Annotated in this window: 48 protein-coding genes (1 of these 48 running past the window's edge); 17 read left to right on the forward strand and 31 right to left on the reverse strand. The window is 66.5% G+C overall.

What is annotated here, in order from left to right:
• Nucleotides 1–202: 202 nt before the first annotated feature.
• Complete coding sequence (locus AB0I81_RS20130) at nucleotides 203–466, reverse strand: SpoIIE family protein phosphatase (protein ID WP_360659782.1); 264 nt, start codon at nucleotides 464–466, stop codon at nucleotides 203–205.
• A gap of 49 nt (nucleotides 467–515) precedes the next feature.
• Nucleotides 516–1,445 (reverse strand): helix-turn-helix transcriptional regulator, encoded by a 930-nt coding sequence (locus AB0I81_RS20135; RefSeq protein ID WP_360658643.1) that lies wholly within the window; start codon nucleotides 1,443–1,445, stop codon nucleotides 516–518.
• Nucleotides 1,446–1,702: 257 nt separating this feature from the next.
• Between AB0I81_RS20135 and AB0I81_RS20140 the strand changes: the two genes are divergently transcribed.
• From AB0I81_RS20140 to AB0I81_RS20185, 10 genes are all read left to right on the forward strand, one after another.
• Nucleotides 1,703–2,032, forward strand: coding sequence for a carboxymuconolactone decarboxylase family protein (locus AB0I81_RS20140; protein ID WP_360658645.1), 330 nt, complete (start codon nucleotides 1,703–1,705; stop codon nucleotides 2,030–2,032).
• Nucleotides 2,033–2,036: 4 nt separating this feature from the next.
• On the forward strand, nucleotides 2,037–2,438 hold the full coding sequence (locus AB0I81_RS20145; RefSeq protein WP_360658647.1) for a cupin domain-containing protein: 402 nt from the start codon (nucleotides 2,037–2,039) through the stop codon (nucleotides 2,436–2,438).
• Between the two features lie 26 nt (nucleotides 2,439–2,464).
• The gene (locus AB0I81_RS20150; RefSeq protein WP_360658649.1) at nucleotides 2,465–3,487 is read left to right on the forward strand and encodes a zinc-dependent alcohol dehydrogenase family protein; all 1,023 of its coding nucleotides are present in this window, start codon (nucleotides 2,465–2,467) and stop codon (nucleotides 3,485–3,487) included.
• 48 nt (nucleotides 3,488–3,535) lie between these two features.
• Nucleotides 3,536–4,183 carry a (2Fe-2S)-binding protein gene (locus AB0I81_RS20155; RefSeq protein WP_360658651.1) on the forward strand — a complete coding sequence of 216 codons (648 nt, stop codon included), beginning with the start codon at nucleotides 3,536–3,538 and terminating at the stop codon, nucleotides 4,181–4,183.
• 1 nt (nucleotide 4,184) lies between these two features.
• Nucleotides 4,185–5,162 (forward strand): xanthine dehydrogenase family protein subunit M, encoded by a 978-nt coding sequence (locus AB0I81_RS20160; RefSeq protein ID WP_360658653.1) that lies wholly within the window; start codon nucleotides 4,185–4,187, stop codon nucleotides 5,160–5,162.
• Complete coding sequence (locus tag AB0I81_RS20165; RefSeq protein ID WP_360658655.1) at nucleotides 5,159–7,366, forward strand: xanthine dehydrogenase family protein molybdopterin-binding subunit; 2,208 nt, start codon at nucleotides 5,159–5,161, stop codon at nucleotides 7,364–7,366. The genes AB0I81_RS20160 and AB0I81_RS20165 overlap by 4 nt, the downstream gene beginning before the upstream one ends.
• A gap of 90 nt (nucleotides 7,367–7,456) precedes the next feature.
• A complete protein-coding gene (locus tag AB0I81_RS20170) occupies nucleotides 7,457–8,227 on the forward strand; it encodes an SDR family oxidoreductase (RefSeq protein WP_360658657.1) in 771 nt (256 codons plus the stop codon).
• 50 nt (nucleotides 8,228–8,277) lie between these two features.
• A complete protein-coding gene (locus AB0I81_RS20175) occupies nucleotides 8,278–9,045 on the forward strand; it encodes a glucose 1-dehydrogenase (protein ID WP_360658659.1) in 768 nt (255 codons plus the stop codon).
• 34 nt (nucleotides 9,046–9,079) lie between these two features.
• Nucleotides 9,080–9,604 (forward strand): cyclophilin-like fold protein, encoded by a 525-nt coding sequence (locus AB0I81_RS20180; RefSeq protein WP_360658661.1) that lies wholly within the window; start codon nucleotides 9,080–9,082, stop codon nucleotides 9,602–9,604.
• A 14-nt stretch (nucleotides 9,605–9,618) separates the two neighbouring features.
• Complete coding sequence (locus tag AB0I81_RS20185; RefSeq protein ID WP_360658663.1) at nucleotides 9,619–11,163, forward strand: integrase core domain-containing protein; 1,545 nt, start codon at nucleotides 9,619–9,621, stop codon at nucleotides 11,161–11,163.
• Between the two features lie 982 nt (nucleotides 11,164–12,145).
• Here AB0I81_RS20185 and AB0I81_RS20190 read toward each other — a convergent pair.
• The 12 genes from AB0I81_RS20190 to AB0I81_RS20245 all read right to left on the reverse strand — a co-directional run bounded on the left by AB0I81_RS20190 (nucleotide 12,146) and on the right by AB0I81_RS20245 (nucleotide 31,901).
• Nucleotides 12,146–13,816, reverse strand: a complete 1,671-nt coding sequence (locus AB0I81_RS20190; protein ID WP_360658664.1) for a DUF262 domain-containing protein — start codon at nucleotides 13,814–13,816, stop codon at nucleotides 12,146–12,148.
• Nucleotides 13,817–13,928: 112 nt separating this feature from the next.
• Nucleotides 13,929–17,297 carry a helicase-related protein gene (locus AB0I81_RS20195; RefSeq protein WP_360658666.1) on the reverse strand — a complete coding sequence of 1,123 codons (3,369 nt, stop codon included), beginning with the start codon at nucleotides 17,295–17,297 and terminating at the stop codon, nucleotides 13,929–13,931.
• Entirely contained in the window at nucleotides 17,294–21,343 is a 4,050-nt protein-coding gene (locus AB0I81_RS20200; protein ID WP_360658668.1) for a hypothetical protein, read from the reverse strand. Before AB0I81_RS20200 ends, AB0I81_RS20195 begins: the two co-directional genes overlap by 4 nt.
• A gap of 1,025 nt (nucleotides 21,344–22,368) precedes the next feature.
• Entirely contained in the window at nucleotides 22,369–22,956 is a 588-nt protein-coding gene (locus tag AB0I81_RS20205) for a hypothetical protein (RefSeq protein ID WP_360658670.1), read from the reverse strand.
• A gap of 178 nt (nucleotides 22,957–23,134) precedes the next feature.
• Nucleotides 23,135–25,015: a hypothetical protein gene (locus AB0I81_RS20210; RefSeq protein WP_360658672.1), complete on the reverse strand. Its 1,881-nt coding sequence runs from the start codon at nucleotides 25,013–25,015 to the stop codon at nucleotides 23,135–23,137.
• Nucleotides 25,016–25,021: 6 nt separating this feature from the next.
• Entirely contained in the window at nucleotides 25,022–25,957 is a 936-nt protein-coding gene (locus AB0I81_RS20215) for a hypothetical protein (RefSeq protein WP_360658674.1), read from the reverse strand.
• A 142-nt stretch (nucleotides 25,958–26,099) separates the two neighbouring features.
• Entirely contained in the window at nucleotides 26,100–26,375 is a 276-nt protein-coding gene (locus AB0I81_RS20220) for a hypothetical protein (RefSeq protein ID WP_360658676.1), read from the reverse strand.
• A 104-nt stretch (nucleotides 26,376–26,479) separates the two neighbouring features.
• Entirely contained in the window at nucleotides 26,480–27,058 is a 579-nt protein-coding gene (locus AB0I81_RS20225) for a ParB/RepB/Spo0J family partition protein (RefSeq protein WP_360658678.1), read from the reverse strand.
• A gap of 386 nt (nucleotides 27,059–27,444) precedes the next feature.
• A complete protein-coding gene (locus tag AB0I81_RS20230; RefSeq protein ID WP_360658679.1) occupies nucleotides 27,445–27,678 on the reverse strand; it encodes a hypothetical protein in 234 nt (77 codons plus the stop codon).
• Between the two features lie 89 nt (nucleotides 27,679–27,767).
• Entirely contained in the window at nucleotides 27,768–29,309 is a 1,542-nt protein-coding gene (locus AB0I81_RS20235) for a hypothetical protein (protein ID WP_360658681.1), read from the reverse strand.
• Nucleotides 29,310–29,536: 227 nt separating this feature from the next.
• Nucleotides 29,537–30,466 (reverse strand): HNH endonuclease, encoded by a 930-nt coding sequence (locus AB0I81_RS20240; RefSeq protein ID WP_360658683.1) that lies wholly within the window; start codon nucleotides 30,464–30,466, stop codon nucleotides 29,537–29,539.
• Between the two features lie 307 nt (nucleotides 30,467–30,773).
• The gene (locus tag AB0I81_RS20245; protein WP_360658685.1) at nucleotides 30,774–31,901 is read right to left on the reverse strand and encodes a hypothetical protein; all 1,128 of its coding nucleotides are present in this window, start codon (nucleotides 31,899–31,901) and stop codon (nucleotides 30,774–30,776) included.
• 319 nt (nucleotides 31,902–32,220) lie between these two features.
• Here AB0I81_RS20245 and AB0I81_RS20250 point away from each other — a divergent pair, with 319 nt between their 5' ends.
• Complete coding sequence (locus AB0I81_RS20250) at nucleotides 32,221–32,748, forward strand: transglutaminase family protein (RefSeq protein ID WP_360658687.1); 528 nt, start codon at nucleotides 32,221–32,223, stop codon at nucleotides 32,746–32,748.
• Entirely contained in the window at nucleotides 32,741–33,412 is a 672-nt protein-coding gene (locus AB0I81_RS20255) for a 3'-5' exonuclease (protein WP_360658689.1), read from the forward strand. The genes AB0I81_RS20250 and AB0I81_RS20255 overlap by 8 nt, the downstream gene beginning before the upstream one ends.
• Nucleotides 33,413–33,434: 22 nt before the next feature.
• Here AB0I81_RS20255 and AB0I81_RS20260 read toward each other — a convergent pair whose 3' ends face one another.
• From AB0I81_RS20260 to AB0I81_RS20320, 13 genes are all read right to left on the reverse strand, one after another.
• Nucleotides 33,435–34,190, reverse strand: a complete 756-nt coding sequence (locus AB0I81_RS20260) for a 3-deoxy-manno-octulosonate cytidylyltransferase (RefSeq protein ID WP_360658691.1) — start codon at nucleotides 34,188–34,190, stop codon at nucleotides 33,435–33,437.
• Nucleotides 34,187–34,777 (reverse strand): NUDIX domain-containing protein, encoded by a 591-nt coding sequence (locus AB0I81_RS20265; protein WP_360658693.1) that lies wholly within the window; start codon nucleotides 34,775–34,777, stop codon nucleotides 34,187–34,189. The genes AB0I81_RS20260 and AB0I81_RS20265 overlap by 4 nt, the downstream gene beginning before the upstream one ends.
• Nucleotides 34,778–34,783: 6 nt before the next feature.
• The gene (locus tag AB0I81_RS20270) at nucleotides 34,784–35,905 is read right to left on the reverse strand and encodes an adenosylhomocysteinase (protein ID WP_360658695.1); all 1,122 of its coding nucleotides are present in this window, start codon (nucleotides 35,903–35,905) and stop codon (nucleotides 34,784–34,786) included.
• A 32-nt stretch (nucleotides 35,906–35,937) separates the two neighbouring features.
• Nucleotides 35,938–36,942, reverse strand: a complete 1,005-nt coding sequence (locus AB0I81_RS20275; RefSeq protein WP_360658697.1) for an NAD-dependent epimerase/dehydratase family protein — start codon at nucleotides 36,940–36,942, stop codon at nucleotides 35,938–35,940.
• 20 nt (nucleotides 36,943–36,962) lie between these two features.
• Complete coding sequence (locus tag AB0I81_RS20280) at nucleotides 36,963–37,808, reverse strand: aminoglycoside phosphotransferase family protein (protein WP_360658699.1); 846 nt, start codon at nucleotides 37,806–37,808, stop codon at nucleotides 36,963–36,965.
• A complete protein-coding gene (locus AB0I81_RS20285; protein ID WP_360658701.1) occupies nucleotides 37,789–38,460 on the reverse strand; it encodes a histidine phosphatase family protein in 672 nt (223 codons plus the stop codon). The genes AB0I81_RS20280 and AB0I81_RS20285 overlap by 20 nt, the downstream gene beginning before the upstream one ends.
• Nucleotides 38,457–39,215 (reverse strand): phosphotransferase, encoded by a 759-nt coding sequence (locus AB0I81_RS20290; RefSeq protein WP_360658702.1) that lies wholly within the window; start codon nucleotides 39,213–39,215, stop codon nucleotides 38,457–38,459. The genes AB0I81_RS20285 and AB0I81_RS20290 overlap by 4 nt, the downstream gene beginning before the upstream one ends.
• Nucleotides 39,216–39,264: 49 nt before the next feature.
• Nucleotides 39,265–39,777: a topology modulation protein gene (locus AB0I81_RS20295; RefSeq protein WP_360658704.1), complete on the reverse strand. Its 513-nt coding sequence runs from the start codon at nucleotides 39,775–39,777 to the stop codon at nucleotides 39,265–39,267.
• A gap of 72 nt (nucleotides 39,778–39,849) precedes the next feature.
• The gene (locus tag AB0I81_RS20300) at nucleotides 39,850–40,905 is read right to left on the reverse strand and encodes a hypothetical protein (RefSeq protein WP_360658706.1); all 1,056 of its coding nucleotides are present in this window, start codon (nucleotides 40,903–40,905) and stop codon (nucleotides 39,850–39,852) included.
• Nucleotides 40,902–42,620, reverse strand: coding sequence for a carbamoyltransferase C-terminal domain-containing protein (locus AB0I81_RS20305; protein WP_360658708.1), 1,719 nt, complete (start codon nucleotides 42,618–42,620; stop codon nucleotides 40,902–40,904). The genes AB0I81_RS20300 and AB0I81_RS20305 overlap by 4 nt, the downstream gene beginning before the upstream one ends.
• Before the next feature lie 6 nt (nucleotides 42,621–42,626).
• On the reverse strand, nucleotides 42,627–43,562 hold the full coding sequence (locus AB0I81_RS20310) for a thymidylate synthase (protein WP_360658710.1): 936 nt from the start codon (nucleotides 43,560–43,562) through the stop codon (nucleotides 42,627–42,629).
• Nucleotides 43,563–43,588: 26 nt separating this feature from the next.
• Entirely contained in the window at nucleotides 43,589–45,283 is a 1,695-nt protein-coding gene (locus tag AB0I81_RS20315) for a hypothetical protein (protein WP_360658712.1), read from the reverse strand.
• A complete protein-coding gene (locus AB0I81_RS20320; RefSeq protein WP_360658714.1) occupies nucleotides 45,280–45,987 on the reverse strand; it encodes an HAD family hydrolase in 708 nt (235 codons plus the stop codon). Before AB0I81_RS20320 ends, AB0I81_RS20315 begins: the two co-directional genes overlap by 4 nt.
• Nucleotides 45,988–46,153: 166 nt before the next feature.
• On the opposite strand from AB0I81_RS20320, the gene AB0I81_RS20325 reads away from it, so the two are divergent.
• Nucleotides 46,154–46,948 carry an SDR family oxidoreductase gene (locus tag AB0I81_RS20325; RefSeq protein WP_360658716.1) on the forward strand — a complete coding sequence of 265 codons (795 nt, stop codon included), beginning with the start codon at nucleotides 46,154–46,156 and terminating at the stop codon, nucleotides 46,946–46,948.
• 2 nt (nucleotides 46,949–46,950) lie between these two features.
• Here the strand turns inward: AB0I81_RS20325 and AB0I81_RS20330 are convergent, their stop codons facing one another.
• Nucleotides 46,951–48,333, reverse strand: a complete 1,383-nt coding sequence (locus AB0I81_RS20330; protein ID WP_360658717.1) for a hypothetical protein — start codon at nucleotides 48,331–48,333, stop codon at nucleotides 46,951–46,953.
• A gap of 1,657 nt (nucleotides 48,334–49,990) precedes the next feature.
• On the opposite strand from AB0I81_RS20330, the gene AB0I81_RS20335 reads away from it, so the two are divergent.
• A complete protein-coding gene (locus tag AB0I81_RS20335; protein ID WP_360658719.1) occupies nucleotides 49,991–50,371 on the forward strand; it encodes an SSI family serine proteinase inhibitor in 381 nt (126 codons plus the stop codon).
• A gap of 286 nt (nucleotides 50,372–50,657) precedes the next feature.
• Here the strand turns inward: AB0I81_RS20335 and AB0I81_RS20340 are convergent, their stop codons facing one another.
• Nucleotides 50,658–51,170 carry a hypothetical protein gene (locus AB0I81_RS20340; protein ID WP_360658721.1) on the reverse strand — a complete coding sequence of 171 codons (513 nt, stop codon included), beginning with the start codon at nucleotides 51,168–51,170 and terminating at the stop codon, nucleotides 50,658–50,660.
• Between the two features lie 86 nt (nucleotides 51,171–51,256).
• Between AB0I81_RS20340 and AB0I81_RS20345 the strand changes: the two genes are divergently transcribed.
• Entirely contained in the window at nucleotides 51,257–52,330 is a 1,074-nt protein-coding gene (locus AB0I81_RS20345) for a bacterial transcriptional activator domain-containing protein (protein WP_360658723.1), read from the forward strand.
• Between the two features lie 46 nt (nucleotides 52,331–52,376).
• On the opposite strand, the gene AB0I81_RS20350 is transcribed toward AB0I81_RS20345, so the two are convergent.
• On the reverse strand, nucleotides 52,377–52,769 hold the full coding sequence (locus AB0I81_RS20350) for a hypothetical protein (protein WP_360658725.1): 393 nt from the start codon (nucleotides 52,767–52,769) through the stop codon (nucleotides 52,377–52,379).
• A gap of 285 nt (nucleotides 52,770–53,054) precedes the next feature.
• Between AB0I81_RS20350 and AB0I81_RS20355 the strand changes: the two genes are divergently transcribed.
• Nucleotides 53,055–54,587: a hypothetical protein gene (locus AB0I81_RS20355; protein ID WP_360658727.1), complete on the forward strand. Its 1,533-nt coding sequence runs from the start codon at nucleotides 53,055–53,057 to the stop codon at nucleotides 54,585–54,587.
• A gap of 709 nt (nucleotides 54,588–55,296) precedes the next feature.
• Here the strand turns inward: AB0I81_RS20355 and AB0I81_RS20360 are convergent.
• Entirely contained in the window at nucleotides 55,297–56,304 is a 1,008-nt protein-coding gene (locus AB0I81_RS20360; protein ID WP_360658729.1) for a hypothetical protein, read from the reverse strand.
• Between the two features lie 411 nt (nucleotides 56,305–56,715).
• Here AB0I81_RS20360 and AB0I81_RS20365 point away from each other — a divergent pair, with 411 nt between their 5' ends.
• Nucleotides 56,716–57,671 carry the 5' portion of a hypothetical protein gene (locus AB0I81_RS20365; protein WP_360658731.1) on the forward strand. 298 nt of this gene lie beyond the right edge of the window, so the window shows 956 of its 1,254 coding nt (coding positions 1–956); the start codon lies at nucleotides 56,716–56,718; its stop codon lies beyond the right edge, outside the window.

Raw genomic sequence — 57,671 nt, forward strand, 5'->3', positions numbered from 1 at the left:
CGAAGTGCTCTGCTTCCTCGCCTCGCCACGCGCCAGTTTCATCACGGGCGCCGTGGTCGCGGCGGACGGCGGGTTCACCGCGGCCTGAACGGCACGCTTGCCGCGCGGGACGCGCCCTGCTGGTGGTGCCCCGCCGCCTGCCCTGGCCTGTTCACGGGCATCGTCTCAACGAGAGTAGGTAGTTGTTGCCGACGCGGTCTGTCTAGATAACGGTTCTTACAGTCCCGCCGGCCTGTCGGGTGCGCCATTTCCACGATGTCACGGTGGCGTCGTCCTGGAGCCAGCCGTGCTGGTGTTCCAGGATGGCCTGGATCAGTCGGCGCAGTGTCTCCGGGGCGGTCAGGCCATCGGCTTCGTGTTTGATGACGAAGTCGGTGAAGCGTTGCAGCCCGAACAACTGCCCGTCCGGGCTGTGGGCTTCGATGATTCCGCCGGTGTAGAACAGCACCCGCTCGCCCGGCTGCAGCGTTCAGGTGAGCCCGCTGCGTGAGATCCAGACCGAGGGCGGCAGAGGGTCACTTCGTTTGCTGAACGTCTGTGCCGGATGGCTGGTCGGGCTGATCAAGAGTGGCCGCCCAGCTGGCGAGCAGGCGCAGGGCGTCGTGGGAGGGGGTGTCGGGGGCGGCGGTGTAGACGGTCAGGTTCAGGCCGGGGTCGGCGTGCAGGTCCATGGACTCGTAGTCGAGTGACAGGTCGCCGATGGCGGGGTGGTGGTAGGCCTTGGTGCCGGCGTGGTGCAGGCGCACGTTGTGCCGGGCCCAGCGGGCGCGGAAGTCGTCGCTGCGGGTGGACAGCTCGCCGATCAGCTGGGTGAGGTCGGAGTTGTAGGGGTCGCGGCCGGCTTCGGTGCGCAGGAGGGCGACGGTGATGTCGGCGGAGCCGTCCCAGTCGGGGAAGAACTCGGGCCCGGCGGGGTCGAGGAATTGGAAGCGCGCGATGTTGGCCGGTGGGGTGCGTGCGGGGTCCGATCGTGAGCCGCGGGCGGGGGCGGGGGCGGGGATGCGTGACCGGTAGACCGGCCAGTACATGGCGTGCCCGAGGCGGTTGGCGGCCAGCAGGTCCATGCGGCCGTTGCGGATGATGGCCGGGGCGTCGGTCATGGCGTCCAGCATGCGCTGCAGTCCCGGGCGGACCTTGCGGACGGGGCGGCGGGGGCTGGGGCCGGTACCCGCGGCGCGGGCCAGGTCGAACAGGTGGGCGCGTTCGGCGTCGTCGAGCTGGAGGGCGCGGGCGACGGCGTTCAGCACGTCGGTGGAGACGCCGGTGATGTGGCCCTTCTCGAGACGGGTGTACCAGTCGGTGCTCACCCCGGCCAGCACGGCGACCTCCTCACGGCGCAGGCCGGGCACCCGGCGGCGGCCTCCGGGAGCCAGTCCGGCCTGGGCGGGACTGATTTTGGCGCGCCGGCTGACGAGGAAGTCGCGGATCTCGTCTCGGTGGTTCATCTCTTCACTGTAGGGAGCGGCCGGAGGCCAAGGGGGGTAGAGGTTGTCCCCCCGATAAACGCGACCTCCCGCGCGCGGGAGACAGCCGGTTTCCTGGACATTGCCGCCGGCACGAGGCCGTCCCGTCATGACGGCGCACGTCCCGGTCGGGGGCGGCGGGCTGACTAAAGCGACGTCCAGGAGGAGACCAACCTTTCTCCAGGTGCCGACCACTCGGCCCGATCCCGGATAGCTGGCGGCTGGAGGAGGAGGTGCTGATGCCGAGCGACGACAAGCCGTCCGGTGCGCAGGACATGTTCGGAGACTTTGCTCCGCAGCTGGTGCGGCTGACCGATGAGGTGCTGTTCGGGCAGGTGTGGCCGGATGAAGGGCTGTCGCGGCGGGACCGGAGTCTGGTGACGGTGGCGGCGCTGGTCGCCCTGTACCGGGGCAACGAGTTGCCTTTCCACCTCAGGACGGCGATGGACAACGGGCTGAGCGCCGAGGAGCTCAAGCACGTGATCACTCACCTGGCCTTCTACGCCGGCTGGCCGAACGCGATGACCGCCATGACCGCGCTGAAGAAGATCCTCGAAGAGGAGGGCTGAGCCCGTGCAGCTCATCGAACAGCCGCCGACCAGCAAGGCCCCGGCCGGGATGTTCACCGGCGACGTCTGGTGGGATGTGATCTACCGAGGTGAGGAGCCGTCGCGGGCGCGGGCCAACATGGTGCGCTTCGCGCCGGGAGCGCGTACCGCGTGGCACTCGCACGGCCTGGGCCAGACCCTGTTCATCGTGGCGGGCGCCGCGCTGATCCAAGCCCGCGGCGGGCAGCTCATCGAGGCCCACCCGGGCGACATCGTGCACACCCCGCCGGGCGAGGAGCACTGGCACGGCGCCGCCTCCGGCCACTTCATGGTCCACCTGGCGCTGTGGGAGGGCGACGAGACGACCTGGCTGGAACAGGTCAGCGACGCCGAGTACGCGGCCGCGCGCTCAGGCGCCCGCCGCTGAAGCACATAGCGAAGGAGTTACCACCCATGCGTGGAGCAGTTCTGTACGCCCCGGGCGATGTCCGCATCGAGGACCGTCCGGACCCGGCCATCATCGAGCCCACGGACGCGATCATCCGGCTGACGGCCACCTGCGTCTGCGGGTCGGACCTGTGGCCCTACCGTGGGGTGGACAAGCCCGACGGGCCGATGCCGCTGGGGCACGAGTACGTCGGCGTGGTGGAGGAGGTCGGCGGCGAGGTCACCACGATCCGGCCGGGCCAGTTCGTGGTGGGCTCGTTCTGGGCTTGCGACAACACCTGCGAGATCTGCCGGTCGGGCTACCAGTGCGCGTGCGTGCGGCGGGTGCTGATGGGCACGATCGGCACTCAGTCCCAGCTCGCGCGCATTCCGCTCGCCGACGGCACCCTGGTGGCGACCCCCGGCATGCCGGACGCGGACCTGGTGCCGAGCCTGCTGGCCGCCTCCGACGTGCTGGGCACCGGCTGGTTCGCCGCCGTCGCGGCCCAGGCGGGGCCGGGCAGGACCGTGGCCGTCGTCGGTGACGGCGCCGTCGGCCTGTGCGGGGTGCTGGCCGCCAAGCAGCTCGGCGCCGAACGCATCATCGCCATGAGCCGGCACGCGCCCCGCCAAGAGCTGGCCCGCCGGTTCGGCGCCACCGACATCGTCACCGAGCGCGGCGACGAAGGTGTGGAGAAGATCAAGGAGATGACGAACGGGCTCGGCGCGCACAGCGTCCTGGAGGCCGTCGGCACCCAGGAGTCGATGTTGCAGGCCATCCGCGCCACCCGCCCCGGCGGGCACGTCGGCTTCGTCGGCGTCTCCCACGACGTCGCGCTGCCCGGCGACCTGCTGTTCGACTCGCTGGTGCACCTGCACGGCGGCCCCGCACCCGTACGCCAGTACCTGCCCGAGCTCATCGACCTGATCTGGAGCCGCGCCATCGACCCGGGCCAGGTCTTCGACCTGACCCTGCCCCTGGACCAGGCGGCCGAGGGATACCGGGCGATGGACGAACGCCGCGCCATCAAGGTCCTCCTCCAGCCCTGACCGCTCGGCCAGGCCCTCCCGCTGATCCGAAGGAGAAGTGAGGCATCCATGTCCGACCAGCTCGCTGACGAAGACCGCCGCGACGGGCACGCGCCGTCGGGGGTGTCCCGGCGCGGCTTCCTGTCGACGACCGCGGCCGGTGGCGTGGCCGCCGGTGTCCTTCCGGCCATGCACGCCGAGCAGAACGCCGGCGCCTCGGCCGCCCAGAAGGCGGCGCCCGATGGTCACAGCAGTACGCTGTCGGTGACGGTGAACGGGCGGCGCCACCAGGTGACGATCGACAACCGCACCTCGCTGCTGGACCTGCTACGCGAGCACCTCGCCCTGCCCGGCACGAAGAAGGGCTGCGACGCCGGCGCGTGCGGCGCGTGCACGGTGCTGGTGAACGGCCGGCGCGTCAACGCCTGCCTGACGCTGGCGGTGCGCTGCCAGGACGCCGAGATCACCACGATCGAGGGCCTGGCCTCCGAGGGCGGCGAACTGCACGCGTTGCAGCAGGCGTTCATCGAGCAGGACGCCTTCCAGTGCGGCTACTGCACCCCGGGGCAGATCATGTCCGGCGTCGGCTGCATCCGCGAGGGCCACACCGGCTCCCGTGAGGAGATCAGGGAGTGGATGAGCGGCAACATCTGCCGCTGCGGCTGCTACGTCAAGATCGTCAGCGCGGTCGCGCAGGCCGCGCGCAAGGAGGGCTGACATGGATCCCTTCACCTACACCAAGCCCGCCGACACCCGCGCCGCGCTGGCGGCCGGGGCGCGCGGCGGACGCTACATCGCCGGCGGAACGACCCTGGTGGACCTGATGCGCGAGACGGTGGAACGCCCCGGCACTCTGGTCGACATCAGCGGCCTGCCGCTGCGAGAGGTACGGGCCACCTCGGACGCGTTGCGGATCGGCGCGCTGGCGCTCATGTCCGACGTCGCCTCCCACCCCCGGGTACGGGGCGCCTACCCCGTGATCGCCCAGGCGCTGGAGCTGAGCGCCTCGGCGCAGCTGCGCAACATGGCCACGATCGGCGGCAACATCCTGCAGCGCACCCGCTGCACCTACTTCCGCGACGTCAACGCCGCCTGCAACAAGCGCCAACGCGGCTCCGGCTGCTCGGCGTTGGAGGGCTACAACCGCGCGCACGCGATCCTCGGCACCTCGAACTCCTGCGTGGCGACCCATCCGTCCGACCTGGCCGTGGCCTTGGCGGCGCTGGACGCGGTCGTGCACCTGCGGGGCCCGGACGGCGAACGCGACCTCGCCCTGACCCGGTTCCTGCTGCAACCGGGCGACACCCCCGATCGCGAGCACGACCTGCGGCCGGGCGAGCTGATCACCGCCGTGGAGATCCCCTCGCACCCCACACCGCTGCGATCGGGCTACCTGAAGGTGCGCGACCGGCAGTCGTATGAGTTCGCGCTCACCTCCGCGGCGGTCGTGCTGCACATCACCGGCGGCGTCATCCGCGACGCCCGCGTCGCCGCCGGCGGGGTGGGCACGGTGCCGTGGCGGCTGAGCGCGGTGGAGCGGCGGCTCACCGGTCAGCGCCCGTCGGACCGGCTGTGGGCCCAGGCCGCCGAGGTCGCCGCGGACGGCGCCCGGCCCCTGCGTCACAACGCCTTCAAGGCCGAGCTGCTGCAACGCACCGTCGAACGTCAACTGCGTGTCGTGGGAGGCACCCGATGATGAGACCCGCGGCGGGTACGCCCGTGTCCCGTGTGGACGGCCGGCTCAAGGTGACCGGCCGGGCCGCCTACGCCGCCGAGCACGACGCCCACGGCGCCGTACGCGACGTCGTCCACGGCGTGATCGTCACCAGCACCGTCGGCAAGGGGCGGATCACCGCCATCGACACCGCTGCCGCCACCGGCCAGCCCGGCGTCCTCGCGGTGATCAGCCATCTGAACGCACCGACGCTGCCTTACCGGCCGTTCCGCGGCGTGACCGACCCTCCACGAGGAGAGCACCTGCGCGTCTTCCAGGACGACCGGGTGCGCTTCTTCGGCCAGCCGGTCGCCGTCGCGGTCGCCGAAACCCTGGAGGCCGCCCAGCACGCCGCCAGCCTGGTGAAGGTCACCTACGCCGCCGAGCGGCCCGCGACCGGCCTGGACGCCCCGGCCGGCCCGCCCAACCAGAGCGAGAACTACCAACGCGGCAACGTCGATCAGGCACTCGCGGTGGCGCACACTCGCATCAGCCGCACCTACCGGCTCCAGCGGGAGCACCACAACCCGATGGAGCCGCACGCCACCATCGCCCACTGGGACGGCGACCGGCTCACCGTGTGGGACAAGACGCAGATGGTGCTCAACACCCGGGCCGCCCTGGCCAGCGTGTTCGGCATCGAACAGGACGCGATCCGGGTCATCTCGCCGTTCGTCGGCGGCGCGTTCGGCAGCGGCCTGCGCACCTGGCCGCACGTCACCGTCGCCGCGCTCGCGGCCCGGCAGGTGCGCCGCCCGGTCAAGGTCGTCCTGACCCGCGAGCAGATGTACACCGGGACGGGCTTTCGCCCGGTCACCGAGTACAAGCTGACCTTGGGCGCCGACGAGCGCGGCCGGCTCACCGCGACCGTGCACGACATCCGGGCCGAGACCTCCGCCTACGAGGACTACCGCGAAGCACTGCTGACCCAGGGGCAGATGGTCTACACCACCCCCAACGTCCGCCAGAGCTACCGATCGATCCCGCTGGACGTCAACACCCCCACCTGGATGCGCGGCCCCGGAGCGGCCACCGCCGCGTACGCCATCGAATGCGCCATGGACGAGCTCGCCCACGAAGCCGGCCTCGACCCGATCGAGCTGCGCCTGCGCAACGAACCCGAACGGGACCCGGGCACCGGAGTGCCGTTCTCCACCCGGCGGCTGCGCGAGTGCCTCCGCGTCGGCGCCCGCACCATCGGCTGGGACGACCGCAACCCCGGACCCCGCTCCACCCGGGACGGGAACTGGCTGATCGGCACCGGCATGGCCGTGGCCACCTACCACACCGCCCGCGCCCCGGCCCAAGCCCTGGCCCGGATCGGCGCCGACGGCACCGCCACCGTCCAGTCCGCGACCTCCGACATGGGACCCGGCACCTACACCTCCATGACCCAGGTCGCCGCCGACGCCCTCGGCCTGCCCGTCGCCAAGGTGCGCTTCCAGCTCGGCGACTCCACCATGCCGCCGGCCCCGCCCCACGGCGGCTCCATGACCATGGCCAGCGTCGGCTCCGCCGTCGCCGCCACCTGCGACAAGCTTCGCAAGCAGGCCATCGCGCTGGCCGTCGCCGACCCGGCCTCGCCGCTGCACGGCGCCTCACCGGACGACGTCGTCGTCGCAGGCGGCCATCTGCACCTGCGCGACGACCCCGGCCGTGGCGAAACCTACCGCCAGCTGCTGGCCCGCACCAAGGACTCCCTCCTGGAGGCACGGGGTGGCTACCAGCCGGGCGATGAAGTGGAACGGTACTCCACGCACGCCTATGGGGCGGTGTTCGCGCAGGTCGCCGTCGACGAACGGCTCGGCCTGGTCCGTGTGCGGCGAGTGCTCGGCGTCTACGACGCCGGCCGCATCATCAACCCCAGACTCGCCCACAGCCAGGCCATCGGCGGCCTGGTCGGCGGCATCGGCATGGCCCTGCTGGAACACACCGTCACCGACCCCCGCGACGGCCGCATCGTCAACGCCAACCTCGCCGACTACCTCGTCCCCACCAACGCCGACGTCCCCGACGTCAACGCCATCTACCTCGACGGCAACGACCCCGAGGCCGACCCGCTCGGCGTCAAGGGCCTGGCCGAGGTCGTCATCGTCGGCGTGGCACCCGCCATCGCCAACGCCGTCTTCCACGCCACCGGCCGCCGCGTCCGCGACCTGCCCATCACCATCGAAGCCCTCCTGTGACGCCGACCTGATCGATCCCCTCAACGGCTCCTCATCAGCAAGCAACGCCTGCCAAGCAAGGGCCAGGCCAGGAAAGACCCAGGAGAACGGATGAGTCAGCCTGTTCAGTGCCGCTTCGACGGCCAGGCCGCTCTGGTGACCGGCGCGGCCGGCGGCATCGGCCGCGCCACCGCGCTGGCGTTCGCCCGCGAAGGCGCGAGCGTGGTGGTCGCCGATGTCGCTACCGATCCGAACGAGCAGACCGCCCGCCTGATTCGCGAGCAAGGCGGCCAGGCGCTCGCCGTCACCTGCGACGTCACCCGCGACAAGGACGTGCGGGCTGCTCTGGACGCCCTGGTCGGCGAGTTCGGCCGCCTCGACCTCGCCTTCAACAACGCCGGCGTCGAGCAGCCGGTCAAGCCGCTCGTGGAGATCACCGACGAGGAGTGGGACCGCGTCATCGGGATCAGCCTGAAGGGCGCCTACACCTGCATGCGGCATCAGATCCCGCTGATGCTGCGCAACGGGGGCGGCGCCATCGTGAACACCTCCTCCGGCGCCGGAGTCAAAGGCTTCCAAGGGCAGGCCGCCTACGCCGCCGCCAAGCACGCCGTCATCGGCCTGACCAGGTCCACTGCCTTGGACTACGCCGCCGCAGGCATCCGCATCAACGCCATCTGCCCCGGCATCATCGACACCGAGATGATGCACCGCTTCACCGGCGGCACCTCCGAAGGCCGGCAGGGCGTGATCGACCAGGAACCGATCGGGCGCATGGGCAAACCAGAGGAGATCGCCTCCGCGGTGTTGTGGCTGTGCTCGCAGGAGGCGGCGTTCACCGTCGGCCACGCCCTGGTCGTGGACGGTGGCCAGACCGTCTGACCCGCACCGAACCGTTGCCTAGGCATCCGGCTTATGAAAGGAGAGCACTGATGAACCCCATCTACGACTTCACCGGCCAGGTTGCCCTCGTCACGGGAGCCAGTTCGGGGATGGGACTGGCCACCGCCCGCGCCTTCGCCGAGGCCGGGGCCGCCGTCGCCCTCACCGACATCAACGCGCAGTCCCTGGATGCCGCCGCCAAGGACCTCACCGGCGCCGGCCACCGTGCCCTCGCCCTCGCGTGTGATGTCAGCGACGAGGACCAGGTCGCCGCCGCCATCGACCGCACCGTCACCACCTTCGGCCGCCTGGACATGGCCTTCAACAACGCCGGCATCCAGATCCCGCCCTGCGACGCCGCCGACGAGGCCATCGAGGTCTTCGACCGCGTCAATGCCGTCAACCTGCGCGGCGTGTGGGCGTGTATGAAGCACGAACTGGGCCAGATGCGCACCCAGGGCAGCGGCGCCATCGTCAACTGCTCCTCCCTCGGCGGCCTCGTCGGCATCCCCAGTCGCGCCTCCTACCACGCCGCCAAACACGGCGTCATCGGCCTCACCAAGAGCGCCGCCCTCGAATACGCCCCGCGCGGCATCCGCATCAACGCCATCTGTCCCGGCACCATCGACACCCCGATGGTCTCCGACATGATCGCCAAGGGAGAGCTCGACCGCACCCAGGCCGAGGCCGACCAGCCCATCAACAGGCTCGGCACCGCCGACGAGATCGCCCAGGCCGTCCTGTGGCTGTGCAGTCCCGCAGCGAGCTTCGTCATCGGCGTCGCCCTGCCCGTCGACGGCGGCTACGTCGCCCGCTGATGTCTCACACCCCACCGCCGAGGATTTCCAAGCCATGCGATTGACGGACATCATGACCGCTGCCGGCCTGTCGGCGTTGCTCGCCCTGACGGCGTGCGGCACGCCTGCGCCGGACACCGTCCCCTCCGCATCTGACCAGCCCACGGCGCCAACGGCCCCGCCTTCCCGCTCCGACATCAGCCAGGGGGACGAGGCCGTGGGGACGGTCGTGCGGTTCTCCACACCGGCGACCTCGGTCGAGGTGACGATCGGCCAGGACAACTCGGCCGTCCGCGATTTCCTGTCCCTGCTGCCCCTCACCCTCACCATCGAGGAGTTCGCCGGCAAAGAGAAGATCAGCTACCTGCCCCGGCGGCTGCACCACGACGGCTCCGCCGGGTCCGACCCCGAAGACGGCGACCTGATCTACTACACCCCGTGGGGCAACCTCGGCTTCTACTACAACACCGCCGGGGTCGGTTACTCTGACCAGACCATTCACATCGGCACCTACGACGCGTCGCTCGAACAGCTCGAGCGGCTCGAAGGCTCGAACGTCACCGTCGAGGTCATCGACTGAGGTTAGCCGACTCCTTGATCGCGATCTTCGGAGAGGTGGACGCCACCGTCTCCAGACACCTGGAGGCCTACCGCGACCAGGTGCGTCGCAGCCTGGACGATCACCTGCTCACTGACGCCGGGGTGTGGGATGCGGAAACTCGACCTGGTGCTGTTACCTGCGGTTATACGGTGATCAAGGCTGATCGTCTGGCATGTTCTCTAGGCATGATGTGGTCAGTGCTTTGCATGATCGTCCGGCATCTGGTTGGGGGGTTGGTGCTGCTCGCGCGTAGCGGCGGTGCCAAGGAAATCGAGATCCTGGTGCTGAGGCATGAGGTCGCCGTGCTTCGGCGGCAGATCGTCCGTCCGCTACTGCAGCCTGCGGATCGGGTGTGGCTGGCCGCGCTGTCGCGTCTGGTTCCTCGCGTGCGCTGGAGTGCGTTCTTCGTCACTCCGGCGACGTTGCTGGCTTGGCACCGTGATCTGATGCGGCGACGATGGCGCTATCCCCGCCGGACCCCAGGCCGCCCGCCGATGCCCGATACGGTGCGTGAGCTGGTGATCCGGCTAGCGCGGGAGAACCCGAACTGGGGTTACCAGCGCATCCATGGCGAGCTCAAGCAACTGGGTCACCGCGTCTCGCCGACCACGGTCCGGATGATTCTTGCTCGTGCCGGGCTTGGTCCCGCGCCGCGCCGTTCGGGGCCGACCTGGAGGCAGTTCCTCACCGCCCAGGCCCAGGGCGTTGTCGCCACCGACTTCTTCCATGTGGAGACCTTGTTCGGTGTCCGGCTGTACGCGTTGTTCTTCATCGAGCACTTCAACCGGCGCGTCCATCTGGCCGGTGTGACCGTCCATCCGACCGGACCATGGGTGGCCCAGCAGGTCAGAAACCTCATCATGGACCTCGGCGATCGCTTGGCCGGAGTGAAATTCATCGTTCATGATCGCGACGCCAAGCTCACGGCAGCGTTCGACGAGGTGTTCATCGGTGAAGGATGCCGGATCGTCAAGACGCCGGTTCGCGCGCCGCGGGCGAACGCGATCTGCGAGCGGTGGGTGGGCAGCGTTCGCCGGGAATGCCTCGACCGGCTGCTGACTCTGGGGGAGCGACACTGCAGAGCAGCTCTTCTCGCCTACGTCGATCATTACAACCGCAAACGGCCCCACCGGTCCCTGGACCATTCCCTCCCGATCCGCCGTCGGAACCCGCGGATCTGGCCAAGCACCGGATCAAACGCCATAAGATCCTCGGCGGCATCATCAACGAGTATCACCGCACAGCGTAGAAGAGCCAGTGTCCCCACACGGTACGTACGAAGCCCCAGGTCAGCGCGCAATTCGAGTTTCCGCACCCCACACCTCGAATTCAGGCAGGCCCGCCGATCCTCCGGCGGGCCTGCCTTCTTGCCCTCAGGGGGTGGAGCACAGGTACCGCAGCCTTTCGATGCTGGGCTGGAACGGGCAGGGAGAGTGTCCGCAAGAAGCAGCGGATCTTTTATCTCCTGGTCAGGAACGCCCGGCCGGCGAGACGAGGCGGCTTGGAGAAGGCTTGACCACACAACAGGCCACCGCTGACCAGCGGTGCCGCGCAGGCATTCTGGCTTGATCTTCTGGTGGTCGTCACCAGGGTCTGAACTGACGATGGCGCACTAAATGATCTACCGCCGTACACGGTCCGTACACAAGAGCAACCACCGAGCAACCAGCCATGATCAACAACGAGATCCGAGGCCGGCGAAAACCGAGAAACCCCAGGTCGGACGCGGTATTGGTGAGTAGGGCGGGTGGGACTTGAACCCACGACCCACGGATTATGAGAATCCTCGGTTAGTGTCACCCAGTGTCATGGCGTGGTGTTTTGTATCGCTGTGGCCGGGATCGTCCACAGCGATGTGTCGGCCGGTGCTATGCCGTGCCGGGTTGTAGGGCGTACACGCGAGCAACCACCGAGCAACCATGCGTTCTTGACCATTGGCATTATATGTAATTTGTCCTAATCCAGCGCTGCTGCGTAGAACCGAACTTGCGGGATGGGTTCGCTCTTCACGGCAGATTGAACGCGCATGAGCAACCGCCGAGCAATCATCCGCAAGCAGTTTGTGCCCGTTGCTCACCGCTCAGCAACCTGTTGTGAGGCCCTATGCTTCAGTGGTTGTGTCCGAGCTGCGGTTTTGCTGAACGGCCTGGTCTTCGGCATTCCGGCCAAGCGTCTGCTCGGCAGATTTGAGCGGCCGCCCAGATTGACAGAGGTCCAAGATCGTCCCACTTGACAAGGGCTGCAGTCAGCGCAGGGGTCAGATATTCGAACCCAGCAAGAACGGCGTCATTGACGCAGCCCGAGTTGCCGGTGCTGGCCTCCCGGCCGCGCACCCGGCGAGGCTTGGGAGGGCCGCTAGGCCGCGCGGAGCGCCGCCTAGCGCGTAATTCGGTTGTACCCTGTCCTTCTGCGACATGCTTGGCACATCGGTCTCCACGACCTCGCCGGGTGCGGTCTCTGTCGCGATCGTAGCTGTGGCTGCCCTCGCGCCGCCGGTGGCGCCAATCTATGGTATGAGTGTTAGAACAGTGTGGGATCAATCGGATCCTGAATTGGATAACTGTCGCTCGCCTCTTCGAGGAGTTCGCTGTCGTTTTGCCACTCCATTCCTTGCCGATATGGCGGCAGTCCGAGCATCTCATTGAGAACTCTGACGAGGAGGTGGCGGCGTGCTTCGAGGAATCGAGGGAAGTTCTCGATCTTGCGTAGTCCGGGATCCATGGGAATCCACTGCTCTTCGAGCCGCTCGTGAGGAACGGCGAGCATGTAGATCTCCGGAGACTTAGCGCTGATGATCTTATTGGTCTCGGCGGAGATGAAAGCTAGGTTCGCAATGCTGTTCCAGAGTTCTTTCAGGTAAGTTCCCTGGACCTTTGCTTGGGGAAAAACGTGGTGGTATTCGATGGTCGAAGATGAGGTCAGGGGCTGGTCGATGATCTTGATATTTGTCTTCCAGTCCTTAACTCCCGCTCGAAGAGCGGCGATGTAGAGCAAATTGAAGAATGCATTGCTTGCGTACTTCTGCTCCAGGTCCTTAGGGTGCACCGGAGTGTCGACCGAGCGGGGACCGGATGCTCTTCGGATCAGCTCGTCGAACAGCTCAGCGCCGCCTCGACTGTCGATAAGCCGGGCCTCCGCGTCCAGCTTGGTCTCAACCTGCAGGGAGTAGTGACTGAAGGCCATCGATGTGTAAACCCATCTGCGCAGCATCTCTGGTTCGCCTGGAGCGAGCTCGTTCTGTCTGCGAAATAGCAGATAAGCGGGGGCTACGACCACGTTCGGCGACGTCAGAATCCTTGAGCGAGGGATTCCACACTCACCACGCATGAAGTCAACAGCCCACATCAGTGCCGTCTCGGTGTTGGCCCAGGCTGCCTTGAGTGAGTCCCCGTCCATTTCCCTGCGAAGCAATTGAATATGCCTGGCTCCCGTGCCCGCCAAAAGGCTCATTAGCCTGAGTACTGCTTCCCGATCGAGAGGAAACTGGATGCCTTGGAGCTTCTGGTGAAACGATTCCAGGGTATCCAGCCCTTCTGACCACCGTGCGGCTATTGCACTGTAGACCAGATCTCCCTTGGAGAGCCGACGACCGCCCTTGTTGACTCTGGCGAAGATGTCAGCGACTTCCTCGTAGTCATCTGACTCATGTGTGATCACGTGGATGATGTACTCTCGGATGCCCTTGAGGCGGATCAGTCTGTTGTAGTACTCCTGGAAGAATGGGTGGGTTGGGGTGATGCCGGCTTCATTCAGAATCAAGAACAGCTCGGCATCATCTTGGAGAACTTTGGTTACGGGGATGAGGAGTGGGCTTTTCTTTTGAACTGCATTGGGATTGACGAACTCCTCGTTCTCTAAATCGAAGCGCACGTCGATGACTTTGCCGTCGGCTTTGGAAGAAGGCCGGTAGACCCATGCCAGCGAGGTCAGTCGCTGTTGGCCGTCCAGCAAATACAGTGGGGTGTGCTTCGAGTTGTCCGTTTGGACTATACCTGCCTTTCGGAACGGAGGTTCCTGGGAGGTCTTCCAAAGTAGCAGTGCGCCGACGGGATATCCGCGATAGAGGGAGTCGAGAAGGTCGCGCACGTCGCTTCGGGACCACACGTAGTCTCGCTGGATCGAGGGGATTACAATCCGACCTGATAGAAGGTCCTTGACCTGGTCGATGATCTTTTCGTTACTCAGGCCCATCTAATCCCGTCCTTAGGTATCTCGTTTCAGAGCAAGCTTATCCCTAACGGGGAGACAACCCGAGCTGAAAAGGGTATATGTCCCGTTTCCCCCTGGCGGCGCGTCTGCGGCCTTAGGCGATGGCGATCCAACAGACTAAGCGCACGTCGTCTTCCGTGATCGGCGGCAGGGGAGCGGGGGCAGGCTGGCGGACTAGGCCCAGCCGGTCGGCGAGGTCTGCCACATGATCCACCCGTTGCCTGGGTGTGCCAGGATGCGCCAAGCCTTCTCGTACGGCGCGCAGAATTCGGGGGCTGTAGGGCGCCAGGAGACGGTCAATTAGTTCGTCTTGGCGTTCTCCGAGGTCTAGGCCGTGCTGACGCACGAGGTCGGCGGCATCGCGCATCACCTTGGGGATGGACGGCTGCAGATGGGCTGGATCGGTGTTGTAGGTCCAGGCTTCAAGGATGTGCTGCTTGGCGTGTGCCCACGCCGTAAAGGCCGCCTGGTACAGGGCATCGCTCAGCTCTGCAGGTGTGGCGGGATCGCCTGGGTCGGCGGCGGTCAGGCAGGCGAGCGTGTCGTCGACGACGACAGTGCGGCCCTGCTCATCCTGAGTGATGTTCAAGTCCTCTGTCAGGGGGACGTAGCGGAACCAAGGTCGGAAGTGATCGCCGATGCGGGCGCAAAAGATCAGCCCGGCCTGAGCCCTTCCGACCCGTGTGAAGCCCGCGCCGCTTCCCCAGGGCAGGCGCGTTATGGCATGTCGCACCTGGGGGTTGTTGAGCTGGGCCTGTAGACGGCGCCGGTATTCCTCGCCCGACAGGGCGGAGGCACCACCGGTTTCGAAGAGGGTTGCTTCCTCGCGGCGGAGTCGTTCGATCTCCTCGCGGGCTTCGGTGAGGTTGACGTCCCGGCCTGCGAACCCTGGCAGTACTTCCCCCACACCGGTAGCGGCGGAAGCTTGCTTGAGCTTGCGCTGCAGGCGATCTTCCAGGCGCAGGAACCGTTCGAGTTGCTGGTCTGGGAAGAAGCAACGCAGGAAGACTTCGCGGTGGTCAGAGCCGATACGGTCGATGCGGCCATGCCGTTGGACCAGGCGCATTGGATTCCAGGGCAGGTCGTAGTTGACGATGTGGCGGGCCTGCTGCAGGTTGACGCCTTCGGCCAGTACGTCGGTCGCGATGATCAGGTCGTACAGATCCTCTTCACTTTCGCCGCCCGCCGTGCGAGGAGCGAATCCGGCGATGATCTGTGAGCGGTCGTTGCGGTCAGGACCGGCGGCGGTGGCCACTCGGCCACGGTAGGCGGCCAACCGGTGGTCGGATTCGATCGCAGTCAGCAACCGAGCATGCACGTGCTCGACGGTGTCGGCGTAGTAGGAGAAGACGAGTACCTTGCGCATATCGCGCGTCTGCTGGTCGGTGATGCCCTCGGCGGCCGCATCGGTTGCGATCTGGGAGAGTTCCTCGACGAGAGCGTCGACCTTGGGGTCCGGCCCGGCCTGGTGGTCCTCGACCTCTTTATGGAAGGACTGCAGCAGCGCCAGGTCTGCCTCGATTGCGTCGCGCAACGCGGTTACATCGAAGTCGGCGGCGTTCTTCACCGACTCTGCATTTCCGCCGCCCGCGGGAGCGACGTAAGAGGCGAGGAAGTTGTCGATGTCGTCGCTGTCTGAAGACGACCATTCGTGCAGCGCGTCCCCGGTCAGCACCACTCCCTGGTCCAGGGCGGACAGAAAGGCTTCATGACCGGCGATCATCTTCTCAAGAGTGCGCTGGAACGCATAGGCGGACGACTCAAACCTCTTGAGCAGCGCCGAGCGCAGCAGGCCGGCGTTCTGCTGCTCGTACTGCTCCTCGCGGCCACCGCGCCGGAACCGGGACGGTACATAGCGGGCCAGAGTGAGCACTTCGCCGGGGGCGTCGAGAAAGACCGCATCCGCCGAGCCGTCGAGGTGGTCGACGTGGGCGCCGAGCGCGGTGGCCAACCGGTCGAGCAATCCCGGTAGGGCCTTGTCCAGGTTGTAGTCCACCCGGCGCACGCGCGGCGTTGGGAAGGCGATCTCTCGCTCCGCTCCATTAATCGTGACGCGGTCACCGACGTAGTGATTGCGGACGAACCGGCGGGTACGCCGTACCGCGACCTTGTCGAGTACGTCAAACAGGTGCTCCGGCGATAGGTCGTCGGGGTTCATCGCCATCGCCCGGTCGAAGTACTTCTTCAGGGAGGGCACCCCGGAGCTGGCAAAGGCCGCGTCGTTAGTGACGAAGTAGGAGATCAGGTTGTACAGGTCGTACAGGCCGTTGTTGACCGGGGTCGCGGTCAGCAGCACCAGCCGTTTGGGGGTGTTGCCGGTCAGCAGTGTGCGCAACGCCTCGGCTCGTTTGGTGGAAGCGTTGCGCAGCGCGTGCGCCTCGTCCACCACGACCAGGGCATACTCATCGGGGTTTTGCAACGCCGCACCCAGTTGCCCGGCGTTGGGCAACCCGCTAGTGAGTTCCTCGTAGGAGACTCGGTCGGCTTGCAAGTTCATCTCGCGTAGGAATGGCGTCCAGGTGGAATCGCGCAACGTCGCAGGCGCGACAATGAGCGCCTTCTGTCGGTTGGTGATGACTGCCTCGTGAAGGATCTCCCCCGCAATGAATGTCTTGCCAAGGCCGACCTCGTCGGCAACGATCACGCCGTTGAGTCGGTCGATGATCCGCTGTGCTCGCCATACGCCATCGGACTGGAACGCGGTCAGGTTCAGTCGGGAACGGCCGCGGGCCGCCTGCTCTTGTTCGACTTCGGCGCCGTAAAGCTCGTACAGCATTCGCAGGAAGATCTCCCACGGCGAGTGCGGCTGCCATCGTGACTCGTACAGTCCGGCCAGGTCGAACGGCTTGGCCGCTTGCCACATCTCCTCGAACCAGTCCCGTACTGCCCGTACGGTCTCCGGCTGGTACTGGCCGAGGTTGAGCTCCTTATTCTGCGCCAGCCCTGCGTAAGTGAAGTTGCTGGACCCGGCGATCACGCCGGGGACGCCGCCGTCCACGACGAACGCCTTCCCGTGGAGGAACCCGGCCTCATATCGCCGCACCTCGACGCGGCCCGAGCGCAGCCAGGACACCAGGCGGCGGGCGGCGTGGTCGGCCTCGAAGGTGAATCCCAGCAGATCGCGGTCTTCCTCCAATCGGCGTAGGTGTCCCTCCAGCGTCCGTCGAACCTGCTCACGCTCCCCGCGCCGCCCGAGACCGGTGTTCAGAGGGCGGATCCGTGGCCGGTCTAGGTCGGGGTCAGCGCCCAGCAGCAGCCGCACCGGCCCCGACTGCTCCAGCTCATCAGCGAGCAGGATGAAGCCCCCGGGGTTGAAGTACGCCGAGGCGATCGCCAGCGACGGTGCCTCCGATAGCTTCGTCCGCATGCCTTCCAGCAGCATGTTGATCTCATCGGCAACCGTGCGCCCGTGCTCAGGCTGATTGGTGGCGAACGTGGGCCGGAAGTCCCGGTTGGAGGTCATTCCACCTTGCCCTTCCACGCCTGGTGGTGGCGTAGGACTGCAGCCAGCCGCTCGGTGTAGTCCCACCCTCGGTGGAAGGTCTCGAAAATGTGGATGACCGCACCCCGGTCTAGGCCGTACAGCAGGGCGACGATCGCGTCCAGCTCGGTGACCAGGTCCGCCTTCTCCTCTTCCGTGCGCACCGAGGCGACGGGCACGCCGATCGCGGCTGCCCACGTCACGTAGCGGTTGTCGACGGCCGCGAGGCTTCCGGCGATTTCAATCACCCGTTGCCGCAGCGGACTTTCGGCCAGAGGGCGTGGAACCGGTAGCGTGGCCATGATTCCGCCGGTAACATGCAGTTCGACGTAGCGGCGGGCGTACCAGTCGAGCACGATACTGGACAGCACCCCCAGCAGGTATGCCTCGTCGGCGGCGGTGCCTTTTCGCTGCAGCAGGTAGGGCGCCGAGTGGACCATCGTCGTGCCGCCCGGCACTAGGGCGGCAATGACTGTCCTGGAGTCCGTTCCCCGGGACGTGTCGCGGAAACTGATGCGGGGATGTTTGCAGGGCAGTGTCTCCACATCTCGCGCCCACTCCTCCGGCATGCGATACATCGGGCCTGAGGACATCCGGATCTGACGCTTCCGTTTCGCCTGCAGGTACGGCATTACCTCAGATGACCTGGCGTAGGCGTAGGGGTCGCCGAAATCGGGAGCCCACAGGTTGAATGACCTGACGGTGAGCACCGGCATGTCACCCTTGGGCCTGTCCAGATCGAAGTCGAACAGCTTCTTGTCGCCGGTTGAGTGCAGCTCACGCAGGGGCACGAAGTGCCAGTCGCCGGCAGTGTCGAGCCGTGGGTGGGAACGCAGCGTGAGGAAGACGCTGAAACTGTCCTTGGCGGGCAGAAGGGGGAACGCTGCGTCTTCGGACCAGGAAGCGAATTGGTCGACATCGACGACCTGACCGAGTAGGTGAGCGCCTTCTTCGAACTCCGCCGGGAAGCAGAACGGGCCCCGTAACTCCAGCTTGCCTGCCTGGTCGCTTCCCTTGATTAGAGTCGTCAGCCCGATCGTGTAGCGTGAGTCGACTTCTTCGAAGACCCATTTGCGGGTGTTGACCAGCATCGTGACATTGTCGAATGCGCCTTCCGCCAAGATGGTGTGGCGGAGCTTGGCTCCTCCGCTGCCGTTGAGGATGGTGCGGGGCAGTACGACGCCGACACGGCCTCCCTCGCGCAGCAGATGCCAGAAACGCCAGGTGAACGCTAAAGACAGTTCGGTATCGGTGGCCGACCGCAGGCCCGGGAATGGCCCTTTTGCCAGCACGTTCTTGAGCGCTTGCATGGCCTCGACCTCAGCGTCGTATTCCCTCAGAAGGTCGGGCCGCTCAGCCTTGTACTTGGCGATCGCGGCGTCCTTGTCCTTCTGCGGCATCGACTTCGACCGCAAGCCGGGGAACCGCAGCCCCCACCACTGGTGCTCTTCGACCTTCACCTTCTCCCATGGAGGGTTGCCGAGTAGCACGTCGAACCCGGGACGGTCGCGCATGAACACCTCGGGGAAACGCAGCGGGAAGTGCGCGACCCCCATCTCGGCCAGCCGGTCACGCACCTGATCGGTATGACCTGCCTCAATGGCTTGCTCGGTGGTGAACATCGGCGGTACGACGCCCAGACGGATCGCGACCGCAGCGTCGAATAGGGCGCGCGCGTCCGCCGCGTTCTCCAGCGCCTCGGTATAGGCGCGGGCTGCTTCCTGCACTTCCTGCTTGGTGGCTTCCGAAGTGCGGGCTATCCGGACAAGCTTTTCCCGCGCCGTTTGTAGCGTGGCGCGGATGGACTCCTCGAACAGACTTGGGGCGCCGCTGCCGGCTGTCTCCGGGTCAAGCACGCCCACCACTTCATCGATCGTGCCGATCCCGGTGAGGCTATTGCCGACGATCAGGGCGTGATCGAGGGAGGACATCGGTAGGCCCGGCACGAAGGTGTGGATCCAGATGGCCAGCCGGGCGAGTTCGACCGCTATGAGGTTGAGGTCCAGGCCGTATATGCAGCGACGCGCGATCTGACGGCGCAGCAAAGCCGAGGTCTCAATCTCCACCTCGCCGGCATGCGCGCCGAGGTTTTCGTGGGCGGCCTGCGACAGCCGGGCTAGTTCGTCGCTGACGGCGGCGATGGGGTGCTCGTCGAGGAACGCGGTGAACCTTGCTTCGATGCGGTCGATCGCCGCGACCAGGAAATGCGCCGAGCCCATCGCCAGGTCGGCGACCCGGAAGTCGAAGAATGCCTCAGCCGCCGCGGCTTCGTCCCCGGCGTCCAGCAGGGCTCCGATCTGGTGCAGATGCTCGGTGAGCGCCGGCTCCAGCGCGGTGTCCAGCAGGTGCTCCACAGCGAAGGTCTTGGTGAAGTACGACCCGGTCGATTTGCGTTTGCCAGACCGGTTGTGGAAGTAGACTGCCCCGGCGGGAATCTCGACGGGGTCGCTGTCTCTGGCAGGGACAAACGCCCCTTCCTTGTCCACGGTAAGCGGAGCAGGTGCGATCGACAGCGCCGATTCCAGCAGGCCCTCATACAGGGTGCCGAACTCGCGGACGGTTAGTGAGCGGAAGTCCACTGGGCCCTGGGTACCGTCGAGGCCGGTGTCGACGAGCAATGCGCGTAGCACGGGCCCGAGCTCAGCGTCGGTCAGGCGCATGCCCGCAAGGGCTGCTCCCGACGGGCTGGTCCGCGGGTTGTGGGAGAACAGGCCGCCGTTGTAGGGCGGGATGCCCCAGCCGGCGTTACCACCGTCGACGGCCTTCCACACCGCCTGCATGTCGTCCCACATGGACGTGGCGTTCTTGTCGAATGCCTGGTCGGGTTCGGCGGCGAACTCCTTGGCCAGCGTCTTGATCGCATGCCGGTCATAGCGCGGGTTGCGCCCGTACGGCAGCAGCGAGCGGTCTTCTGCGTAGGCCACGAACAACAGCCGGAACAAGATCATGAGGGTCCGGTGGTAGGCTTCCTGCAGGTCGGCCTCAGTGGTGGCCCTCATCTGCCCGGCCACCGCCACCGCCAGGCCGGGGACCACGTCGCGATAGACACGCTCGCGTAGTCGGCCGCCGAGCTCGGCGGCGAAGTTCGACGAGGCGATCAGGATCGCGCTGACAGTGCCCTCGGGGGCGAGCGCGGTGGGCGAGAAAAGCAGATGGAGGTAGGCGGCGTCGTTCTCTGAGAGCAGTGCAAGATCCAGCTCGGTGAACGTCTCGCCCTGGCTCTTGCGCCCGACTCCGATCGTGGGATTGACCGGGTGTAATCGGATCTGGCTGCCGCGCAATACGACAACCCACGGTAGGTTCTCCCGGGCAGCTACCGAGATGGCATGCGAGACCGGGGAGATCGCGCCGAACCTTGGCGACGGCCGGTCGAAGGTATCTCCCTCCTCTAGCAGCACTGCGATGGACCTGGAGGTGCCCTGGTGCGTGAGGAGCATCGCCGCTGAGCCGCGCGGTGCCGTTCCGTATCCCAGTGCTTGAATCAACTTGAGACCGCGTAGCCTCAGCAGCGGCCTGGCCGCTGCTGCTGCCGCTGCCCAATCGGGCCGACGCGGGACGCCGGTGAGAAGCTCGTGAGTCGCGAACAAACCCCTGTTGAGTAAACCAGGGGTGGCCTCGTCGCGCAGTGCGGTGAGAAGTCGCACGAGCGTGCGCTGGGCCTCGTGCTGGTTCGGTTCAGTCAGGGCGGCGATGCAGATTCGGCCGAGTTGGTCCACGTCCAGATCGATGATCGTGTCTTCGAGGATCCCGCACGTCGCCGCCTTCGTGGCTCCGCCAACGCCGTATAAGGCTACGAGCAGGACAGGGGAGGGCCGGTTGTTGTGTCGAAGCTTCCACAGGCGGCGTAGGTCATCGACCTTCGGAGCGCCCGACTCGCTATATGTGATCGCCACCTCCACGGGGGCGGCCCCGTTGCCGAGCAGGACTCGATCAGTGATCAGAGCGGCTGGCGCATCGGATGGAGCGATCCACGGCAGGTCCCGGACATCAACGTCCTCCAAAAACCGCTCCGCCACATCTGCGACCACGTCCGTGACCCTTCGCCCCAGGATTTGCCGTCGGCTTGTTTTCTGCTAGGCGCACCTGCACGGATAGTCGCTCCTTTTCAAGCAAGTGTTACATGCAGCATGCATGCAGCTGTTCCGCTCATTGGCTCTATGATTGGAATAAAGCGGGCAAGCGTGCGTCTTGGGGATCTACACGGCAACAATACGGTCACGTGGATGTACTTTATTGCGTTGGATGTTGCCGAAGTGTAGGTGCGCGTTAAATCTCGAGATCGGATGTGTCCCTTCAATGGCCTTATGGGAGGTGACGTTCGGAAGCGTGAGCCGTTTGAATTGTTGCTATGGCGGTTCAGTTCGCGTGTATCTCGGCGATGTCGGGCGGTAGCCCTGCTATGGGGCTACCAGTGAAGAGCGGTTCGCGGTGGGTCGTGCATGGTGAGCGGCTGATCTACGACAACGACTGATCCGGCTGGGAGCGGTTCGAGCATCACGCGGTGCGGCTGAACCCGTCGCGCCAGGGGCGGACGTACTGGCGGACGGTGGTACCGCTACCGCGATAGCCCAGAGCCTGGAGGTCCAGTGAAGGATCTCGGCGTTGGTGCACTACACCTCCCACCGCCTGCGCAGGTAGGAACCGTGCACTTCCGGATTCTTGAGCCGCCGGCCAATGCCGTCGTGCACGAGCAGGTCCCGGGGTGGCGGCACGGGAGAAGCGCCTGACGGTGTTGTGGCCCAGGGACAGCAGCTAGCGATCTGGCGCAGCTCATGACCTTGCTGGAGCAGGGCGTGCATGGCGGCATGCCGCTCGCGAATCCTGCTGGCGATGCGGTCTTGACGGTCGGCGGGCGGGATGGACGGCACCTCCGCGAGGTGCCGGCTTGAGTGTTGGGCGTGGCGATCAGGGCTTGCAGGTGGTCGCGGCGGCAAATGATGGTGCGTTCGACGGCTTCGCCGAGGTTGTTAGATCGGGCCTTGGCGCCCTGCCGAGATTCCTCTCGGTGGGTTTCCCTGGCCCGCCCGCCGAACCCGGTCGCAATGTCATGCGATTACGGGTCGCCGTCTCGATCGATGACGGCTGTCCTGCGAAGCTCTCGAACCTCGGCCGAGAGCTCGGGCCATTTCATGAAATCGAACGTCTTTTCCATGACCTGCAGGAGAATGGGCAGGCGAGAGGGATCCTCGGAGATCCTGTCTGTAGAGGCGACCAAGATTCGCGCCATACGATCGACGTCACGCTCTGGCCGATGGGCATCGGCGATGAGCGGTCTGATATGTTCGTCGAACACCTTCCAGGAAACATCGGGCTCACGCTGGCTGAGCTGCTGCTTTAGCCACCAGACTCGTGCCCGACCGACATCGGACAAATGCGTGTTGAGCGCTGCCATCGAGGCGTCTTCGGCGACAAAACTGGCCATCCACGCCGATCGTCGCATCTCGGCGAACTGCGCTGCGCGGACAGCGTCACGTCTTCCAATCGATGCCCGGATGCGAGTGAGGAACTCCACATCTCGATACCTCGATGTGGGTTGCCAGTTGGCGAGTTCGACTCGCACCCGCTGCTCGGCGCGGAAGACCTCTTCAGGGGCAAGGGCTTCGGTAACCGTGCGTGTAATCTCGTGAACATCTGAGAGCACTGCGGCTCGCGCAGCAACCGCGTTGGGATGTAGTTCTGTGGTCGACCCCGCCTGGCTCGCCGTTTCGAGGCGAGCCAGGCGGTACCGCACCCGACCACGTATCTTGAACGAAATTCCAGGGACACGGGTAGGCGCGGCCATCTTAAGTTTGATCGTCCGTGTGCCACGGAGCGGCCTTTCAGGCCACAGTGGCATCATCGAGTCCCTCCATCTCAGCAGCACTTACTGAGCCTCGTGGCTGCTGGATGGCGTACATAAGGACATCGCCGATGATGCCCTGCGTTTCCTCAGCCTTCTGGAGGTCGTAGATGATGTTGCCCCGTGCATTCGGCCTCACAGCAGCGCCGAAGATTGCGACGACGCGGTCCCAGCCAAGCAGGTCGGTGGCCTTCCCCCAGGCCTTCATCACAGCGAGGGACGCTTCGTAGGTTTCCTCGCGTGCGATCGCCTGTTGGAAGGCTTGAGCAACCTTCTCGCTGACGGCCTCCGCGGACACTTCGTGATTGTGCTCGTTCAAGAGCGCGCGGATGCCCTTCTCAGTGCTTGCAAGGCAGAGAAAGGCGCTGATGCCAGCGCGTTCCATCCCTGTCGAGCCCAGCCACGCCCAGATGGATTTGAGCAACACCCGGCAGTGCCGAGAGGTTGCCAGTGATGTGAAAGCCGTCACCAGGGCTGGGCTGGCGGGATTCGGCGATTTGAGTGCGGCCCGACCGAGCCTGGTAATCGCCATGCTGGGTTTCTCTTGCCCGAAGTCGCCGCCGCACACGTCGGCGACGATGTCGATGACCTCCTGCGTGCCGCGGGCGGGCCACGCGTACAAACGATCACGGATGTAGGCGCCGAACATAGGATCCAGCGCTGCGCTTGAGAGCGCTTCGATGAGGAGCTTAGGTCGCTTGGTGGCCAGTGCATCGAACAGCTTCTGGACTAGGGAGTGGAGACGGAAGTGGACCGCCACGTCCATGAGAGCGGTCACTACTCGGCGCGCATCCTCCTCAACCGCCAGCTCCGCCGCTTGGCCGACTGCCCACTTGATCAGATCGTCTCGATACCCAGCGAACTGTTGCCAGAGGTGCAAACGGACCGCAACTGCGAGCCCGTGATACTCAGCCGGCAAGTGGACGCGGTCGTCTTCCTCCGTCAGATTGGCGTCTTTGAGGCGTTTCGAGGGGAAGTCTTCCCCGAAGATGTCAGCTAGGCTCCGGTCCTTCTCTTGGAATTGGGTGCGAAGGGCTTCGGCCATGGCCAGCACAGACGTCGTCAGTCCGCCGTCACACATGGCGGCGGACCAAACCAGGGTACGGGGCTCAAATCCGGCAGGGCAATCGTTGTCGAACCACCCCTTCCAGCCGAGGAACTCGTCCGCAATAGTCTTGCCGTCGGCGCCTGGATTGGCTTGGAGGATGCTGATGAACCTGAGCGTCTCCCCGACTGGCGGTGAGGGATCCCAGATCTTGGCGAAGGCGTCCTCATCGAGACGTTCAACCAGAGATGACTGCCCCGCCGCCCGCAGTTCCTTGGCCGCGAGCTCCCTGCCGTTGGCTGTGCGGAGCCGTACGATGCGGTCGGTGAGTGGTCGGATCCACTCGTCGTTCAGAACTGTTTCGGTCGCGAGAACTGCCAGGTAGGCGCCGGAGGCGATCGCCCAATCTCGCAATTTCTTACCGAAATCAGCGTCGGGGCGCACTCTATGTTCAGACAGGTCGAGCAGGTATCCGAAATTAGGAGCGGCTGGTGGGAGGAGCCGGGTTTGAGGACGTTCCCACCGGGGCTCTAGCTTCATCAGCTGACCCTCGGGACAGCGCTGCCGAAGCCTGTGAAGAGCGGCACTGCCACGTCCAGTGCCGGGCGCGCCTACGAAGATGATGACGCCGGGCTCGTCGAGCCAATACTCGCTTTCGTTCCATCCCTTGCCTTCTCGTTGAACGAACCACTCAGCTGAGCTGGGATGGAGCTCGCTCATCGTGATCGGCACCACTTCGACGAACTCGTCGCCGTAGATGAACGACATGTGAGCCGCGGCGAATGCGGGACCGGGGCCCGTGAATATCGCCTCCATGCTTTGTCACGCTCCACTCGTTGGGGGGTTGCCTGGGATATGCGTATTGATGGTCAGGCCGTGAAAGGTCATTGTCTGGCCGACGATCATTGAGCCGGAGCCTTCATGCCGGGCATTGATGGTGATGCCGTGAGGTGGCGGTGCTGTCGCGGAGAGGTCCACGGCGAACTTGCTGCGGAAGGACGCACGGATGGCGTCGGCGTCCATGTTGCCCGCATGTGGGCCGATGCTTTGGGCGAGTTGGGCAAGCTTGCCCAGGAGGTCGTCGGCGGTCATGCCGCCGGCATGGGCCAGAGCCCTGGCGTCGTCGAGCCCTTGCCGCCAATCGCGTCCGTCTTCAGACGGGTCGACCGTCCAGACGTGCAGGCGCGACAGCACGCGATGGGCCTGTATTTCAGCCTCGGTACGTTGCGTAAGACTGGCTGCCTCGGTCAGTGCTGTAACGACGTGTTCGAATCGCGAGCGCAACTGCCGACGCGTGACGTGCTCGCTGAGCAGGAGTCGGAACGAAGCCGACGTGTGGTGGCTACGTGCCATCGATGACAGCTGCGCGAGATCTTTGAGCTCGTCCTCGGGTCCTCCAGCGGCGACCCCGAGGATGAGGCGGCCACTTTCGAGGTCGTGGGCGCGGGACTGCCATGTCTCCATCGCTTGGCCGAGGACGGAGACCAGCTCCGTGCTGCTGCCCGTGACGGACAGCGTCTTCTTGACCTGGAACTCGATTATGGTACTTAGGTCAGTGGAGCCGGCACGCATGACGACGTCGTCGAGCAAGCTGCCTGCGACTCTCTGCTGGAGCGCGACGCCGACGATGGGTCTGTGGGGCCCCACTGGCGGATGTGCGCCGCGAAGCAGCCTGCTCATTGCAAGCGCGGCCACCCGATACTCAAAGATCGTTCCTGCACCACCCGTAGCCTCAGGGGAGGCAACGCCGTTCGCCATACTTGTCTCCTTGGGACCTCGACGCCACGACAACGATACGAGCGAGGACTGACAAAACTGCGCCGAACGTTGGGATCGCCCGCACACCGCGATCTCGCTCACCAGGCCAACGGCTCACAGAACCTTGCCTGGCTCGGACCCTTCAGCTGTTGAGCGATGAGTGGTTTAACCAGGAAAGTCTTGAGATCCGCGAGGAGTACGGCAGGCAGCAGGTCGTTCCACTGTCTTCAGTATCAGCGAGAAGTCGTGGTGCCTTGTCGAACTTGGCACTGTAGGTGGTCTCAAAGGCGGCGATCGCGGCCAGGCGCGCTCCTTGTTCTCGGCGTTCCAGATCTGCGCGAGGGCCTTCTTCGTGCCTGGGAGGGCGGACTTCGGCAGGCAGCGTCCCGAGAACGTTGGCGATCTTGTGAAACAGCATCTATGCTCCGGCCCGTGGGAATGCCATGTTGATCTTGCCGCTGTCCACGAGCCGCCGCATGTGGTCGTCGGACCGCAAGTAGTGGTAGGAGACGAGCGCGTCGATCACGCCGCCTCCTCACCATCCCACTGCCATTCGACTCCAAGAAGTTCGGCGAGCATCTGCGCCGGTTCCCAGTCAGACACGGCGTCGTTCCAGGCGGCGTTCACCGGGCGGGGCACGGTCAGCCGCACCGCCACCCAGCTGTCCCGCTTGGTGGGTTCGCCCAGCATGCCGACGACCTCGTCCAAGTCGGGGGCGGCGGTGAGCCGCGTCACGTCCGTGAGGTCGGTGTAGCCGGTGTCGGCGAGGCTCATCAGCAGCGCGGCCAGCGCGTCTGGGTCTTCGTAGCCGAGCGCGGCGGTGCGGTTGTCGGCGAGCAGGATCTTCTTCGCCCGCTCATCGTCCACATCGAGCAGCGCGCACGGCTCCTCAGCCAAGCCTCGGTCTTGTGCGCCGCGCCACAGGTGCTCACCCGCGATGGTCCGCATACGGGAACCATGGACGAGGACAGCGCCGTAGAAGCCGTTCTCGTCCATGGACTCGCCGATGACGTCAACGTCACCGCGGCGCGGATTGTCCGGGTGCGGCTCGAGGTTGGCTACAGGGATCAGGCGGTACTCCTGCATGGCGAGTTGGGTCACTACGAAAACCTCCTCAGGCAGAGGTCGAGGTGATCGGATAGAGCTGTCGGGAGATGCGGATGGGTGCTGCGGCATAGCCTCTCGGCAGTCGTCTCTTGGAGTCGCGCGAGGGCGGAGAGGATCGTCCGGTCCGCCCACGATGGCCGGGGCACGGCGACCTGGCGGCGGAGCACAGCCAGTTGATGCCGTAGTACCAGGATCTCTACGTCTTTGGACGCCTGTGATAGGGCGAGTACGCGATCCAGCCGAATACGCGTAAGACGATCAAGTACAGCAGTCGCAGAGCCATCCAGCGATTTTGCCGAGGTGAGCCGCCGAACGCAGCAAAACCCCAGATCAAACCCTGTGACCCGGTTTTTGGCACCCACAGGATTGCCGCCACGGGCTTAGCTAGGTTGTTTGGGGTAAAGCTCGTTGACTTTGTCCTGAATCTCAGACAGCTTGCCTTCGTCGCAAGGCCATCGGAATATCTCAGCTGCGCTGGCAATGGATGATGTAATGGCTGCGATGGAACTAGCAACAAGTTCGCGCACCAGCACGGAATTCTGTATCTGTGTGCGCAGTGCTGTCCTATTTTCAGCGACCTGTTCGAAGCGGAGGTTGACAGTAATCAAATCCATGCGTGCAGCTTCGGCGAGGAAGCGTATATCCAACTTGTGCGCTCTATAAAAGGCGCTGCGATCGAGTCGTGGGAACTGGGCTGGAATACCTACGTTCCGGGACTTGCAGGCAGCGTATATCTCCTTAATGGCTCGCACTGCATGTTCTTCGTCCGAATTTGATCCATTGAGTCGACGCAACTGTCGCTGGAGACCATTGAGCCGATGTCCAGTTTGCATGACCCCTTCATAAGTCGATCGAGAAGGGGAAGTGCCTCAATCGCTCGATTGTCTCGCCGCAGGACGTGGATCGCCTCGAAGAGCGCCACCTGTTGGGAAAAAAGCCCAAAGATGGGCGCTTGCATGGGTGGCATTTCGTGAAACGTGCCGCTGGACGCGATAGAGCCTACGAGAGCTCCGGCTTGGGTGATCAGTGACTCGAGGTCGAGCGAAGGATCCCGTGGGATCGATTGTATCGACGCCTGTCCAGCATTTATGTAGCCAGACTGGCCAGATTCGCCCCGCTTGAGGAACTCCATCCTCTGCGGCCGAAAAGCTAGTCCATCCGCGCAGCGCACAGATAGTTTCTCGGTGAACTTGGCGGAGAACTCGTCTTCGCTGCGTGTCATGCTATGCACGGATGAGTTCCATTCAAGTAGCGGGTACTCCTGCCCGGCCGGAGCGGGATCGGATCCGTGGCCGACAAAGTGGCCGCGAATGAACTTCCTGCTGGACTTCACGTCCATAGGAATACGGTCACGAAGTGTTGGATGTGCTGCATCTAGCCCAAGGAGCACGAGTACGGCGACTCTTACATGCGTGAATGTAGAGTCGACAGCCCTCAAAGCATTCTTATGCACCTTAGACAGATCCATGAATCCGTGCTCCAGGCCATCGCTTGCAGCCTTAGCCGCCGTGTATATGGCTCGGTCTCCCGAGAAGATGAGCTGCTCCCTGCACCAGGACTCCAGCGCGGCTTTCCATCGCGGCCGTTCCGGATCGTCCGGATCAATGTTATTCATCCTTGCCAAGGCCGGCTCGTCAACCCCCAGGCGCGAGCATTCACGCCTGATGATCGCCTGCGTGAGCGCTTCAACGGCCATGTAGAGATGTTCAAGGGCAAGCCACTCTGATCCGAAGTGCCAATTAGGCAGAGCAAGCGCATACTGACGTAGTGCTCGCAGGATTCGTGCATGCTCATCGGATGCGTTGAAGGCATCTATCAAGGTTGCGAGTTCATCGGCCTTAACTATCCTGCCTTCCTTGATGAGGCCGCTCTCATCAGGCAGAAACGACTGAAGGAATTCTCGTTCTGAGCAGTCCGCGGTCGCATCGAAGGCCAGGTGTAGTTCAGGAGAGCCAACATAGGTATTGGCGCAGAACGCGAGAAGCACGCACGACGTCGCAGAAAGTGCCGATGCTGCTGCAATCGCGGCGTCTATCGACGGGAATCGGCCGCGTACTTCGATCCAAAGCTCACGAGGAATTGGCGCTTCAAATCCACTTGCAACCCACCGGGTTCGAAGTTTTACCTCTACCAGTCCTTCTACGCCGTCGACGTCCTCTAAGGACCAACGGCAGCCTTCTTCTGGAAGGAAGCGGGCTGCCGAGGATGCCCGCAAGACAACGACGTAATCGCGTATGTCGCTCATATTCAACCTCTCGGCTCGTAGTACTGATCGATACGCAGTCACGATGCTAGCGGTTTGGGGCACTGCGAACCGATTGGACGTGTAATTTCCTGTGGAAGTTCCTTCTCGCTCTCTTGATACGAACAGAGCGTCAGCCAACTCTGGGGTTACGTCCCGTCGAGTGGTGTAGATCTGGCTACGAAGGAGGCCGTGCCCTCGCCGAGGGCGGCTAACTCGACCAGAGTTGCTCAACGCCTGAGGAACACCTCATCAAGGTGCCACTCGAGAGCATCTCGGTTCGGCCGATCTCGTGGCCGTTCTGGGACAGTGATCTGCTGGCTGGCCTGGCGGTAGAAGTCCTCGCCGTTGCCGAACTCATCGCGTAGTCGCGGGCTCACAAGTAAGCGGTGTTTGGGGTCGACTGCGAGGTAGCCGCGGTCGTAGAGGGTGTGGACGTCTGATCGGAGCAGCAGCCCGTTGTCCAGGCGATGCTCGCCGCCCGCCGAGAGAGGACGGATGTGGGCCGCTTGAAGAACTGGCCGGATCTTGTCGCCTGTGATCGCGCAGCGCCGATCGTAAGCATGCAGGACGACGGCTTGGAAGGCCTGCTGACCGAGTCGACGCGGGGCGAGTCGGGGGTCTCCGAAGGTAGGACCGTCGCGGTGCCACGGCTGGGAGAGGTCGATGTCCTCGCGAATGCCCATTCTGCGCAGCAGGTCCTGGAAGTAGCTGCCCGCAGGTCCGGCCAAGTCGTAGCTCTTGCCTTGAACGATGTTGGACGCGAAGCCCGGTGGCGGTCCGGCGATCCGGTCGGCAGGGAAGAAGAAGACGTCGCGGATGATGATGCAGCCGATGACCGGATCTTCGCCCGGTGCGATGGGCTGGCTACGGTACTTGCCTACCTGCTGTCGTAAGTCGACGAGGCTTGCGGCCCCGTTGCCCTGGCCGAAGAACTCCCACGCCTCGGAGACGCGCAGGGGAGCGAAGCCGCTAAAGAAGCCGCCGCCGACCACGCTGTTGTGAGGGTAGTGCGTCTTGAAGAAGAACAGCTCGCCGTGCTCGACCGCACCAAATCCGCGCCCGCCTCCAGGGCGCCAGAAGTTCACCTCGGTGAGCGTCGGACGCGCGGCCAGGAAGCGGTACCAGCTCTCATCTGTGACCCCGACGTAGGTCTTCACGGAGGCAATTGTGCACGCCCTTGATCATGTTCACCAGACCCCTATTTGGCATCCTCGTGGTGCTGGTAACGAGTTACTGCCGTACTGGGGCTTCACTCGAACGGCGCCAGCTGATCTCTCCCTGCGTTACGTGTTGGCCGTATTTGTCCTGGCCTTGTTGTCAAGGGTTGCAGGAATTGTCCGGAGATGCCGTCGGGTCAAATCGTGCGGCACCGGTCCGCGCCTTCTCGACCTTGCGCGACGCCGGAGCGACGGAAGCCGCCACTCGTGTAGGTGCGGCATTCGCACTGTGTGGTGCCCCGTGGCGCTACAAGAGCCGCTTCCGGTGAGCGGCAGCTTCTGCCCGGACTTCCGCGAGAAACGCCGCGGTGCGGCGCTTCTGCCATTCCTCATCGTCGAGGTCTTCAGCTTCGTCGAGCTCGATCGCTTCTTCCTCGTACAGCAGCCAGCTGCCACGGATGCCGCTGAGCAGGTCCTCCAGAAGGTCGAGGGCCGGGCGGGCGGGGTCCAGCGGCGTGATCCGCAGGCCGGGCGCGTCCATGCCGAGCTCGGACTGGTCCTCGCGCCGCTTGGCGAGCAGTTGCTGGGCGGCGGCGATGCGCTGCTGCAGTGCCGTGATATCAGGGATTTCGCCTTCCGCGACCCGGAGGGCGTCGCGGATCAAGGGCATCACAGCTTGGCGAGGCGAGGCGCCCTCGGCGATCAGTTCCAGGACGAGGGTGGGGGTTTCGTGGGGGAGTGCCTCGATGTGGTCGGCTTCGACCACGATCTGGGTGGCGGGCAGGCCAGCGGATTCGGCGGTGACGGTGGCGGCCGCATCCAGCCAGTGCGCGGCGGCGATGGCGGCTGCGGCCGGGTCGATCTCGGTGAAGAGCGCTTCGGAGCCGAAGGGGTTGTCGTGCAGCAGGTTGTGGGCTTGGGCGACTTGGAGCGGGGAAGCGTCTTCGCGGGTGAGGGCGACGGCCTGGCGGGCGCGTTCGGTCAGATTGCCCAGTTCGGCTTGTTCGATGGCGGCCAGTTCGGCGCCGACGTCGATGGTGACGCGGGTGGTCAGTTCGGCGGCGTTGAGGGCGTGCAGGGTGCGGCCGACCTGGTGGGCGGCTTCTTCGACCTGGATGTAGGACTGGATCATGTAGCCGTCGGAGGGCAGGTTGGGGTTTGTCAAGGCGGTGAGGACGCTGGTGAAGGCGTCGCGTTCTTCCTGTCGGCGTTCGCCTTCGGAGTTGGGCTCGTGGCTGTCGGCGGCGCTGGCCGGGTGGGTGTAGCACCGCCAGCAGGTCTCGGAGAGCTGGGTCAGGGCCTTGGCGAGGTTTAGGGCTTCGTGGCTGGGGATCCCGGCAGGAAGGTCGGCGACGTCTACCGCGGTGTCTCCTGCCCCGGTGTTCCAGGAGGCGATGAGGGTGTTGCGGCGGTGATCGACGGCGTACCGGGTCAAGAGGACTCCTCACAGATGAGCGAAAACGGTGCTGGGACACGCCCAGCATGGAGCATCGGGATCGTGCAAGTACCGAACTCAAGGGCGAGTCCCTTCTTTTGCTCATCTCTGCCAGTCGGTCAGTGAAGGGTGATGCGACACGGTCGTGGATGGGATCGACGTGTCCGGGCCCGAAGCTCGGCTACGCCCCCGGTGTCACGTAGCACTCGGTTCTGTCTTCGAACTAGCGTGAACTGCTGACATTGCTGCGGAGTGAGGTGCGTATGGGGGCGGCCCGGGGTACCGTCGGCGCGTGGATGCGTGTGCTGAGCGGATCGCTTTGTTCCTCGCCGTGCGGAACGTGCCGTACGCCACGGACGGCGCCCATGATGCCGACACGTTGATGACGCTCGGGCGTGGCGACTGCCTGGCCAAGTCCGCCTATCTGATCGAGGGCTTGCGGGCGCTCGGTTACCCGGCCCGGCGCGTCCGGTGGCTGTATCACCTGCCCGACCGGCCAGCAGAAGTACGGCTGCTGCCGTCACGGGAGGACGTGCATTCGGCGGCCGAGGTGCTGATCGATGGCCGGTGGGCGTTGGTGGATGCCACCCACGATCCACCCCTGGCGGCCGCCGGGTTGGCGGTCGGCGTATGGGACGGCAGCACCGACACCGTCCCGGCGTACGAGCCGCGCGGCCCGCTATGGCGAGCGGGGGACGGACCCGAACCGATGCCGAACGCCGACGTCAGCGAACGCACCGACGCCGACAGCGACAACCGCTATCAGACGGCATTCAACCGGTGGCTGCATGAGATCCGCACCGGAGCCGCAACGAACGCACGCGGTACGGGGGCGGCTGATGTCTGACGCCTCACCGCTCTACGGCGATGCCGCTTTTGCTCGTCACACCTACTTGGTCATCGACTTTGAGGGGTTGACGCCCGCCGGGCGGCCCGCCGTTCCGGTGGAGGTGGCGGTCCTTGCCCTCACTGTTGCCGCCGCCGGGCTGTCGCCGCTGTGGAGTTTCGAATCGCTGATCGCACCGCCCGCCGAGGTGCCCGTCACCTCCTCCGATGTGCGCATGACGGGTATCACCGCGGCGATGCTGGCTACGGCCGCCGGCCCTGAGCACGTCATGGCTGACCTCGACCGTCGGCTTACGATGCCGCCGTACCGGCTGGTCGCCCACCACGCGCCCACCGAGGCGGGACTCATCGCTCATCAGCGGCGGCACTGTCCCGTTCTGGCGGCTGTCCCGCTGTTGGACACCGTGCGGTTGGCCCGCGCGCTGTACCCGGAGTTGCCGTCGCACCGGCTGGACGATCTGATGAGGTATCTGCGTATTGAGCCGCCGGGGCGTCGTCATCGGGCGATGCCGGACGTACAGGTCACGGCGCGGGTATTCGAGCGTCTGGTAGTCGAGGGTGGGCGGACGGGGCGCTGGCGCACGCTTCTCGATGTTGACCGGGTGGGTGGGCTGGCGCCCAAACGTCTGGCGTCATCGGGCGGAGTTCAGGTCGGACTGTTCTGAGATTCCAGCACGGTTGCTGCGACTACGTGCTGATCTTTGAGAGGCAGCGTGCGCGCTCCAGATCTGCGGGGGTATCGATTGCCATGCCTTCGTTTTCGACGAGCACGATCCCGATATCTACGGAGTGCTCGAGGAAGCGGAGCATTTCGATGCCTTCGGCCTGTTCCAAGGGTCCTTGAGGTAGGGAGTGGAACATTTCGAGGCCGGATGGGGTGAACCCGTAGAGGCCGAGTTGGCGGAGGTAGGTGGGGCGTGAGCAGCGGGGATAGGGGATGGGTTGTCTGGAGAAGGTGAGGGCGCGTCCGTCGGTGCGGGCGACGGCCTTGACCACGTTGTGGTCGAGGACGGAGCCGATCTCCTGAAGTCGGGTGCAGGCGTTCAGGCCGGCTATCGATGGATCTGCGGCGGCCAGAGCTTGTGAGACGGCATTGATCGCTGCTGGGGAGATGAAGGGTTCGTCGCCCTGCACGTTGATGTAGCCGTCCGCTTTGAGGTGGTGCAGGCATTCTGCGACGCGGTCCGTGCCGGTGGGCTGGTCGCCGGTCAGCAGGCAGGTCATGCCGAGGTCGGCGCATGCCTGTTGGATGCGGGGGTCGTCGGTGGCGATGACGGTCTCCGCGATGTGTTCGGCCTGCTGGCAGCGTTGGTAGACGTGCCACATGACGGGCTTGCCGTTGAGGTCGGCGAGGGGTTTGCCGGGGAAGCGGGTGGAGGCGAATCTGCAGGGGATCACGGCCACATGGTGTGGCGCTGAGCGGTCGATGCCGTGGATGGTCATGGTGCTGTCCCGGGGTTGTAGGAGAGTGCGGGGAGTAGCTGCGCCAGCTTGCTCGCCACGGTTGGTGAGGACACGTCGGCGAGGGCTGCCCAGCGGTAGCTGCTCACTTCTTCGCGTTGCAGGCGGATGGCTGGTTCGCCTCGCCGACCGGTTCGGAAGGCGAAGCGGAAGTCGAAGTGCAGGTGGGCTGGCTCGGCTTTGGCCGGGCTGGCGGGGATCTGGTGGATGTCGATGTCCAGGGGCAGGCCGCTCAGCGTCGCCTCGGGGATGAGTCCGTCGCGGGCGAGTCCTGTTTCCTCTTCGAGTTCGCGGAGCGCCGCCGCTTGCAGATGGGCGTCGGCGTCTTCGAGATGTCCGCCGGGCAGAAGAAGGCGGTCCAGGGCTGCGTGGTGGATGTGCAAGACCCGTTCGTCGGCGTTGATCAGGATCGCGCTGCAGGTCACGTGACCGGTGAAGGTGCCCCGGCGGGTGAGGTTCCCGGGGGTGGTCAGGGCTTGCAGGAGGCGGGTCAGGCGCTGGCGCTCGTTCGGGTGGTGGGTGAGGTAGGCGTCGACGCTTGTGCGGATGTGGTCGCGGGTTATCGGCATGCGGGGTCACCTGTTGAAGTAGTCGAGCCAGATTTCGGCGATGATGCGGCGGGCGTCGGGGGTCAGTTCGTGCAGGCCGGGGGCGTGGTCGTCGCTGGTCAGGAGGGCGGTGGCGGCGAGGATTTCGGCTTGGACGAGGTGGATGTAGGTGCCGACCGAGGCGCCGTGCAGGAAGTTGACGGCGTTGCCGCCGGCCAGGACGTAGAAGTAGTGGCCGGTGGTGGCGTAGCGGGTGAGGTGGGGTCCGGTCTCGGTGCGGCGGTAGAGGTGGTCGAGGGCGGTGAGTTCGAGTTCGTCCTCGGAGGAGGTGACCGAGGCGATGTAGGCGCCGTTGGGTAGGACTGCGAAGTCTTCGTAGCGCAGGGCGAGGTTGCCGGTGGCGCAGATGATGAGGCCGCAGCCGCGGATGGCTTCGGCGCGCGTGGTGGGGACGTGGAAGCCGTGGGCGCGGGCTTGGACGCGTTTGACGGGGTCGTCGTCGTAGATGGTGACCTGGACGTTCTTGGCGTGGAGCATGCGGGCGATGGAGGTGCCGAGTTTGCCGTAGCCGATCACGCATGCGTCGAGGCTGCTGAGGATGTCGCCTCGGGAGCGGATCAGGGCTTCGGTGGAGAACACGATCGAGTGGCCGACGAGGTGGTCTTCGGGTTCTTTGAGGGGTGAGCGGGCGACGGAGTAGAGCGGGCAGGGCAGTTTGTCGAGGTCGAGGTAGCGTTGCAGGCCGTTTTCGGTGTCTTCGATGACTCCGCGGATGTTGCCGGAGAACTGCGCGCAGAGCGGTTCGATGGTGCCGGCGAAGTAGCCGCCTACGTCGAGGAGCAGCAGGTTCTTTCCGGCGGCGGTGTCTTCCAGGTAGGTCAGGGCGGTGGCGGGGTCGGCGAACTGGGCGCGGGTGAGGGTGTCGACGGTGAAGTGCTGGCGGGTCTGCGCGGCGGCTGTTTCGTGGATGGAGCGCGGTTTGGGCAGGACGGCCGCGATGTGGGTCAGGTGGGCCATCGCCTGCAGGAACGCCGGTCGCTCGGGGAGCAGGTGGGTGATGATCAGGGAGCTGGTTGGCTGCGGGGCCGGGAAGCGCTGGGTGACGCGCTGGAAGAAGGCTTCCAGGCGGGCCTTTTCGAAGCTCTCCACGGGGACCCCTTGCTGGGTGGGCGGCATGGTTGTCAGACGGTGGCGGGTTGGTGGCTGGTGATCCAGTCGAACTGTTCGGCCATTCCGGTGGCCAGGTCGACGTGCGGAGTCCAGGCCAGCAGATGGCGGGCTCTGGTGGTGTCGGCGCAGGTGGCGGCGACGTCGCCGTTGCGGGTGGTGGTATCTGTGGTCGGGATGCGGGCTCCGGTGAGTCGGCGCGCGAGCTGGATGGTGTCGGCGATGGAGGTGCTGGTTCCGGTGCCGACGTTGATGACCGTGTTGATGGTGGGGGCGGTTGCCGCGGCGATGGTGGCGGTGACCACGTCGGTGATGTAGGTGAAGTCGCGGCGCTGGCGGCCGTCGCCGAAGATTTGGATGGGCGTGTCGTCGAGGGCCGCGGTGAGGAGGCGGTGGAGGAACATGTCCTCGCGCTGGCGGGGGCCGTAGACGGTGAAGTAGCGCAGCGCGGTGACCGTGGTGGGGCAGTCGGGCCGGGCGGCGTGGGCCAGGCAGAGCTGCTCTTGGGCGAGCTTGGTCACGGCGTACGGGGAGGCGGGGTGCGGGTGGTCGATTTCGTTGCTGGGTGTGCCGTTGGTTGCTCCGTACACGCTGGAGGAGGAGGCGACGACGAGCCGGGGGACGCGCAGGCGGGTGGCGGCGTCCATGATGCGCTGGGTGGCGAGGATGTTGCAGGTGACGTAGTCGCTGAAGCGTGGTCCCCAGGAGGGGCGTACGCCGGGAATGGCGGCGAGGTGGAAGACGGCGTCGGCGTCGAGCAGGAGGGGTTCGATGGCACAGGTGAGGAGTTCGGCGGTGATGGGGATGAAGGCGGGGTGGTCGCGGAGAAGGGTGAGGTTGGTCGCGGCTGCCGGGTCGGAGTCGGCGTCGCGGCGGTCTACGCCGATGACGGTCGCGCCGGCCTGTAGCAGGGCCAGGGTCAGGTGGGAGCCGATGAAGCCGGCTGCGCCGGTGACCACGGCCCGGCGTGGCACCTGGGGATCGGCGCCTACCAGGTGAGGAGTTGGGGCTGTTGACATGAGATCTCTCCATCAGTTGTTCAAGCGAGGTGGTCGAGCAGGGTTCGGCCGTGTTCGACCAGGGAGAGGTCGCCGCGCTCGTGACCTCGGACCAGGGCGGTGACGGCTTCGATGGCGCCGAACTGTGCCAGGAGGGCCTGGTCCTGGGGGTTCAGGGGGTGGCCGTATCCGTCGAAGAAGGCGGTGCGCAGCCGGGGGTTCGGTTTCCAGAGGCGGTGTTCCAATCGGGCGAAGTCTCGTACGCGGGCGTCCGTACGCGCGTGTTCGAAGTCGAGGACACGTACAACGGTGTCTGGGCCGATGATCCAGTTCCTGGGCTGGTAGTCCAGGTGGCAGGTCGCGGTCCGCATGGCGCTGGTCGCCAGGCGGTCGGCGCGGATGAGCAGGGCGCGTTGCTCGGATCCGGTGATCAGGTTCAAGGTGTGCGCACGGCCGGTCCACCAGCGCAGTCGTCCAGCCAGGTGTGCGGCGATGTCGTTGCCAGGTCGCTTCGGGGGCGGGATCTGGTGCAGGAGCCGCAGGGTCGCGCCTGCGCTCTGGTGGGCGTGCAGCTCGGCTGCCGAGCCGGTCGGGAGTCGCGCCGCGCTTCGTCCCGGCAGCATGGTCAGAAGGAGCGATTGAGTCGCGGGGTCGGCGGCGACCAGGGCTGGGGCGAGGTCGCCGAGCTGGGGGATCCAGGTCTGGTAGGCGCGTGTTTCGTTTTCGAAGCGTTGCCGTGAGGTGTGGCGTTTGACGACGTAGGGGGCGTCGCGGAGGTCGGTGATCGTCAGCAGGTGGGCTGGCAAGCCCGGTGACGGGACGACGGTGACCGGGCCGAGGGCGCGGCGGGCGAAGGGCAGGCGTGGGTCACAGGCTTCGATCGACATGGGTGTCCGGGGCGATGGGTGCGGTCAGGTGGGCGGTGTCGTTGTGGCGCTCGAGCATCCAGCGGCGGTGGCCGCGCCGGTTGCGGTGGAGCTGCCAGCAGGTCAGGGAGCCGTGATCGGTGATGAAGCCGGCCTCGCCTCCTGGTGGGAGGCCGAGCAGGAGGGTGTGGGCGGCGAGGATTGTCTCGCCGTGTGCGGCGAACAGGATGCGGTCGCCTTCATGGCGTGCGATCAGGGCTTGCAGGAACGTTCCAGCGCGGTGTAGGTAGCCGTTCCAGGTGTCGGAGCCCGTGGCCCAGGGCCGGTTGGGATAGGTATGAGGGCCGCCGCCGAAGGCGGCTTTCACTTGGTGCCAGGGTTGGCCGTCGGCGTCGCCGTGGATGGGACCGTCGAGGCCCTGTTCGGTGGTCAGCGGGAGGTCCAGGGCGGTGGCGTAGATGTCGCCGGTTTCTTGGAGGCGGGTTCGAGGTCCTGCGTAGATGGCGGAGATGGGCTTGGTCTCGCGTTCGGTGGCGATCCGCTGCGCGGTCCGGGTGGCCTGGTGGCGGCCCAGATCGGTCAGGCCGGTGCAGGTACGGGGTCCGCCGACGAGACCATCGAGGTTGCATCGGGCCTGTCCATGCCGGGTGAAGATCAGTTCGGTGAGGATCATGTCTTGCTCTCCGGCGCGTGGGGGGCAGGCGGGGGCCACGGGTGCTGGTAGTGGCCACGGCCCAGGTAGGGGGCGGTGAAGATGCGGTGCAGCTCCGCCTGGTTGAGGAGGTCCGTCATGGTGGTGTGTCCGAGATGGGAGGAGTGGCGGGCAGCCGCGTGGTTGTAGGTGTTGAGCGCGATGCTGACGGCGGTGTGCGGGAGCGGCCCGTAGGTCATGGTCAGGGTGACGATGAGCTTGGCCAGGTCATAGCCGAAGGGGGCGAGGGTGAGGTCGTCGACGTCGATGACATAGGGCAGGCCGGAGTCTGTGATCAGCGCGTTTCGGGGGTTGCTGTCCTTGTAGAACGCTGCTGGCCCGGTGGCCGTGGTGTGCAGGAGCTTCTCGGCTATGGCGAGATCGGTCAGGTGCCCGCTGTCGAGGCGGGATTGGAGGGCGGCCAGGCGTGGGGTGAGATAGTCCGCCAGGTCGTGGCCCTGTATCAGGGGATGGGGTGTGTCCAGACGGGCGCGGTGCAGGTCGCTCTTCCAGGCGGTCGCGTGGGTGTCGCCGAGGAGGGCGGCCATCATGCCGAGGCCGTCGACGCCGAGGTGACGGCCGTCGATCCAGGCGAAGGCGATGGTGGTGTCGGTGACGGCACGGATAGGGGGCTGCCGGAGGGGGCGTGCGTGCGTGGCGAGCCACCTGTGGTGGTGTACGGCTTTCGCACAGGCGTCCGAGGAGTTGTAGACCTTGGTGAACACCCGTGCGCTCACTGCCCTTCTCCTGTCTGGAGCGCGGCAGTGAGGAACGCGCTGGAGGTGGCTACGGAGCGGTTATCTGCTCCAGCCAGCGGCGGGTGCGGCGGCGGCTGGTCAGGAGAACCACTTGGGCGTGGCCTCCGTACTGTTCGATCTTGGCCAGCACGCGCGGGCGCATCTTTCGCCGGTAGGTGGCCACGTAGCGCAGCACGCCCCAGTGGATCCTGTTGTAGATGCCGCTGGCCTTGTCCTGTCCGTGGCCGTGTCTGAGTTGACGGAAGAAGATGCCCCAGAGCGCCGCCCAGGTGGACACGTCCATGAGGATCACGGTGTCGCAGGCCTCCAGCCGTACCTGGAGAGTGGAGTTGTAGTTGCCGTCGATGACCCAGCGCTCGGCGGAGACCAGGTCGCGCTGCATCGCCTCGAACTTCTCCGGCGGCTGGGGATTCCACTCGTCGTCGTAGTACACGGCGTCGAGGTGCGTCACCGGCGCGTGCAGGATCCTGCCCAGCTCGCGGGCGAGGTGAGACTTGCCGCTGCCACCGCAGCCGACGATGGCGACCCTCTTCATGCGCATAGCGCCTCACGATAGTCACGGCGGCGGACCGAATCTGAACATCGCCGCGGATGGGCTGGTCTGGTGCGCGCGTCATCGTGACCTGCCGATCTTTCGCGATCGGGCGCCGGCGAGCTCTCCCAGCGCCTCCTGGAACTGCCGGACCTGGTGGCTGAGGCGGAACAACTCCAGACGGCGGAGACATTCGGCGATCAGCCAGGTGTGCTGGTGGGTGCCGGCGATGGCGCGCAGGTGTCGCAGCCGATCGACGACCTCCCCGCCGTCTCGGACGATCAGAGACGGGGGCACGAAACGGCGGACGTGCCTGATGTTGTCGGGGGCGAGCGGCAGGCATCCGGCGAGCACGGCCTCGAAGATGCGTTGGGTCATCTGGCCTGCTGAGGCGTACCGCTGAGGTAGGAGCAGCACGGTGGCCAGCGAGCGCATGTACAGGTCGTGCACCTGAGGGAAGGGGATGCGGCCGAGGAAGGTCACGTGCGGCCAGCGAGTGGTGGCGGTCCACTTCCCGGCCACTTGGTGCGGGACGTGTGCGGCGGCGGGCGCGAAGTAGTCGTTGAACTCCTCGTCGCGGTCGTGTTGGTTGCCGACGTAGCCCAGCGTGATGGGGCGTGGGACGGCGGCCAGCGCCCGGGGGTCGGCGCTGTCGAGGAGCTCCTCGTCCACGGGGAACAGCAGAGAGCGGGCTCCCGGGGTGGGGTCGAGGGCGGCTTCGCAGACGAGCACGCCCGCGCGTTGCCGCCATGAGCTGTCGGCCGGTAGTCGGCGATCTTTGTCCCAGATCAGGGTGGGGGTGCCCTGGTCGAGCGTGTAGTGATCGAGGAGTTCGTGTTGGCGGTGCAGGTCGCAGGTGTGGCCGGGGGCGTCGCACGTGGTGGTGTTGCGGCCGGGGATAGGCCAGCGCCATTCCAGGAACAGCAGGTCGATCTCGGGAGACCCGCTGTCGAAGGTGTACTGGTCGGTGAAGCGGTCACCGGCTTCCAGCCGGTCGCGGTCGGCCTGCAGGAAGATGAGGCGGTGGCCTTGGCGGATCAGCGCGTCGACGAGGGGGCGGCGGTGGCTGCGTCCGCCGTCCGGGGTGTCGGTGATTCCTGCGCCGAGGAAGCCCCAGAAGCTGTATCCGATGATCATTTGGTGATCCACCTGCCTTCCAGCAGGAGCGCGTCCAGTCCGGACGAGGCCAGGCAGTCCACGGCCATCTGCGGGGTGCCGCAGATCGGTTTGCCCTTGACGTTGAGCGAGGTGTTGATCAGGACCGGCACGCCGGTGCGGCGGGCGAATGCTTCGAGCACCGCGTGCATGAACGGGTTCTGTTCCTTGGTGACCGTCTGCAGGCGCGCGGTGCCGTTGGCGTGGACGATCGCGGGGATCTGCGTGCGGGCCAGGTCGGTGACGTTGGAGGCCATCGACATGAACGGGGCTTCCTGGCCGAGGGTGAAGTAGTCGCAGGCGCGGTCGGCCAGGACCATGGGCGCGAACGGGCGGAACGGCTCGCGGAACTTCACGGTGGCGTTCAGCCGTTCGATGACGCCGTCCTGTAGCGGGGAGGCCAGGATGGAGCGGTTGCCCAGGGCGCGTGGCCCCGCTTCGATGCGGCCGTGGAACAAGCCGACGATCTGACCACGAGCGAGCTGGCCGGCGAGGAACTCGGCGGGGTCGCCGGGCACGTCGCGGTCGATGAGGGTGGGCCACGCGGACAGGTCGAGATCTGGGGTCGGGAAGGAGGGGCCCAGGTAGCAGGATCGGGAGATGCCCGACAGCGGCTGTCCGCTCAGTTTGAGGTGGGCGGCGGCAGCGGCTCCGATGGCGGTTCCCGCGTCGCCTGGTGCGGGCGGCACGAAGACCTCGTCGAAGATTCCCGCCTCGATGATCTTGCCGATGCTGACGCAGTTGGTCGCCACGCCGCCGCCGACACACAACCGTTTGGATCGATCCAGGTTGCGGGCGAGTATGGCCAGGTGAACCATGACCTCCTCGGTACGCGCCTGCAGTGCCGCCGCCAGGTCGCGGTGCACCTGCGTGACGGGCGCCTGGGACGGTCGGGGCGGGCAGGTCGCCGCGATGAAGCGAGGGGTGACGCGCGGATAGCCGGAGATCAGGACGCGGATGGGAAACAGGCTCGGATCCACAGCGAACCCGTCAGGCGTGAGCCGGATGGCGCGAGCGAACAGCTCTTGGAAGCGCGCGGGCTCGCCCAGCGCGGCGAGTGCCATCACGGTGCCTTCCTCATCCCCGCGCCGCCAGCCGAGGTGTTGGGTGACGGCGCCGTAGACGTAGCCGAGTGAGGCAGGGTCGTGCAAGGCGTGCAGGGTGCGCAGTTCCGGTCGGCCCGGCTTGCCCTGGCGGGCGGTGGCGATGGTGGTGGTCTGGGTTTCGCCCAGGCTGTCCACGATGAGCACCGCGGCGTCGTCCCATCCGGAGGCGGCGAACGCGCACATCTGATGAGCGCGATGATGCTGGACAGGCTGGACCGGAGCGCCGGAGAACATCCGGCTCAGGGCGCGGGTGCGGCCTATCGTGCGGAGGGCGACCTTGGTGAAGCCAGCGGCCCGCGGCAGTGCTCGATCACGCGTTGGTGCGGGTCCGAGGAAGCGGGCTACCTGGGGGACGGCGGCGAGGTAGCGCGGGCCGTGGAAGTTGTAGGCGATCGTATCCACGTCGGCTGCGGTGATCCCGGCTTCGGAAAGGAGCCACTGTACGGCCTGGCGCGGGTAGTCCTTGGTGTGCTTGACCTGCGACAGGCGTTCCTCTTCGACGAATCCGATCAGCTCGCCGTCCATCAGCAGCGCCGCGGCGGAGTCATGGGTGAAGGAGCACAGCCCCAGGACGGTGAAGGGTGCGGTCATGAAAGGTCACCCGCTCGCCACGGAGGTACGGGCTCGAAGCTCTTCGTACCAGTCGAGCAAGGCCAGCCCGAGCGGCGACCGGATCCGTGTGGCGAGGTTCTCCGCGAGGACGTGTTCACCGCACTTCCACAGACGGTAGCTGCGCATCATCTCGCCCACGGCGTCCCACATCGGATGGCCGGTCGGGTCACCCGCTCGGGTCCTGGCCAGCAGGACGTCGAAGCCGGCCCAGGGCGTGATCAGCGACGGCATCTCCGGGCTCGTCGCGGAGGTGCCGACGGCGGCGGCCCGGTCGAGGTCGTGCTCGTACAGGTGCAGGGAATCGATGTGGTGGTGGTAGTCGCCCAGCTCGACGTTCAACCAGCCGGCCATCAGCTCGTGCAGGACGGTGGTGAAGAACAGGTCGTACGGCAGCCCGATCCACGCGTCCTGGCCGCGCATGGTGGTGGACATGTGCAGGCGGTGCCGCCGGATATGAAATCGGAAGCCCAGGGTGCACGGCACATCCCGGTGTCCGGCCGTGTCCCTGGCAGGGTCGTAGAGCTGGATCAGCGCGCGCCGCGAATCCGGATCGGCCCGCAGCTGGTCGACGACGGCGGCCAGCTGATCCACCCGGCCACCCCAGCGGCGCATGCGAGGGCCGTAGGCACCACGCAGAACCCCTTCATCGGCGAACTGGCGAAGCCGCCCGTTGTAGTCGAAGATCCACGGCTCGTCGGAACCGGCCAGGTGCCATACGGTCTCGGCCACAGCGAAGGCCGGATTGAGGACGCGGGCCGACGACGTGAGCAGCCTGGCGCGGGGCCGGGTGAGCCGGAGGTTCACGTCCAGGACCTCGCGGGTGGGCATGCCGCGGGGGCTGACGCGATGGCCGTCCTTGAGCACCGTCGCCACCACGGTGGTGAACAGCTCGGCGACGCTCTCGCCCGTGTAGGACATCATCGGAGGTCTCCTTTCTCGGTCGGGGCTCAGGGCAGGGCGAGGGCGAGTTGAGCCACCGCGGCTGCGGCGGTGCCGTCCCAGCGGCAGATCGAGTCCATGGCCGTCGCGGTGAGGCGCGGTCGCCGGCTTGCCTCGCCCAGTTCGGACAGGGCGTGGGCGACCTCGTTCGCGTTCGTACAGGCTCGCGCCGCCTCGTGCGCGGCAAGGTCGAGCGTTCGTTCGCCGGGCAGATGGAGCTCGATGATGGGGACGCCGAGCAGCATGGCCTCGATGCCGCAGGTGGAGGAGACGCTCACCAGGGCGTCCGCGCCGGCGAGGCATCCTCGTGCGCCGACCTCGTGATCGGCGACGGCGACCTTGAGCCGGTGCGCGGACTCCAGCATGGGAGTGAACACCTGCGGGGCCAGCGCGGGATGCGGAGCGATGACCAAGGCCCAGTCACCTCTCGCGGCGCGCATCGCCTCGAACAGGAGCTCCGCTTGTGCGTTCAGGCGATCGAGGGCGAAGGGCTGACAGGCCCAGACCAGGAAGCGTTCCGGCGGTGTGCCGTGGTGCGAGGCGAACAGCTGGTCCAGGTACGCGCGGTGCCGTGAGTGGCTCTCACGGGTCAGCGCGTCGAAGCGAGGCTGTCCCAGCACGTGGACTTCGGCGTCGTGGTGGCTCGCCCACACGGAGTCCCGGTTGCCCATGACCACGACGTGGCGCGCGTGCAGACCGGGTGTGCCGGTCGAACCCGGAATCCGTGCGCCGTGCTGGACGTAGACGGTGCGGATGTCCATCCGGTCAGCGGTGCGGGTTGCGAGCACGCCGAGAGGGCTGACGTCGTTGCTGACCAGCACCGAGGTTGGCCGGGCGGCGTCGAGCACGTCTTCCAGCCACATCTCGGCGCGCACGGTGGCCTGCCACGACAGTTGAGTGGAGCCGGCGGTGTGCTCCAGCAGCCGCGAGATCAAGCCGATCAGGCGGTCGAGCAGGACGGTGTGTACGCCGATGCGGATGGACCGGCCGCTATCGAGGGGGGAGGGCAGTCCTCCTGACACGTTCAACAGGTCGGGAGGTACTGGCCGTACGTCGATTCGGGGGTCTTCGATGGACGGGCATCGCTGCGCTGGGTCGGTGGCCAGGTCAAGCAGGAGACTGCGCTGCTGGCGATGGCTGACGTCGTGCAGGACCGGCAGCAAGGTCTCGGCATGGCGTGATGACCACGACAGCGCCACCACGGATGCCGGCCCGTTCGCTCCATGTTCGCCACTGATCCGGGGACTTGGCGGGAATGGCTGGCCGGCTGCGTCTGGGCCGCCGAGCAGGTAGGCGATTCCTGGCCAGGTGACCGTGTACGAGCGGTACTCCCGCGTGCCGCTGTCGCGTTCGCCCAGAAACGCTTGGTCCGGCGGGCCAGTGAGGGGTCCCGGAGCCGCTGCGAACGGCGGCCAGGCCGACAGGCGGAGCAGCTTGCGCACCACGTGGATGAGCAGGCGGTGTACCGGCACCCGGTGGACGTCGAGCCAGGACAGCCCGTTCGGGGTCAACGCCACCGCCGCGGCGTGGCACTCCAGCGCGCCCAGGAGCTGCTGGACGTGGTGGCCGATCTCTTCGGGATCGGGCTGGATGGCGTCGAGTTCCTCCAGCGGAGCGCCCGCTGACGCCGGTACGGCATCTCGGTGGGTCAACGCCCATGAGAGCGCTTCGACGGGGGCGATCCAGTCGATAGGCGTGGTCACTGTGGGCACCTCAGGGGGATCGGCGGGGACAGCGCGGGCGTCTGCAGGCTCTGCCTGAGGCAGGCGAGGGAGGCGGGGTCGTTCACGGTCACCGGCTGGGGCGAGGTGGCGGTGCCGTATCCCCAGGCGGCGTGGATGTAGCGCACGCCGGCACGGCGGGCGGCTTCCTGGTCCACGGCCGTGTCGCCGACGTAGACGGCCTGCGCGGGGTCGACGCCGAGCTCGGTCAGCGCCAGCAGCAACGGGTCGGGGGCGGGCTTGCCGCGTTCCCGGCCGGGCGTGCGTATGGTGCCCCACGGGCAGTTCAGGCGTCCCAGCAGCGGCGTCGCGCGGTTGAGCGGCTTGGCGGTGACCACACCGAGCGCCCACCCGTCCTGGATGAAGGCTCCCAACGCCGCCTCGATGCCAGGGAAGGGCGGCGCGAGATGGCCCCACTCCAGCGACGCCCTGTCGTACGTGGCGTGCAGCAGCTCGGCGTCGGCCAGGCCGAGCTGCTCCATGATGTCGGCGAAGGGGCGGCCTACGTGACGAAGGTAGTCCTCGAAGGCGACGTCAACGCGATGGCGTTCCTGGACGACCTGCCAGGCGCGGCACATCACGACGCGGGTGTCGAACAGCACGCCGTCGAGGTCAAGCAGTAATGCCTTCTCAGCTTCGAGGACGGGTGATGCACTGCTGGGACGGACCTCCGGATCAACCATCATCACAGTTCTTCTCCGTTCGAGACGTGCGGTCGGCGGGCAGCGAGCGAGGCAGGACTGGGGGCAGCGCGCTCCAGACAATCGCCTCGGTCAACGGCGCGGAAGGAGGCATGGGCGGTGTCTTCGGGCACGCGCGGTTGGATGGGGTTGTACGGATGAGGAGGCACACGTGAACGACCCCCACTCCACCCCGGCTCATTTCGGCCTGACCGGACAGCGCATCATCGTGACCGGCGGATCCCGCGGGCTCGGAGAGCAGATCGTGCGACGCCTCGTCGCCGAAGGCTGCCAGGTGGCGACCTGCGCGCGCGGCCAGGAACGCCTCGACCAGCTGGCGGCTCAGCTACCGGAACACGCCCTGTTCACCAGGACCCTGGACGTGACCGCCGCCCCGCTGCTACACGAGTTCGTCGCCGAGGTCGCCGGCCATTTCGGCGGCCTGGACGGTGTCGTGGCGTGCGCCGGCGGCGCCCGAGGCGGCATGCTCGATTCGGCGACCCCCCAGGATTGGACGACGACCTGGGAACTCAACGTCGGCCATACCGCTCAGCTCATCGCAGCGGCCGCGCCCCACCTGCGCGCCGCAGGCGGCGGCTCGGCAGTGATCGTCTCATCAGTCTCCGGGTGGAAACCCGGCCCGCAAGCCCAGTACGGAGCGGCCAAAGCCGCCCAGATTCACCTGGCCACGTCGCTGGCCCGGGAACTCGGCGCGGACGGCATCCGGGTCAATGCCGTCTCCCCAGGCTCCATGCTCATTCCCGGCAAGCGCTGGGATCGCATGCGTACCGAAGAACCCGAAGAATTCGCCGCGTTCACCCGCGAATTCCCCGCCGGTCAGCTCGTCGACCCGGCCGAGGTCGCGGCGGTGGTGGCCTTCCTGCTCTCCGGCGCGGCCAGTGGCATATCGGGCGCGAACATCCCGGTGGACCGGGCACAGAACGCCCCCACCCCGGACGGATACTGACCTCAGGCCGCGCCAAGAACAGGACGGGCACGGCGCTCGAACTGGCGCACCAGCGGCTCAGCCCGATGCGCTTCCAACCGGCCCCGGAAGTCGCGCAGCGCCTGGACGGAACGTTCTGAATGGACCGTGTCCAGCAGGCCCAGCGCCGTCGTGGCGGAATCGATGGCCTGATCGAGACGATTCTGCTGCAGATGCGCGGTGGCCAGCACGGCCTGGCTGATGGCTCGGCGTCGGCGCCGGTCGGTGTTCGCGCGTACCGAGTCGTCGGCCAGGTGCTCGGCGCGCTGGGCGTCACCCAGGTCGCGGAAACAGTGCGCCGCCTCGGCCTCCAAGTAGTGGTGATCGAGGAACCGCACCCACGGCGACTCGTGCTCGGGCCCGACGCTCGTCTCCAAAGCGCGCTCGGCGGCGTTCAGCGACGCCGCAGCCTTCGCCGACTGGTTGAGGGCGGCATGGCCTCGGGCCGCCATGGCGTGTAGCCGCATCAAGCCCAGCGGGCTGCCCGCCTGCTTGGCCGTGACCAGACCGCTGCGGGCGAGTGCCACTCCCTCATCGGGCCGGCCCAGGCTGGTGGCCAGGTGCGACAACCCGGCCAGGATCTGCCCGCCCAGCACCCGATCGCCGCCTTCGGCGCACAGCCGCAACGCCTGAATCATGTACCGCTCGGCGAGCCCGTACTCAGCCGAGTCGTACGAACTCCAGCCGGCCATCGCGGAGAGCTTCGCCGCCGCGGTGAACAACTCTCTGCGCTGGTTCTCCATCGTGCCGGAGCGGTGCAGCAGGGGGACGACTTCGGCGCTGAGGTAGTGCACCACGCTGGTACGTACTTGCCCGCCACCGAACCGGTTGTCCATCTCGTCGAACATCGCGATCATCGCGTACACGCGCTCGACCGGACCGCCACTGGTGACCGCGGTCAGATGCGTCGCCTGATCGTCCTCAAGCAGCCACAACAGCCAGCGGCGCTGGGGATCCACCAAAGCTGCGGCGACGAAGGGCACGGCGCCCAGGGCCTGGCGGCGAGAGAGATCGGTGGAGCTGAGTTCGGCCAGAGTACGCAGCGTTTCACCCACCTCCTCACCATAAGCGAGTGAACGCGTCGCAACCGGGCTCCGCAGCTCCTCCAGGAAACCGATTTCCGACAGGGAAAGAGAACGCCCGAGGCGTTCACCGAGCGCAGCGGCTATGAACTCCGGCACCTGACCGCGCGGCTGCATGCCCTGTATCCATCGGGTGACAGATGCCTTGTCATAGCGCGTCACGATGCCCTGGCGGCCCGTGAGTTCGTTCACCCGGTTCGCCAGCGCACCATGAGAGCAGCCCGATTCCGCAAGCACCACTGCCAACGCCGTGTTGCCGCCCAGGAGCGCTCCGTCGCCGTCCATGCCTTGATAGTGCACGCATGAGCAGCCCGTGTCCTCCTCCCAGAGCAAGCTCGATACCGATTACAACCCTGCGTGCCACCGCACAACCCCTTCACAGGCCCGAGGGAGGTGGAGCAATTCGGTTCGCCAATCGTGCGGGCGACAACGAAGCCGTCGTAAAGTTCCTGGGAGTCCCTCTGCTCGTCATGGATGCCGTGATCCTCAACGTCTGGGGCAGCCGGGGGTATAGCAGGCTGGCCCGCTTACGCCGACTTTCACGATGCTCGAGGCGTTTAGGTGGTGTTGTTTGACCTAGGGCGCTGCCCGGACCGGGATTTGCCTCGCCCGCAGTAAGGGCATTCACCACAGGCTCTGGTGACGAGGGAGCGTATGAACGGTTCGCTCGTGCGTACGGGAGCGAGGCCACCGCGTGCGCCGGGTTCGAGACGCTGAGGAGTGTCCGGGCGTTCCGGATGACGAGCCTGGGCACCCAGGTTGTCACCGAGAACCGTGCGCGGCACGAGGAGGTCATGTTGCGGGTTTGACGTGCAGGTGTGCCGCGCTGGTGCGGTGAACGCCCGTCCCGCAGCGTCAGACCCCCTGCAGGGCTCGGCTATGGTGAGCGAACTCTGCAGAAGGTTGCTGCCGCGACAGGTTGCCCTGGTCCTGGGACGATGTGCGTGGTTGATCAACTGAAGAGACGATGGCATGCGACGTTGCGCAGCCGGGAGTCACTCTTGTGAGGCGGGAACAACTCGTCGCACCTCATGGCGATCAGTGACCGGCTCTCGTCCGATTCGAAAAGGCCGGGTGCGGGCAGGCCTAGGTCTCTTGGTGCGCGCTTGGCCCTGGGGATCGACCGGGGAGTGTGGCGGTCACCAGCAGGATCGGCAAGCGGTCGTGGGCGTGCGAGTTTGTGGCGGCCGTGCGGCTCATTGATGGGTGTGCGGTTTCTGGTCGCCCTCATCTGCTCGACATAGACCGTGCGCACGCCTCGTCCTTCGGTCCTGCTGCGGGGACGGGCCGGCGCCACCAGCGCTAGGGAGGAAGAGCGCCACGGCAGAGAGGCCGTAGCAAGACCTTGGTCGGTGACGTCTCGCGCAGTGTCCACGGCGTGAAGCGAGGCGCCCTGCTGGTCGCCGGGCCTGTTCCCCACATCGCCGTATGCGGCGGCTGTGCTGGTGGTTACGACGATGGCGGCGGTACCCGCTAGCAGTCCAAGCTGGGCGCCCAGTCGCCGGCGCGATGCCCCTGGTTGTTCGCCGTTTTCAGGCATTCCCGACTCCCCAATCCTCTTGATCGCTACGTTGCGTAGCGTATCTGTGGCGCTTCGGGTGTTCTGCGGGTTTGGATCTTCCCTCGACAATTCCTGGCGTTACATTTCCGGGGGTTCGCTGGAGCGGCTGTGCCCTCGCAAGAGGCTTCTCCGGCGGGAAGTGGCCTCTTCGTCTGCAGGCGCTTCGCACGAAGGATTGCGCAACGCGTCAGATGGTCGAAGCGGCGTGATGCTCGCTTTCGCCTTTACCGAGAGTGCGCCTCGAATGTGCAGAGATGAGCTGTTGGCGAAGAGCGGCCTAGTCTCAAGAAGCTTACTGATGGGATACCAGGCAAAGCGAAGTAGCTTACGGTAGCTTGAAGATTGCTTTGCGTCACCAAGATAGCTGGAGCGATCGTGCGTATGCCTCTGCTGATCACCGGTGCCGGTCTTTGCGCCGGCCTCGTTCTGACAGCCATCCCGGCTCAGGGAGCTGCCCGGCCGAATTCGGTCGTCCTTACCGTCACGGCGCATGGGAGCAGCAGTCTGAAGATGGTCACCCTACGGTGTCCAGGCCTGACAAGGGGGCATCCGTACGGTGAGGTCGTGTGCGCCGTCATCGATGCCGTTGAGGGGGACTTCGATCGTCTTCCCGGCGACCCGGGGCGCCGGTGCAGCGAGAAGCGAGACCCGGTCGCAGCGACGATGTACGGCATGTGGCGGAACCGGACGATCGGCTGGCAGAAGACCTTCCCCAACGCCTGTGCGCTCACCGCCGAAACGGGTCCGATTTTCCGCTTCTGAGGAGGAACCCCGGGCTCGTCGCCATCGGTCCCAAGGCAACAGTCAGGGAGGGCCCGCGCGCACAGAGTGCCGCATGACCTCAACTTTTGTGGTTTGTATTCCATTTCCGGGGCATGCCACATAGGCCGTGGTGGTAAATCGGCTGACGTGCCGACCCTCTGGAGAAGCCTGGCGCTTCAGGGATCTATTCCCAGCGACCGGAAGAGACATTCTGGAACTCTAAGTCGTATTGTCATCACGGGCGTTCTGGCGGCGGCCGTGATGGATGGCTCGAGTGTGGCTTTGGCTAGGACTGAGCCATATTGTCCGCCGGTTCCAGAGGAAACGCACCAGATGATCGATATGGATAAACTGTGCGCGTTGGTACACCGGGATGTGGCTGAAGGACGCGGGCTTTCCCAGATCGGTGATCGGTTGGCAGAGTCTCAGCGTGTGCCTGCGGGAACAGCGTCCTCTCCGAGGCCACGAGTGCGTTCGACGCCGAAGCCTTCGGCCCCCAGGCAGAGACCACCCAGGCCTGCGCCCGCCGAGCGCGCAGATCGAGAGGAAGCCAGGCCGCGCCGGTGGCGTGAGGCTGAGCCACGAACGGAGCAGCCCTCGCAACCGGCCTCGGGCCGGCGTCGTAGTGCCAGGAGCGCCGATCGTCGGCCTGGTCACGACCACGACATGCGGTCGCCACGACATCGTGCTGAACCTCGTCCGCCCTCTTCACCGTTGCCCTCTCCCTCTCCCTCTCCCTCTCCCTCTCCCTCTCCCTCTCCCTCTCGATCTCCATCTCCATCTCCTCCGTCTTCTTCACCTGCGGCGACCGGCAGTGAAAGCCCTGCGACGTGGCAGCGCGCGGCAGGTTCGTCCGATGCACAGGCGCGGCTTGCCTCTTCGCTGGTGTTCGGGCTGGTGGTCATGCTGCTCGGCGCCGCGCTGATCCTCCGTCGACGTCGTCAGCCGGGAATACCCGTCGCTGCTTCTACGGGCATCGTTACCGACCGACGTCCTGATGAGGTACCAGAGGGCGATGCGGCGATGGTGGCCCCTGCGCAGGTGCCTGTGATCGACTACGCCATGGCTGGCCTCGCGGCCGGTACGACCGAGAAGGCGGAAGTCGTTTTGCCTGGGCTGAGCGAGGCGGAGGCAGAGACCGGTGAGGCGGACGTCGTTGACCCAGGGGACACGGCGCCGGCTTCTCCGCCTGCGCAGCTGGTGGAGCCGGGATTCGTATCGGAGCCGGGCAAGGGGAAGGCGGAGGTGCTCGGAGCGCTGCGGCTGTCGTATGGCGGGGTGGAGGTCTCATTCGGCCGTGCGGTGGCGTCCGACTTGTTCGCTTTGTTGTCGACCTCACCCGAGGGACTGTTGGCAGAGAGCATCATCGAAACCCTGTGGCCGGGCGATGACGAGCGGGGCGCTCGCGCGCTGGAGTCGGGGGTTCGGCAGCTCAACCAGGTGATGCGGCAGGCGTCCGGTCTTGCGGCGAGCGTGAAGTTCGTGGTGAAGACGCGGCAGCGGCGTCACTTGGCGTCCGCCTACTTCGATGTGGACTATTGGCGATTCGAGAGGGCCTTCATCCGGGCGAACAGCACGGGGGAGGAACCGGATCGGCTTGTTGCGCTGCAGGAGATGCTGACCCTGTATCAGGGGCCGTTGCTGGCCGGGCGAGATGCTCTATGGATCCTCCCGCTGCGGCAGGCCGCTCAGCGGCAGGCGGTCGATGCGGCCGAGCGGCTGGCCGAGCTGGTACGCGAGGGCGACCCGGATCGGGCGTTGGACGTATTGCGGTTGGCAGTGGAGCGCATCGACCCGTACAGCGAGTTGTTGTGGTGTCAGCTGATCACGATCCAGGGGGAGCTGGGCCGGACTTCAGCGGTACGGCGCTCGTTCGGGCTGTTGCAGGAGCGATTGGCGGAGATCGACGAGGCCCCGAGCGGTGAGGTCCGCCAAGTGTGTGAGCGGTTCCTCTGCTAGCCGGCCGCGGTGTGTTGAAGGGGGCGGCGCGGTCCTGGTCAGGGTCTTATCTGGTTCCTCGGTGGAGGATGTGCTGGTCGCGCGGGGTGTAGGTGGCGATCATGGCGGTGGTGAGCAGACGGACGGGCTGGGTGCCGTAGATGCGGGCCAGGAGGTGCAGGGTGTGGACGGAGGGGCGCCGTCCCGCCTTGGGCCATGCTTCGTGTTCATAGAGGCGCGTTTCGCGGAGTCCGGCGCCGGTGGTGTCGGCGAGGTGATGGAAGGCGCTGACCGTTTGGGCGGCGGTGAGGCCGGCGGCGTAGCGGTAGAGACGGAGTGGAGTGGCGGGATGGTCGAGCGCGAGGATGATGGCGATCTGGTCGATGGTGAAGCTGTGCTGGCGCAGATAGCGGCTGCGGCGGCGGCAGTCGAGCAGCGTCTGGTAGCCGGTGCCGGGCATGGGCAAGGTTCCCTTTCTCGATCAGCGCGTGATGGCGCGTGATTCCCCGGGTGTCCGGGGGTTGGGGGACGGTAGGCCGGCTTCGGGGAGGGGCTCCAGTTTCTGCGTGGGGTGATCGTCGGAGGTGGTGGCGGGCCTGTGCTGGTGGTGTGGGCGGCGTTGGTGCTGGTTGGGGCGGTGCCGGGGGCGGGTTGCGGGTTGGGGGTGTGATTCGGGCGGGGAGGTGAGTGATCGTGCTGGTCGCTTCCGGATGGGCCGGGGCGTGATCGGAAAGGGATCGCCAGCATGGATGAGCGCATGCCGCACTTCTCGGGTGAGCCGAGCCGCCTTCCCGCCTCGTGGATGTCCGGGCAGCCGGTGGGGGAGGAGTTCCCGGATCTGGCGCCGGGAGTGGTGATGTCGAGCTTCGGTTCGCGGCCGGTGTGGGGTGGGATGGCGTGGCGGCGTGCGTTCGTGGGGCGGGGGGATCAGTCGGCTGCCGCGCGTCGCATGGTGGGCCGGGTGCTGGCCGACACCGGCCGGAAGGACGACGCGGAGTGGGTGATGGCCGAGCTGATCAGCAACGTGTTGCGCCATTCGCTGTCGGGGCGGGCCGGGGGATTCTTCGTGGTGGAGGTGTTGCGCGGCGCCCAGGTGGCGCGGCTGGTGGTGTATGACCTGGGCGGTGGGTCGGTTCCGGATTTCTCGCAGACGCCGGGCTCGCTGTCGGCGCTGGCCGAGCAGGGGCGGGGGCTGGCCGGGGTCGCTGCGCTGGCGCTCCGGTTCGGCGTGGCGGGCGATGTGAGCAGCGGTCATGCGGTGTGGGTGGATCTGGCCTTTCCCGGGGAGGTGGCGCTGGCGGGTACTGCCAGCGATGCGGCAGGTGCCATCGGGTGGGAGGCGCAGCCGGACCGCTCGTCCAGCGTGATGCCGGTAAATTTCGGGGAGGCCGCAGCCGGGGCGGGGCGTGTGGTCGCCAAAGTCCCGGCGGGCTGCGACAGAACCGCCGGTGATCTACCCGCTGGCCTCATGGACACCTCGTCGGCCTCGAGTGGACCGGGTGCTGGCGCCCGGGACGGGGGCGATGGCCGGGACTCTTCCGGGCCTCGTGTGAGAGGGCTGCTGGAGCAGGAACCGGCTCGAGTGTCGGCGTTCGGCCAGGAGCCATGGGCGCGGCGGGCGCTGGCTGGGCTGCGTCGGGACTGGCCGCATTGGGGTTTTCTGGTGGTGGAGCATCGGTGGCTTGCGATACGCGGCCCTCAGGTCATGGTCAGCGCGACCGGTCCGGAGGAGCTGCGTCGAGCGTTGCCGCCGATGTCGCGCAAGTTCGGTTCGGCCGAGCCCGGATCGTCCCCCACAGGCTTGCGCGGGCCCAACACGAGGGAGCCGGACCCGGCTGCGCCGACGGTGCCCGGGCTGCTCGGGACGCGGTCGGATACGGGCCGTGCGGGGCCGAGAACACCGCCGTCACCGCCGTCACCGCCGCCACTGCCACCGGCGGCATCAGGGGCGGATGCGGGTGGGGTGCGCGGCGGTGATGGTGCCGGGCCGGGGCTGAGCGGCCCGACGGCGGCGGGTGCGCCGCCGTCGGGGGCATTGGCCACCGAACGGTCGGGGACGGGAACGTGGGCGGTTGTCACCGCTGATCCGGTGCGGGTGGCTTGGTGGCTGCCCGGGGTGCCGCGGTGGCCTTGGGCCAGGGCCAGGGCCAGGGGCGGTTCGCGGGCAACAGCGGAAGCCTTTACTCATCCGGCCGGGGCGCCTGGTGAGGGTAGAGGCCCTCGTCATCGCCAGGTCCGATCGAAGTCCACGGCGGTGGCCACGTTCGTTGCCGCCTGAGACGTGGGGCAGCCGGGCATGGTCCGGGGTGCCACACCGTCACGGGAGCGAGCTTGACAGGTGGGGTCCAGGTGGGTGTCGATGTATCCGTCCGGCACGGCCGGGGACGCCGGAGGCGTGGGTGAAGGGTCGGCTCTGGTGGGGAGTGGCGGACCTCGTCGCCTGGGACGTGAGGTGGTTGCCGAGCCCGTGCGTGGTGTCGCGTTGGCTGTTGCGGGTGCATGCGCGGGGCGTTGTTCGGTGTTGTGTTAGGTGTCGCGTTTTGTTGTCGCGTTCGGTGTCGTGGCTGAGAGCGCGACGCCTCGTGGTGTGCCGTCTGCTCAGGTCAGGCGGGTTTCGGCTGTTGCGATGGCCGCCCCGAGTCGCCTTAAGGCGAGTCCTTGAATATGTGTGCGGGTTCGTTGGCGGGCTGCCGGCTTGCTTTTCTCTCGGTGTGCTCCCTGCCGGTGGTCGCTTACCGTCCGTCGTACTGGTGTTCAAGCTTTTGCTGATGGCTGGTGCTGGTGGCCGGCCTCTGGCGGTGGCTTGTGGGGGAAGGCCTCGGTGAGCAGGATCCGCCCGCCGCCCGCCGCCCGCCGCCCGCCGCCCGCCGCCCGCCGCCCGCATGATCGCGTGGTCGTGCGTGATGGGGCGCTGTACGCGGGCATGGGTGGGCCCCGGTACCGCTGTTGGGCGGTTCCGGGGTCGTTCCCTTGCCGGGGGCCGGTTGCTAGGCCGGGGCGTGTGTGTCGTTCATGTCGGCCGCGCGTGTGGCGTCCGTGATGGCGGTGGTGTTGTCCTGGCCAGGGTCGAAGTCGCCGAGGCTGCCGGTCAGGTAGGTGGCGATGGCGTCATAGTCCGGGTGGTGTCCGGGGCCGCCGGTGGTGCCGTCGGCGTGCGGGTGGTGGACGCTGAGGTTGATCATGTGCTCGTGGGTGCAAATTTCGAGGAGTGCGTCGTCGTCGCGGTCATGGCGGGTGATGACGGGCTGGGTGTGGTCGTCGTGCCACATGAGGGCCCAGCCGGGGCCGTGGGCGGCCAACGCGCGGACGTCGGCCGGTTCCACGGTGATGTAGCGGGGGGTTTCGGGAAAGCCGGTGTCGTGGGCGTGGCGGTAGCCGGTGGCGGTGTGTGGGGGGAGGCCTCCGGCGGCGGCGATCAGGGCGGCGACAGCGGCGGGCGGCGTTTGGCGGGGCACGGTCACCGTGAACATGGGCACGCTGCGGCCGCCGGGGTGGGGGCCGGTGATGGTGATCGTGATGGGTGCGGTTGAGTCGGTGGCGTACGGCATGGTGATCGATGCGGTCGCGCCGGTGGGGGTGATCCGGTAGTCGGTGGTGATGTGGCGGCCGTCGGCGTCGGGGCGGCTGGCCTGGTGGCGATGGATGCCGTGGGGGCGTAGCGCGGTGGTGTAAGGGCCGGTGGCGGCCGTCATGCGGGTGGTGTGCGGCCATTGCCGCAGGCGGATACGGGCACGGCCGGTGATGACGGCGGCGACGGTGACCGCGATGGCGGCGGGGCCGTCCGGTTGGTCGTGCCGAGCGTACTGATCGTGGATAGCGGTGAACCCGGCGTGGTCGATGATCTCGAAAACGTCCCCATGGTCAGCCAGCTCGGTGGGGGCGGCGAACACGTCGTGTCCGTCCCACATGAGCGCCCATCCGGGGCCGTAGGCGGCCAGGCCGCGTAGGTGTGCGGTGTCCACCGTGATGTCGTCGGCGGCCATCGTGGGTGCCATGCGGTTTCCCTTCCGTTCCCCGGCGCGTCACCCCGGGTCGTTATTCGGCGGCGATTCACCGCCTAATTCCATGGACGCTCCATTGCGCATCAATGTCAACCCGGACGCTCATTAATATCTGAGATTCCGCAACCGGGAATCGGGCATTCGGGGGTCGTTCGCCGTCGTTCGGTGAAATGCGTGAAGAGTCGGGCCGGCCGCGTATGTCAAGCTGAAACAGCGGTCCCTCATTGAGATGTTTCCGCAGATCAACGATCGTTTATGAGGGTAGCCTCTCCAGCCGTTCCGGTGACGGAAAATGTTCCCGGATCGGCTTGCCAGTCGTTATCAATGCGAGGGATGGTCGTCGCACAAACAAAAACACCGGCCCGGAACAGGGCCGGGAAACGCGACCGGAAAGGGACATGCGCCATGGCTATCACTACGCCGGAAAACACCGGCACCGAAAACATTCCCGCTGACACCGACGCCGCCATCAATAACGCGGATGCCGCCGTCCCGGCCCCCGCCGCCGGGCCCCTGACCGCCCCTGACCGCCACGGCACCGCCGCCCCGAACACCGGCCCCACGGTGGGCACCGATACCCGTACGGAGGCGGTGTGGGCGGCGCTGAACGCCGAGCCGGGCGCGACCGCCACGGCGATCGGCGCGGCGGCCGGGCTCAGCCGGATGGTCACGGGCAAGATCCTCAACCAACTCGACGCCGAAGGTCGGGCCCGCCGCGAGCCGGGGACGAACGACGGTCAGACGCGGGGCCGCGCCGCTGACCGGTGGTACCCGATCACCACCGACACCACCGCCCCGGACACCTCCGCCTCGGACACCCCGGATGCCGAAACGCCGGGCACCGCGCCCGCCGCGCCGGACGCTGATGCCCCCGACGCTGACACCTCGCAGGGTGACCCCGTAGAAGCATCGGAGGAGGAGACGCTTCCGGCCGACAGCGGCACGGCCGCCCCCACCCCGGTGGCCGCGCCGAGCGACGAAGAGGAGGCGCATGATCAGCCGGAGGAGCTGACCGGCGACGAAGCGTCCGATGAGGGTCCGGACCAGACCCACGTCCCGGTCCCCGGCGCTGACCCGTCCGAGCCTGTGTCCGACCCTGTGTCCGAGTCGGTGTCTGGGCCGGTGGTGGATGATCCGGCGTGGGCGCGGGTGCGGGCCGAACTGGCGGAACTGACCGACCTGCTCGGCGGGGTCGCCCTGGCCAAAGACGACGGTAACGACGTGATGGCGTTGGGGTGCCTGGAGATGGCGATGGCCAGGATCGCCTCGGTGCACCGTGACGCGCGCGCGGTGCTGACCGGTATCGACGCCGCCCCGGCCCGCGCCGTGCCGGGGGCCCGCCCGGGCGGCGCCAGCGGCGG

The organism is Nonomuraea sp. NPDC050404 (genome assembly GCF_040655495.1).
GTDB lineage: Bacteria > Actinomycetota > Actinomycetes > Streptosporangiales > Streptosporangiaceae > Nonomuraea.

What these genes read in the sequence shown, in the direction of transcription:
- AB0I81_RS20135 (WP_360658643.1), bottom strand. Translation starts at nt 1,445, where the DNA reads ATGAACCACCGAGACGAGATCCGCGACTTCCTCGTCAGCCGGCGCGCC.
- AB0I81_RS20140 (WP_360658645.1), top strand. Translation starts at nt 1,703, where the DNA reads ATGCCGAGCGACGACAAGCCGTCCGGTGCGCAGGACATGTTCGGAGAC.
- AB0I81_RS20150 (WP_360658649.1), top strand. Translation starts at nt 2,465, where the DNA reads ATGCGTGGAGCAGTTCTGTACGCCCCGGGCGATGTCCGCATCGAGGAC.
- AB0I81_RS20155 (WP_360658651.1), top strand. Translation starts at nt 3,536, where the DNA reads ATGTCCGACCAGCTCGCTGACGAAGACCGCCGCGACGGGCACGCGCCG.
- AB0I81_RS20160 (WP_360658653.1), top strand. Translation starts at nt 4,185, where the DNA reads ATGGATCCCTTCACCTACACCAAGCCCGCCGACACCCGCGCCGCGCTG.
- AB0I81_RS20165 (WP_360658655.1), top strand. Translation starts at nt 5,159, where the DNA reads ATGATGAGACCCGCGGCGGGTACGCCCGTGTCCCGTGTGGACGGCCGG.
- AB0I81_RS20170 (WP_360658657.1), top strand. Translation starts at nt 7,457, where the DNA reads ATGAGTCAGCCTGTTCAGTGCCGCTTCGACGGCCAGGCCGCTCTGGTG.
- AB0I81_RS20175 (WP_360658659.1), top strand. Translation starts at nt 8,278, where the DNA reads ATGAACCCCATCTACGACTTCACCGGCCAGGTTGCCCTCGTCACGGGA.
- AB0I81_RS20180 (WP_360658661.1), top strand. Translation starts at nt 9,080, where the DNA reads ATGCGATTGACGGACATCATGACCGCTGCCGGCCTGTCGGCGTTGCTC.
- AB0I81_RS20190 (WP_360658664.1), bottom strand. Translation starts at nt 13,816, where the DNA reads ATGGGCCTGAGTAACGAAAAGATCATCGACCAGGTCAAGGACCTTCTA.
- AB0I81_RS20195 (WP_360658666.1), bottom strand. Translation starts at nt 17,297, where the DNA reads ATGACCTCCAACCGGGACTTCCGGCCCACGTTCGCCACCAATCAGCCT.
- AB0I81_RS20210 (WP_360658672.1), bottom strand. Translation starts at nt 25,015, where the DNA reads ATGGAGGCGATATTCACGGGCCCCGGTCCCGCATTCGCCGCGGCTCAC.
- AB0I81_RS20215 (WP_360658674.1), bottom strand. Translation starts at nt 25,957, where the DNA reads ATGGCGAACGGCGTTGCCTCCCCTGAGGCTACGGGTGGTGCAGGAACG.
- AB0I81_RS20220 (WP_360658676.1), bottom strand. Translation starts at nt 26,375, where the DNA reads ATGCTGTTTCACAAGATCGCCAACGTTCTCGGGACGCTGCCTGCCGAA.
- AB0I81_RS20230 (WP_360658679.1), bottom strand. Translation starts at nt 27,678, where the DNA reads ATGGATTTGATTACTGTCAACCTCCGCTTCGAACAGGTCGCTGAAAAT.
- AB0I81_RS20235 (WP_360658681.1), bottom strand. Translation starts at nt 29,309, where the DNA reads ATGAGCGACATACGCGATTACGTCGTTGTCTTGCGGGCATCCTCGGCA.
- AB0I81_RS20255 (WP_360658689.1), top strand. Translation starts at nt 32,741, where the DNA reads ATGTCTGACGCCTCACCGCTCTACGGCGATGCCGCTTTTGCTCGTCAC.
- AB0I81_RS20260 (WP_360658691.1), bottom strand. Translation starts at nt 34,190, where the DNA reads ATGACCATCCACGGCATCGACCGCTCAGCGCCACACCATGTGGCCGTG.
- AB0I81_RS20265 (WP_360658693.1), bottom strand. Translation starts at nt 34,777, where the DNA reads ATGCCGATAACCCGCGACCACATCCGCACAAGCGTCGACGCCTACCTC.
- AB0I81_RS20275 (WP_360658697.1), bottom strand. Translation starts at nt 36,942, where the DNA reads ATGTCAACAGCCCCAACTCCTCACCTGGTAGGCGCCGATCCCCAGGTG.
- AB0I81_RS20280 (WP_360658699.1), bottom strand. Translation starts at nt 37,808, where the DNA reads ATGTCGATCGAAGCCTGTGACCCACGCCTGCCCTTCGCCCGCCGCGCC.
- AB0I81_RS20285 (WP_360658701.1), bottom strand. Translation starts at nt 38,460, where the DNA reads ATGATCCTCACCGAACTGATCTTCACCCGGCATGGACAGGCCCGATGC.
- AB0I81_RS20295 (WP_360658704.1), bottom strand. Translation starts at nt 39,777, where the DNA reads ATGCGCATGAAGAGGGTCGCCATCGTCGGCTGCGGTGGCAGCGGCAAG.
- AB0I81_RS20300 (WP_360658706.1), bottom strand. Translation starts at nt 40,905, where the DNA reads ATGATCATCGGATACAGCTTCTGGGGCTTCCTCGGCGCAGGAATCACC.
- AB0I81_RS20305 (WP_360658708.1), bottom strand. Translation starts at nt 42,620, where the DNA reads ATGACCGCACCCTTCACCGTCCTGGGGCTGTGCTCCTTCACCCATGAC.
- AB0I81_RS20310 (WP_360658710.1), bottom strand. Translation starts at nt 43,562, where the DNA reads ATGATGTCCTACACGGGCGAGAGCGTCGCCGAGCTGTTCACCACCGTG.
- AB0I81_RS20320 (WP_360658714.1), bottom strand. Translation starts at nt 45,987, where the DNA reads ATGATGGTTGATCCGGAGGTCCGTCCCAGCAGTGCATCACCCGTCCTC.
- AB0I81_RS20330 (WP_360658717.1), bottom strand. Translation starts at nt 48,333, where the DNA reads ATGGACGGCGACGGAGCGCTCCTGGGCGGCAACACGGCGTTGGCAGTG.
- AB0I81_RS20335 (WP_360658719.1), top strand. Translation starts at nt 49,991, where the DNA reads ATGCCTCTGCTGATCACCGGTGCCGGTCTTTGCGCCGGCCTCGTTCTG.
- AB0I81_RS20350 (WP_360658725.1), bottom strand. Translation starts at nt 52,769, where the DNA reads ATGCCCGGCACCGGCTACCAGACGCTGCTCGACTGCCGCCGCCGCAGC.
- AB0I81_RS20355 (WP_360658727.1), top strand. Translation starts at nt 53,055, where the DNA reads ATGGATGAGCGCATGCCGCACTTCTCGGGTGAGCCGAGCCGCCTTCCC.
- AB0I81_RS20360 (WP_360658729.1), bottom strand. Translation starts at nt 56,304, where the DNA reads ATGGCACCCACGATGGCCGCCGACGACATCACGGTGGACACCGCACAC.